General features: G+C 47.3%; 52 protein-coding genes (2 of these 52 cut by a window edge). 12 read left to right on the top strand and 40 right to left on the bottom strand.

What is annotated here, in order from left to right:
• The 6 genes from GKG41_RS06310 to GKG41_RS06285 all read right to left on the bottom strand — a co-directional run.
• Positions 1–315: the 5' portion of a hypothetical protein gene (locus GKG41_RS06310; protein WP_154257695.1), read on the bottom strand. The gene continues 117 nt to the left of window position 1, outside the view; 315 of the gene's 432 nt are visible here — the first part of the coding sequence; it begins with the start codon at positions 313–315; its stop codon lies off the left edge, out of view.
• 242 nt (positions 316–557) lie between these two features.
• Positions 558–1,835 (bottom strand): diaminopimelate decarboxylase, encoded by a 1,278-nt coding sequence (locus tag GKG41_RS06305; protein ID WP_154257694.1) that lies wholly within the window; start codon positions 1,833–1,835, stop codon positions 558–560.
• Between the two features lie 26 nt (positions 1,836–1,861).
• Positions 1,862–3,298: a pyruvate kinase gene (gene pyk, locus GKG41_RS06300; protein WP_154257693.1), complete on the bottom strand. Its 1,437-nt coding sequence runs from the start codon at positions 3,296–3,298 to the stop codon at positions 1,862–1,864.
• A 16-nt stretch (positions 3,299–3,314) separates the two neighbouring features.
• Positions 3,315–4,139, bottom strand: coding sequence for a rhomboid family intramembrane serine protease (locus GKG41_RS06295; protein ID WP_154257692.1), 825 nt, complete (start codon positions 4,137–4,139; stop codon positions 3,315–3,317).
• 12 nt (positions 4,140–4,151) lie between these two features.
• Entirely contained in the window at positions 4,152–5,093 is a 942-nt protein-coding gene (locus GKG41_RS06290; protein ID WP_154257691.1) for a magnesium transporter CorA family protein, read from the bottom strand.
• A 140-nt stretch (positions 5,094–5,233) separates the two neighbouring features.
• Positions 5,234–6,304 (bottom strand): lactonase family protein, encoded by a 1,071-nt coding sequence (locus GKG41_RS06285; RefSeq protein ID WP_154257690.1) that lies wholly within the window; start codon positions 6,302–6,304, stop codon positions 5,234–5,236.
• Positions 6,305–6,578: 274 nt separating this feature from the next.
• Here GKG41_RS06285 and GKG41_RS06280 point away from each other — a divergent pair, with 274 nt between their 5' ends.
• From GKG41_RS06280 to GKG41_RS06270, 3 genes are read left to right on the top strand one after another with little or no spacing between them, the layout of a single operon-like run.
• Positions 6,579–7,652 carry an ABC transporter ATP-binding protein gene (locus GKG41_RS06280; protein WP_154257689.1) on the top strand — a complete coding sequence of 358 codons (1,074 nt, stop codon included), beginning with the start codon at positions 6,579–6,581 and terminating at the stop codon, positions 7,650–7,652.
• A complete protein-coding gene (locus tag GKG41_RS06275; protein ID WP_347563286.1) occupies positions 7,624–8,463 on the top strand; it encodes an ABC transporter permease in 840 nt (279 codons plus the stop codon). Before GKG41_RS06280 ends, GKG41_RS06275 begins: the two co-directional genes overlap by 29 nt.
• On the top strand, positions 8,463–10,343 hold the full coding sequence (locus GKG41_RS06270; protein ID WP_347563285.1) for an extracellular solute-binding protein: 1,881 nt from the start codon (positions 8,463–8,465) through the stop codon (positions 10,341–10,343). Before GKG41_RS06275 ends, GKG41_RS06270 begins: the two co-directional genes overlap by 1 nt.
• 44 nt (positions 10,344–10,387) lie before the next feature.
• Here GKG41_RS06270 and GKG41_RS06265 read toward each other — a convergent pair whose 3' ends face one another.
• The 13 genes from GKG41_RS06265 to GKG41_RS06205 all read right to left on the bottom strand — a co-directional run bounded on the left by GKG41_RS06265 (position 10,388) and on the right by GKG41_RS06205 (position 23,977).
• Complete coding sequence (locus GKG41_RS06265; protein WP_154257687.1) at positions 10,388–11,566, bottom strand: MalY/PatB family protein; 1,179 nt, start codon at positions 11,564–11,566, stop codon at positions 10,388–10,390.
• 11 nt (positions 11,567–11,577) lie between these two features.
• Positions 11,578–12,180 carry a cyclophilin-like fold protein gene (locus tag GKG41_RS23405; RefSeq protein WP_243140979.1) on the bottom strand — a complete coding sequence of 201 codons (603 nt, stop codon included), beginning with the start codon at positions 12,178–12,180 and terminating at the stop codon, positions 11,578–11,580.
• 19 nt (positions 12,181–12,199) lie between these two features.
• A complete protein-coding gene (locus tag GKG41_RS06255; RefSeq protein WP_154257686.1) occupies positions 12,200–12,814 on the bottom strand; it encodes a LysE family transporter in 615 nt (204 codons plus the stop codon).
• Between the two features lie 3 nt (positions 12,815–12,817).
• On the bottom strand, positions 12,818–13,684 hold the full coding sequence (locus GKG41_RS06250; RefSeq protein ID WP_154257873.1) for a DUF3737 family protein: 867 nt from the start codon (positions 13,682–13,684) through the stop codon (positions 12,818–12,820).
• 90 nt (positions 13,685–13,774) lie between these two features.
• Positions 13,775–14,365 (bottom strand): cyclophilin-like fold protein, encoded by a 591-nt coding sequence (locus tag GKG41_RS06245; protein WP_154257685.1) that lies wholly within the window; start codon positions 14,363–14,365, stop codon positions 13,775–13,777.
• 78 nt (positions 14,366–14,443) lie between these two features.
• Positions 14,444–16,792 (bottom strand): FtsX-like permease family protein, encoded by a 2,349-nt coding sequence (locus GKG41_RS06240; RefSeq protein WP_154257684.1) that lies wholly within the window; start codon positions 16,790–16,792, stop codon positions 14,444–14,446.
• Positions 16,793–16,808: 16 nt separating this feature from the next.
• Positions 16,809–17,570, bottom strand: coding sequence for an ABC transporter ATP-binding protein (locus tag GKG41_RS06235; protein ID WP_154257683.1), 762 nt, complete (start codon positions 17,568–17,570; stop codon positions 16,809–16,811).
• On the bottom strand, positions 17,545–18,930 hold the full coding sequence (locus GKG41_RS06230; RefSeq protein WP_154257682.1) for an AMP-binding protein: 1,386 nt from the start codon (positions 18,928–18,930) through the stop codon (positions 17,545–17,547). The genes GKG41_RS06235 and GKG41_RS06230 overlap by 26 nt, the downstream gene beginning before the upstream one ends.
• A 21-nt stretch (positions 18,931–18,951) precedes the next feature.
• On the bottom strand, positions 18,952–20,046 hold the full coding sequence (locus GKG41_RS06225; RefSeq protein WP_154257681.1) for a C45 family peptidase: 1,095 nt from the start codon (positions 20,044–20,046) through the stop codon (positions 18,952–18,954).
• A 473-nt stretch (positions 20,047–20,519) separates the two neighbouring features.
• Entirely contained in the window at positions 20,520–21,218 is a 699-nt protein-coding gene (locus tag GKG41_RS06220) for a response regulator transcription factor (RefSeq protein ID WP_154257680.1), read from the bottom strand.
• Entirely contained in the window at positions 21,190–22,707 is a 1,518-nt protein-coding gene (locus tag GKG41_RS06215; RefSeq protein WP_154257679.1) for a HAMP domain-containing sensor histidine kinase, read from the bottom strand. The genes GKG41_RS06220 and GKG41_RS06215 overlap by 29 nt, the downstream gene beginning before the upstream one ends.
• Before the next feature lie 144 nt (positions 22,708–22,851).
• Positions 22,852–23,622 (bottom strand): SDR family NAD(P)-dependent oxidoreductase, encoded by a 771-nt coding sequence (locus GKG41_RS06210; RefSeq protein ID WP_154257678.1) that lies wholly within the window; start codon positions 23,620–23,622, stop codon positions 22,852–22,854.
• Between the two features lie 103 nt (positions 23,623–23,725).
• Positions 23,726–23,977, bottom strand: coding sequence for a hypothetical protein (locus tag GKG41_RS06205; RefSeq protein WP_154257677.1), 252 nt, complete (start codon positions 23,975–23,977; stop codon positions 23,726–23,728).
• Between the two features lie 173 nt (positions 23,978–24,150).
• On the opposite strand from GKG41_RS06205, the gene GKG41_RS06200 reads away from it, so the two are divergent.
• Positions 24,151–25,059: a LysR family transcriptional regulator gene (locus GKG41_RS06200; protein ID WP_154257676.1), complete on the top strand. Its 909-nt coding sequence runs from the start codon at positions 24,151–24,153 to the stop codon at positions 25,057–25,059.
• A gap of 170 nt (positions 25,060–25,229) precedes the next feature.
• On the opposite strand, the gene GKG41_RS06195 is transcribed toward GKG41_RS06200, so the two are convergent.
• A complete protein-coding gene (locus GKG41_RS06195) occupies positions 25,230–25,820 on the bottom strand; it encodes a helix-turn-helix domain-containing protein (protein WP_154257675.1) in 591 nt (196 codons plus the stop codon).
• Positions 25,821–26,027: 207 nt separating this feature from the next.
• Here GKG41_RS06195 and GKG41_RS06190 point away from each other — a divergent pair, with 207 nt between their 5' ends.
• The 3 genes from GKG41_RS06190 to GKG41_RS06180 all read left to right on the top strand — a co-directional run bounded on the left by GKG41_RS06190 (position 26,028) and on the right by GKG41_RS06180 (position 27,522).
• Positions 26,028–26,501: a MarR family winged helix-turn-helix transcriptional regulator gene (locus tag GKG41_RS06190; protein ID WP_154257674.1), complete on the top strand. Its 474-nt coding sequence runs from the start codon at positions 26,028–26,030 to the stop codon at positions 26,499–26,501.
• A gap of 251 nt (positions 26,502–26,752) precedes the next feature.
• Positions 26,753–27,076: a hypothetical protein gene (locus tag GKG41_RS06185; protein WP_154257673.1), complete on the top strand. Its 324-nt coding sequence runs from the start codon at positions 26,753–26,755 to the stop codon at positions 27,074–27,076.
• A gap of 5 nt (positions 27,077–27,081) precedes the next feature.
• Positions 27,082–27,522 (top strand): MATE family efflux transporter, encoded by a 441-nt coding sequence (locus GKG41_RS06180; RefSeq protein ID WP_243140978.1) that lies wholly within the window; start codon positions 27,082–27,084, stop codon positions 27,520–27,522.
• On the opposite strand, the gene GKG41_RS06175 is transcribed toward GKG41_RS06180, so the two are convergent.
• On the bottom strand, positions 27,466–28,275 hold the full coding sequence (locus GKG41_RS06175) for a transketolase C-terminal domain-containing protein (RefSeq protein WP_154257671.1): 810 nt from the start codon (positions 28,273–28,275) through the stop codon (positions 27,466–27,468). The two genes, GKG41_RS06180 and GKG41_RS06175, sit on opposite strands and share 57 nt — an antisense overlap.
• On the opposite strand from GKG41_RS06175, the gene GKG41_RS06170 reads away from it, so the two are divergent.
• The 3 genes from GKG41_RS06170 to GKG41_RS06160 all read left to right on the top strand — a co-directional run bounded on the left by GKG41_RS06170 (position 28,219) and on the right by GKG41_RS06160 (position 30,633).
• The gene (locus GKG41_RS06170; RefSeq protein WP_154257670.1) at positions 28,219–28,578 is read left to right on the top strand and encodes a sugar phosphate isomerase/epimerase; all 360 of its coding nucleotides are present in this window, start codon (positions 28,219–28,221) and stop codon (positions 28,576–28,578) included. The genes GKG41_RS06175 and GKG41_RS06170 overlap by 57 nt on opposite strands.
• Positions 28,568–29,644 (top strand): LacI family DNA-binding transcriptional regulator, encoded by a 1,077-nt coding sequence (locus GKG41_RS06165; protein ID WP_154257669.1) that lies wholly within the window; start codon positions 28,568–28,570, stop codon positions 29,642–29,644. The genes GKG41_RS06170 and GKG41_RS06165 overlap by 11 nt, the downstream gene beginning before the upstream one ends.
• A 77-nt stretch (positions 29,645–29,721) precedes the next feature.
• Positions 29,722–30,633 carry an RluA family pseudouridine synthase gene (locus GKG41_RS06160; protein WP_154257668.1) on the top strand — a complete coding sequence of 304 codons (912 nt, stop codon included), beginning with the start codon at positions 29,722–29,724 and terminating at the stop codon, positions 30,631–30,633.
• Between the two features lie 158 nt (positions 30,634–30,791).
• Here GKG41_RS06160 and GKG41_RS06155 read toward each other — a convergent pair whose 3' ends face one another.
• Entirely contained in the window at positions 30,792–31,292 is a 501-nt protein-coding gene (locus GKG41_RS06155; RefSeq protein WP_154257667.1) for a heme-binding protein, read from the bottom strand.
• Positions 31,293–31,449: 157 nt separating this feature from the next.
• A complete protein-coding gene (gene trpS, locus GKG41_RS06150; RefSeq protein WP_154257666.1) occupies positions 31,450–32,454 on the bottom strand; it encodes a tryptophan--tRNA ligase in 1,005 nt (334 codons plus the stop codon).
• A gap of 147 nt (positions 32,455–32,601) precedes the next feature.
• On the opposite strand from trpS, the gene GKG41_RS06145 reads away from it, so the two are divergent.
• On the top strand, positions 32,602–33,081 hold the full coding sequence (locus tag GKG41_RS06145; RefSeq protein ID WP_154257665.1) for an S-ribosylhomocysteine lyase: 480 nt from the start codon (positions 32,602–32,604) through the stop codon (positions 33,079–33,081).
• Positions 33,082–33,107: 26 nt separating this feature from the next.
• Entirely contained in the window at positions 33,108–33,893 is a 786-nt protein-coding gene (locus GKG41_RS06140) for a prolipoprotein diacylglyceryl transferase (protein ID WP_154257664.1), read from the top strand.
• Positions 33,894–33,944: 51 nt separating this feature from the next.
• Here the strand turns inward: GKG41_RS06140 and hydG are convergent, their stop codons facing one another.
• The 17 genes from hydG to GKG41_RS06055 form a co-directional block, all read right to left on the bottom strand.
• Entirely contained in the window at positions 33,945–35,357 is a 1,413-nt protein-coding gene (gene hydG, locus GKG41_RS06135; RefSeq protein ID WP_154257663.1) for a [FeFe] hydrogenase H-cluster radical SAM maturase HydG, read from the bottom strand.
• Positions 35,358–35,528: 171 nt separating this feature from the next.
• Positions 35,529–36,584 carry a type IV pilus twitching motility protein PilT gene (locus GKG41_RS06130; protein ID WP_154257662.1) on the bottom strand — a complete coding sequence of 352 codons (1,056 nt, stop codon included), beginning with the start codon at positions 36,582–36,584 and terminating at the stop codon, positions 35,529–35,531.
• Between the two features lie 14 nt (positions 36,585–36,598).
• A complete protein-coding gene (locus GKG41_RS06125) occupies positions 36,599–38,272 on the bottom strand; it encodes a GspE/PulE family protein (RefSeq protein ID WP_154257661.1) in 1,674 nt (557 codons plus the stop codon).
• Between the two features lie 57 nt (positions 38,273–38,329).
• Positions 38,330–38,992 carry a type II secretion system protein GspM gene (gene gspM, locus GKG41_RS06120; RefSeq protein WP_154257660.1) on the bottom strand — a complete coding sequence of 221 codons (663 nt, stop codon included), beginning with the start codon at positions 38,990–38,992 and terminating at the stop codon, positions 38,330–38,332.
• A gap of 3 nt (positions 38,993–38,995) precedes the next feature.
• Positions 38,996–39,592: a hypothetical protein gene (locus GKG41_RS06115; RefSeq protein ID WP_154257659.1), complete on the bottom strand. Its 597-nt coding sequence runs from the start codon at positions 39,590–39,592 to the stop codon at positions 38,996–38,998.
• Positions 39,593–39,803: 211 nt separating this feature from the next.
• The gene (locus GKG41_RS06110) at positions 39,804–40,715 is read right to left on the bottom strand and encodes a hypothetical protein (protein WP_154257658.1); all 912 of its coding nucleotides are present in this window, start codon (positions 40,713–40,715) and stop codon (positions 39,804–39,806) included.
• Positions 40,716–40,773: 58 nt separating this feature from the next.
• Positions 40,774–41,982, bottom strand: coding sequence for a type II secretion system F family protein (locus GKG41_RS06105; protein ID WP_154257657.1), 1,209 nt, complete (start codon positions 41,980–41,982; stop codon positions 40,774–40,776).
• A 34-nt stretch (positions 41,983–42,016) separates the two neighbouring features.
• Positions 42,017–42,811 carry an A24 family peptidase gene (locus tag GKG41_RS06100; protein ID WP_154257656.1) on the bottom strand — a complete coding sequence of 265 codons (795 nt, stop codon included), beginning with the start codon at positions 42,809–42,811 and terminating at the stop codon, positions 42,017–42,019.
• 97 nt (positions 42,812–42,908) lie between these two features.
• Positions 42,909–43,352, bottom strand: coding sequence for a hypothetical protein (locus GKG41_RS06095; protein ID WP_154257655.1), 444 nt, complete (start codon positions 43,350–43,352; stop codon positions 42,909–42,911).
• A gap of 16 nt (positions 43,353–43,368) precedes the next feature.
• A complete protein-coding gene (locus tag GKG41_RS06090; RefSeq protein ID WP_154257654.1) occupies positions 43,369–43,863 on the bottom strand; it encodes a type II secretion system protein in 495 nt (164 codons plus the stop codon).
• 335 nt (positions 43,864–44,198) lie between these two features.
• Positions 44,199–44,822 carry a prepilin-type N-terminal cleavage/methylation domain-containing protein gene (locus GKG41_RS06085; protein WP_154257653.1) on the bottom strand — a complete coding sequence of 208 codons (624 nt, stop codon included), beginning with the start codon at positions 44,820–44,822 and terminating at the stop codon, positions 44,199–44,201.
• 10 nt (positions 44,823–44,832) lie between these two features.
• Positions 44,833–45,162, bottom strand: a complete 330-nt coding sequence (locus GKG41_RS06080; RefSeq protein ID WP_154257652.1) for a hypothetical protein — start codon at positions 45,160–45,162, stop codon at positions 44,833–44,835.
• Positions 45,162–45,785 carry a hypothetical protein gene (locus GKG41_RS06075; RefSeq protein ID WP_154257651.1) on the bottom strand — a complete coding sequence of 208 codons (624 nt, stop codon included), beginning with the start codon at positions 45,783–45,785 and terminating at the stop codon, positions 45,162–45,164. Before GKG41_RS06075 ends, GKG41_RS06080 begins: the two co-directional genes overlap by 1 nt.
• A complete protein-coding gene (locus GKG41_RS06070) occupies positions 45,772–54,630 on the bottom strand; it encodes a prepilin-type N-terminal cleavage/methylation domain-containing protein (protein ID WP_154257650.1) in 8,859 nt (2,952 codons plus the stop codon). Before GKG41_RS06070 ends, GKG41_RS06075 begins: the two co-directional genes overlap by 14 nt.
• A 180-nt stretch (positions 54,631–54,810) precedes the next feature.
• Positions 54,811–55,974 carry a M20 family metallopeptidase gene (locus tag GKG41_RS06065; RefSeq protein ID WP_154257649.1) on the bottom strand — a complete coding sequence of 388 codons (1,164 nt, stop codon included), beginning with the start codon at positions 55,972–55,974 and terminating at the stop codon, positions 54,811–54,813.
• Positions 55,975–56,009: 35 nt separating this feature from the next.
• Complete coding sequence (locus tag GKG41_RS06060; RefSeq protein ID WP_154257648.1) at positions 56,010–57,419, bottom strand: AbgT family transporter; 1,410 nt, start codon at positions 57,417–57,419, stop codon at positions 56,010–56,012.
• A gap of 77 nt (positions 57,420–57,496) precedes the next feature.
• A protein-coding gene (locus GKG41_RS06055) for a Glu/Leu/Phe/Val dehydrogenase dimerization domain-containing protein (RefSeq protein WP_243140976.1) crosses the window boundary here: on the bottom strand, positions 57,497–57,671 show its 3' end. It continues 1,004 nt past the right edge of the window; 175 of the gene's 1,179 nt are visible here — the last part of the coding sequence; its start codon lies beyond the right edge, outside the window; the stop codon is at positions 57,497–57,499.

Raw genomic sequence — 57,671 nt, 5'->3', positions numbered from 1 at the left:
GCCCTGCAGAGCATTCTTCTGTACCTCAGTGAAGCCTGTCCCGGATTCTTTTCCTGCATTCTGTTCACCAGAATCTCTGTTCCAGCTGTAAACAGCAATTCCGCAGATAATCGCCAGGACCACCGCACCGATTCCCAGCAATACTAAGACTTTCCCTTTGATTCGCTCCGTCAGACCGGCAGGACCTCCCTGCATTGTCTGCTCGGGTACATCAGACGATTCTTGTTTTTCTTTTTCATACTCAAAATCATAGCCGCATTCCGGGCAGGTCTTTAGACCTGCACAAATCTCCGCTTCACAATCTGGACACTTCATATCATTTCCTCCCTCAATCCTTAAGGCATTGCCAGAAGGCAATGCTAAACCAGTGATCCGCACCATGCTGCCGTATGTAGGACTCCTCCCTTTTATCCTTTTTTCCAATGGTTTACTATGCAACCTATTCTATTATACCATTAATTGGTAAATTCTTCCATCCTATTTCTTCCTTTCATGCAGGCAGTGATATTTTGCACATGAAAAAAGGGGGAGCAAATGCTTCCCCCTGCTATCGTATATTATTTGTCAGACACTAGTTTCTGATAGATGTCAAAACAGTCAAAAGTTGCAAAATAATCCTTTGCAGTCTCCGCTCTGCGTATCATCTGCACGCTTCCGTCCTCTTTTAAAAGCAGCTCCGCAGATTTCAGCTTTCCGTTATAGTTATACCCCATGGAAAATCCATGGGCTCCGGCATCATGGATAAACAGCAGATCCCCTTTGTCGATCCTGGGAAGCATCCGGTCAATAGCGAATTTGTCATTGTTTTCACAGAGAGAACCTGTCACATCATACATATGGTCACAGGGGGAATCCTCTTTTCCCATAACGGTCAAATGATGGTAGGCCCCATACATAGCCGGCCGCATAAGGTTTACGGCACAGGCATCGCAGCCAATGTATTCTTTGTGGGTATGCTTCTCATGGATTGCCTTTGTCACCAGGGCGCCGTAAGGCCCCATCATAAAGCGTCCCAGCTCTGTATAGAGAGCCACATCCCCCATCCCTGCAGAGACAAGGACTTCCTCATATACTTTGCGGACTCCTTCCCCAATCACACGGATATCATTGGACTCCTGATCCGGGCGGTAAGGGATTCCGATTCCACCGGAAAGATTGATAAAACTAATATGGGCGCCGGTCTCTCTCTGAAGCTTAACCGCAACCTCAAAAAGTACCTTTGCCAGCATGGGATAATACTCATTCGTCACAGTATTGCTGGCCAGGAAAGCGTGAATGCCAAATTCCTTTGCTCCCTTTGCCTTTAATGTGCGGAAAGCCTCAAACAGCTGCTCTGTGGTCATGCCGTATTTGGCGTCCCCCGGATTGTCCATAATATCATTGCTGATCTTAAATAATCCTCCGGGATTATAGCGGCAGCTGATGGTTTCCGGAATGCTCCCTGTTACCTGTTCCAGAAAATCAATGTGGGTAATATCATCCAGGTTAATGATAGCCCCTATCTCTCTGGCATACTGATACTCTTCCGCAGGAGTTGCGTTGGAAGAGAACATAATTTCCTCCGGCCTGCAGCCCAGGGCATGGGCCATCATAAGCTCTGTCATAGAAGAACAGTCACAGCCGCAGCCATACTCCCTCAGGATATCAATCAGGAAGGGATTGGGCGTGGCCTTTACTGCAAAGTATTCCCGAAACCCCGGGTTCCAGGAAAACGCCTCTTTTACCGCCTGCGCATTCTCCCGAATCCCCTTTTCATCATAGAGATAAAAAGGGGTGGGATAAGCTTCATTGATCTCTTTGAGTTTTTCGTATGTAACGAATGGTTCTTTAGTCATTTTTTCATCTCCTCGTTTTGTTTCTGCTATTTTGCCTCTACCACATGCATCATGTTGGTAATGGCTCCCTCACCGGTTCTGGTGTTGGTCGCAGGATCTCCGGCTGTGAAGACTACCAGATCCCCCTTCTTTACCAAACGTTTTCTTTTTACCGTACCCATGGCATGGTTAATGATGTGCTCTGTGGTATCTTTTTCATATCCCTTTAGTGGAGTCACCCCCCAGTAGAGCTGCATCTTGTGCTGTGTAGACTCATTTGGCGTCACTGCATAGATAGGAACTTCCGGACGGAAACTGGAGATCAGCCTTGCGGTCTGTCCGGAAATGGTAGGTGTGACGATACAGTCTGCATTAATGTTCTTGGCTGTCTGCACTGCTGCAATTCCCACTGCACTGGATACACTGGTTTCCCGGAACATGCTTCTGTGCAGCATATGGGAACGGTAATCCACATAAGGCTCTGTGGCCTCCGCGATCTCACCCATCATCTTAAGGGCCTCAATGGGATATTTGCCCGCAGCGGTCTCTCCGGAGAGCATTATCGCATCCGTTCCGTCGTAGACTGCATTGGCCACGTCTGTCACTTCCGCCCTGGTAGGTCTTGGATTGCGGATCATAGAATCCAACATCTGTGTGGCTGTGATAACCGGAATGTATTTCATGTTGCATTTGCTTATAATCTCTTTTTGTATATGGGGCACTTCCTGTGCAGGTATCTCTACCCCCAGATCCCCTCTTGCTACCATAATGCCGTCGGAGACACTGATAATCTCGTTAATATTTTCCACGCCCTCTGCGTTCTCTATCTTGGCGATGATGGCAATATGCTCTCCGCCGTTATCACGCAGCAGCTTCCGGATCTCTTTGATAGCGGCAGCGTTGCGCACAAAGGAAGCAGCGATAAAATCAAACTCCTGCTGGATCCCGAAGAGAATGTCCTCTTTGTCTTTTTCCGTGATTGCCGGCAGTTTTACCTTCACATTTGGCACATTCACGCCTTTTCTCTCGCCCAGCTCTCCGCCGTTTAAAACTTTGCAGATAATTTTCCCTGCCTTTGCTTTTTCTACTTCCAGCTCAATCAGACCGTCGTCTATTAAAATTTTATTGCCCGCATCAACATCTCTTACAAGTCCGGGATACGTAATAGAACATCCTTTTTCATTGCCCACAAGCTCTTCCGTATAGAGGGTAAACTCTTCCCCTTCCCGCAGGGTCACTTTTTTTCCGTCTTCCAGCAGCCCGGTTCGAATCTCCGGACCTTTGGTATCCAAAAGAAGAGCTACCGGTTTGTTCAGCTCTTCCCGGACATTCTTCAGAAGATCAATCCGGGACTGCTGCTCTGCATGGTCTCCGTGGGAAAAGTTGAATCTTGCAACATCCATGCCATTCTTTACTAATGCCCTCATGGTTGTCTTTTTATTCGTGTTCGGCCCCATCGTACAAATAATTTTTGTTTTTCTCATAGATTCCTTGTCTCCTCTACTTTACATGTTCATGTGTAAATAAATGATCCTGACAATACTCATAATTCCCATTGCATTTGGAGCAGAAACGGAACTCCAGGTTGGCTCCGTCCTTTTCAGTCCTGCCGCAGATTGCACATTTGTGCTTTGTCACCCCATCCCCGGTGCGGGTGGGGTTCACTGCTTTGGCAAACTTTTGCTTTCTGTGGATTTCCTTTGGAGATATCCGGTTTAAGTCCCTGGTGGCGAAGAAAAATACAATAAAGTTAAACAGGGATGCGATGATTGCCACCCGTCCCCCCCAGCCGGACTGATAGAAGGAAATGGCCAGGTATGCGATATCCAGGTATGCCATCCACTTAATTTTGATGGGAATTACAAAATAGAGCAGTACCTGCATATCCGGATAGCTGGCTGCAAAAGCCAGAAAGATTGACAGGTTAATATAGTATGTGCTGAAGGCACCGCTGTAGTTGCTGCCCCCTGACACAAAAAACAGGATAAAGGAACCAATCACGGTTGCCACGAGTCCTGTAAGAATATACATATTATATCGGAAATCCCCCCAGGTTTTCTCAAGTGCTGACCCTAAAGAATAATAGAAAAACAGCATAATGATAGTAAATATACTAAGTCCTCCGGGAGGAATTAAAACCCACGTTACCAGACGCCAGACCTGCCCGTGCAGAATTTTACCAGGGTCCAGGGTAAGTATGGTAAGAAGCCATGGCGCCGCCAGTGCAAGCAGATACCCTATCACATAGCAGATGATAATATATCTGGTCAGATTTGAAATTGCATATCTTCCATATTTTCGTTCTAATTTATTGAAAAACTTCATAATGCTCCTTACTTAAAATAGATTTTTCTTTGAGAAAATAAAAGCAACCACAAGGCTTAACAGCAGAGACAGTAAAATCACAATCAAAAATCCGTAGGGACTTCCCGCAAAGGGCATCCCCGCGCTGTTGACATTCATGCCGTACGCGCTGAAAATCATGGTTGGTATGGACATTACAATGGTTACTGTTGCCAGAAACTTCATCACAATATTCAGATTGTTTGAAATTACAGAGGCAAAGGCGTCCATCATACCGCTTAGAATCCCGCTGTAGATATTCGACATCTCAATGGCCTGTTTATTCTCAATAATAACGTCTTCCAGAAGGTCTGTGTCTTCCGGATACTGCTTAATGCTCTCCACCTTTAGGAGCTTTTCCAAAACCACCTCGTTGGCCCTAAGAGACGTGGTGAAGTATACAAGACTCTTTTCCAGCTCCAGAAGCTCTATCAGCTCCTGGTTCCTGGTAGACAGGTGGAGTTTTTCTTCCACCTCCACACTCTTCTTATCAATAATGCGCAGATAATGCAGATACATACTGGCATTCTTATACAGAATCTGAAGTATAAATCTTGTCTTCATATACGTATAGAAATTCCTGACACGGCCGTCCATAAAACGCTCCAGAATCAGGGTGTCCTCCAGGCAGACAGTAAATATCATTTCCTTTGTTACAATTATACCCAGAGGGATGGTCCCATACCAGTCCTTGTCGTTCCGCTCTTCTATGACCGGGATATCCACCAGAATCAGGGTATATTCATCCTCTACTTCAATACGGGAACGCTCTTCCTCATCCAGAGGCGCCCTGAGATCGTCCACCTCTATCCCGTATTTGTTGGAGATCTCGAACAGCTCTGTTGCCGTTGGATCTGTGAGTGCCACCCAGCAGCCCTCTGTTGCCTCATTTACCTGATGGATATTTCCATCCATTGTCTTAAAAACTCGAATCATGGTTATCTCCTTTCGCTGCCTACAGACAGGGGGCAGCGAAAAATGGCCGCATCCTGCCTATAGAACTTTAGTATTCATTTTTTCAAAAATTCTATCCCACCTAGGACTAGGCCCACCTTCCATGAACAACACTTCCTTTCTTAATTCACAGGGCTTTCTTCTATTTTAGATATGAGGATACAATTCGGCGTCTCTACTTTCAGTGGTTTCCCTTTCATAACTAAAATATTCTTATCATAGTCAATTGTAAACGTCGTAATGGTATTGGATGCATGATTGGCAACTGCAATGTGCTTTCCGTCCGGGAATATCTCCAGATCCTTGGGGTACTCTCCGCTTATAGGCAGCACAAATCTTTTCTCCAGAAGTCCGGCGGTGGGATCTACTTCAAACATTCCCACGGTATCCTCCCCCGCTGTTGAGCAGAACAGGTGGCTTCCGTCAGGTGACAGGCAGATTCCGGAAGCTGCATCGTGCTTTTCATCATCTGTGGCCGCCAGAACGCTGATCTCCTGGAGGCGTTCGAACTGCGGCAGTTTTCCGCTTCCGTCGTAGGAATACACCTCTATGGTATTGGCCAGCTCAAATATTACATAGGCAAATTTGCCGTCTTTGCTGAACTTGATATTTCTGGGTGCAGACTCTCTTTTACATCTAAGTACATCCACCAGCTCCAGCTTATGGGTTCTGTCATTGATCCGGTAAATTTTAATCTGATCAATTCCATTGTCCACTGCACAGATATACTTGTTGTCCGGCGTAGGCCTTACACAGCTCACATGGGGGCGGAAGTTTCTCTCAGCCACGCTGCCCAGGCCCCTGTGAAACACACCATCCATGACGCTGCCCAGTCTGCCGTCCCTGTGGGTATGTACTACCGTAACCTTTCCGTCATGATAACCGGAAACAAAAAGATATTTACCGTCCACATCTGTGGACAGATGACAGCCTCTCATGCCGTCGATGTCTACCTGATTGATGAAGGTAAGATCACCGTCGGGAGCTATGGAGAATACGGCCACACCCTCGTCTGCAATAGAGTACAGATATTTGCCGTTCTTAGATTTTGCTATATGGGAAGAGTTATTGACAGGAATTACTTTCCGTTCCTTCATCGTGCCTTCTTCCACATTCAAATCATACAGATGAATTCCGATACTGCTTCCATGGGTATAGGTTCCTACATATGCCACATATTTGTCTTTATTCATGCAATACCCTCCTAACTTTACACTAATCTTTAAACATTCTACCACAAACTTTTTCTTTGCACAATCTTATTACGTATTTTTAACATCTTCCTTCCAAAGGATAAAAGTGTGTAAAATTTCTTCTTATTATTATGGAAAACATAAAAAAATGGTATTGACATACCTGCCTCTTCCTGTATAATTTGTCTAAGAATGGTACTTTAACCGCCTGGCAAATAAGGAAAAACTTCTTATTTGCCAGGCGGTTAAAGCGCCCGTACAAAGGAGACTGGAAATGGATCGTATTTTAATTGATTTGATAGATATAACGAAATCCTATGATGATCAGGTGATTTTAGATAATTTGAATCTCTCCATAAGGGAAAATGAGTTCCTGACACTTCTGGGCCCCAGCGGCTGCGGCAAGACTACCACCCTGCGCATTATGGGCGGCTTTGAGACACCGGATTCCGGACAGGTAATTTTTGACGGAGAGGATATTACCAGCCTTCCTCCCAACAAACGGAATCTGAACACAGTATTTCAAAAATACGCGCTTTTTTCCCACATGACCATTGCGGAAAACATTGCCTTCGGACTTAAGATAGCAAAAAAGACGGATACCTATATCAGGGATAAGATCCACTACGCCTTAAAGCTGGTGAATCTGGAGGGGTTCGGCAGCAGATACCCCGATTCTCTCAGCGGCGGCCAGCAGCAGCGGGTGGCCATTGCAAGAGCCATTGTCAATGAGCCTAAGGTCCTGCTCCTGGACGAACCTCTGGGGGCACTGGATCTGAAGCTTCGGCAGGATATGCAGTATGAGCTTATCCGTCTGAAAAACGAACTGGGAATCACCTTTATCTATGTGACACACGATCAGGAAGAGGCCCTTACCATGTCTGACACAATTATTGTTATGAACCAGGGATACATTCAGCAGATGGGGACTCCGGAAGATATCTATAATGAACCCCAGAATGCATTTGTGGCTGACTTTATCGGTGAGAGCAATATTCTGGACGGCATTATGCTGGAAGATAAGCTGGTGGAGATACTCGGGGTGAAATTTCCCTGTGTGGACGTGGGCTTTGGAAAAAACAAGCCGGTGGATGTGGTCATCCGCCCGGAGGATATCGATCTTGTGGAGCCCAGTCAGGGGACGATGCAGGGAATTGTCACCCACCTGATCTTTAAAGGTGTGCACTATGAAATGGAAGTGGAGGCCAACGGCTTCTGCTGGCTGGTGCACAGCACAGATATGTCCCCGGTGGGCCAGCGGGTGGGGCTCCATGTAGATCCCTTTGATATACAGATCATGAACAAACCAGAATCTGAGGATGAGGAGGCGGTATCCATCGATGAATAGTCATAAAAAGTTACTTACAGGGCCGTATCTTATCTGGGCCGCCGCCTTTATCCTCATACCCCTCGCCATGATTTTTTATTACGGTCTCACCGGGGAGGACGGAGGCTTTACCCTGAGCAATCTTTTGGCCATCGGCACCCGGGAGAACTTTAAGGCCCTGGGGCTCTCTCTGATCCTGTCCATCATCAGCACAGCGGTCTGCCTGATTCTGGCCTATCCCCTGGCCATGATCCTGGTGAATATGAATGTCAGCCAGTCCGGCTTTATTGTCTTGATCTTTATTCTTCCCATGTGGATGAATTTTCTTCTGCGCACCATGGCCTGGCAGACGCTTTTGGAGAAAAACGGGATTATTAATCAGATACTTGGGTTTCTGCACCTGCCCTCCCTGCAGATTATCAATACGCCTTATGCCATTATCCTGGGTATGGTGTACAACTTTCTGCCTTTTATGGTGCTGCCCCTGTACAACGCCCTGCTGAAAATCGACAGGGACATCATCAATGCCGCCCGGGATCTGGGGGCGACGGAGGCTTATACCTTTCGGAAGATCATACTCCCTCTGAGCATGCCCGGTGTCATCAGCGGGATTATTATGGTATTCGTTCCGGCTCTGACTACCTTCGTCATATCCGACCTCCTGGGAGGAAGCAAGATCCTCCTAATCGGAAATGTCATAGAACAGAAGTTCAAACAGGGCAGCAACTGGCATGTGGGCAGCGGTCTGTCCCTGGTCATGATGGTATTTATCCTTCTGAGTATGGCGGTGATGAATAAATACGACAAAGACGGGGAAGGAGGTATGTTCTGATGAACCGGAAGAAGACACATTTTATGGGCAGAAAAATATATCTGGGACTGATTTTATTCCTGCTGTACGCCCCTATCGGAACCTTGATCATCCTCTCTTTTAATGCCTCTAAGTCAAGAGCCAAGTGGGGGGGATTCACGGGAAAATGGTATATCTCTCTGTTCCAGGACAATGCCATTATGAATGCCCTTTACACCACACTGATTATTGCATTTGTCTCAGCCATTGCGGCGACTGTCATCGGTACTGCGGCATCCATCGGCATCCATTCCATGAAATCCCGGGCCAGGACCATCTGTATGGGCATCACCAATATTCCTATGCTGAATGCAGATATTGTCACGGGCATCTCCCTGATGCTGCTGTTTATCGCCTGCCGGTTTACCCTGGGCTTCAGCACTATCTTGCTGGCGCACATCACTTTTAACATACCTTATGTAATCTTAAGCGTAATGCCTAAGCTCAGGCAGACCAATAAGCGCACCTACGAGGCCGCCCTGGATCTGGGAGCCTCCCCGGTGTATGCCTTTTTTAAAGTAGTATTTCCGGATATTCTGCCCGGTGTGGTTTCCGGATTTCTTATGGCCTTTACTATGTCCCTGGACGACTTTATTATCACTCATTTTACCAAGGGACCTGGGGTGGACACACTGTCCACAAAAATTTATTCCGAAGTGAGAAAAGGGATACGTCCTGAGATGTATGCCCTGTCCACGCTTTTGTTTGTGACAGTTATCCTATTGATGATACTTATAAACACCTCCCCGAAAGAATCCAAAAATGACAGGAAAGATCCCTCGGCAAAGAAGAGACGTCTTCCCGTACGCCAGGTAATTCCTGTGACACTAATTCTCCTTATCGTGGGGGGAGGAATCTTCTACCGGGTACAGGGAACCTCCTCCTCCAATGAGCAGGTGGTGGTATATAACTGGGGAGAATATCTAGATCCGGAGGCTATAGAACTGTTTGAGAAGGAAACTGGAATTGATGTGGTGTATGAGGAGTATGAAACCAATGAAATCATGTATCCCAAGATTCTCTCCCATGCCATCTCCTATGATGTGGTCTGTCCCTCTGATTATATGATTCAGCGCATGATTGAGAACGATCTTCTGGCGGAAATCAATTGGGACAATGTGCCCAACATAAAGAATATTGACCCTACTTATATGGAGCAGTCAAAAAGCTTTGACCCGGAAAACAAATACTCGGTTCCCTACTGTTTCGGCACTGTGGGCATCCTCTACAACAAAACAATGGTGGATGAACCCATTGACAGCTGGAACGTATTGTGGGATGAAACTTATAAGGACAACATTCTCATGCAGGACAGTGTCCGGGATGCTTTTGCCGTGGCTCTTAAGCGCCGGGGCTATTCTCTGAACTCCACAGAGGTAGGAGAACTTACCCAGGCCACGAATGATCTCATCGAACAGAAGCCCCTGGTACAGGCCTATGTTATTGATCAGGTGAGGGATAAAATGATAGGCAATGAGGCAGCCATCGGCGTCATTTATTCCGGAGAGGCAATCTATACACAGAGAGAAAACCACGATTTGGAATATGTAATCCCAAAGGAAGGCTCAAACGTCTGGATCGATTCCTGGGTAATCCCCAAAAATGCGGAAAATAAAGAGAATGCAGAAGCCTTTATCAACTTTCTCTGCCGCCCGGACATAGCCCTCATGAATTTTGAGTTCATCACGTATTCCACCCCGAATCTGGAGGGACGCAAGCTGATAGAAGATGAAGATATCAGAAACAGCCGGATCGCATTTCCCACTGGGGAAGATCTGGAAAACTGTGAGACCTTCCGCTTCCTGGGAGATGATGTGGACAGTTATTATAATGAGCTTTGGAATAAAGTGAAATCCAGCTAACATAGAGTATACCTTAAGGGGGAAGAATAATTCTTCCCCCTCTCTTAGCACTGCCTGCAAACCCATGCCTCATAAGCCGGGACACTTTCCTTCAGGCGTTTCAACCCATCTTCCACCTGTTTTCTGGGGCAGGCAAGGTTCATACGCAGAAACCCTTCTCCATTCCGGTACTCGTTTCCGTCAGAAAGATAAAGACCGCTGTGGCTGCGGATAAAACGGCAAAATTCTGTGCTGTTTCCAATTATATTCCTGCAGTCAAGCCAAAGCAGATAAGTAGCTCTGGCAGAAACAGCAGATATTCCTTTGATTTCCCTTTTGATATAATCCTCTGCAAATCTCCTGTTTTCCCATAGATATTCCCGCAGGGCATCCAGCCATTCTCTGCCGCAGGTAAATGCGGCGATTGGTGCAGCAGCGGCAAATACATTTGGCTCTGCCACCTCATCCGTGTGCAGACCCCGGCTGACCTTGTGCCGTAGGTTATCCTCCGGGACAATTACCGCAGCAGTCTGGATTCCAGCCAGGTTAAACGCCTTTGTGGGCGCCACACAGGTAATGCTGTTTCTCCGGCAATTTTCGGAAACGCTGGCAAAGGGAGTGTATTCCCATCCTGGTTCTGTCAGATCGCAATGGATTTCATCCGATAGTACCAGTACATGGTGTTTCCTGCATAAGTCCCCAATCCTCTCTAAGGTTTCTCTGTCCCATATCTTACCGATTGGATTATGGGGATTGCATAAAATCAAAAGGGTGGTCTGGGGATTTGACAGTTTCTCTTCCAAGTCGTCAAAGTCAATATGATACTCTTTTCCATCGTATTTCAGCCCGCTTTCCAGTACATGTCTCCCGTTGTTTAAAATGGAATTAAAAAATATATTGTACACAGGTGTCATAACCAAAACATTTTCTCCCACTGTGGTCATCTTTCTGACGACACTTGATATAGCAGGCACAATCCCGGTACAGAAAACCAGCCAGTCCTTTTGTATCTCAAAACCATGGCGTTTCCCCCACCAAGTCTGATAAGCCTGATACCATTCATCCGATACCTGCGTATACCCAAACACGCCATGTTTTGCTCTTTCAATCATACATGACCTGATTTGCGGGGCCGGCTGAAAGTCCATATCCGCCACCCACATGGGCAGTTCGTTTGGCTTCACATCCCATTTCATAGAATCTGTATTTCTCCGGTCAATTATGTTATCAAATTGAAATTCCATTGTATTCCCTCCTATTCTCCTGCCTCAAAGGTTATTTCCACAGTTCCTCCTGGCAGTACACTTACAAACGCTTCTTCCTCATCGATATGACCAATTCGGGTATAATTGTATGAGGTGCTGAACTCCTCGAAGAACAGAACAAGGCAGTCAGAACCAAACAGCATAATATCCCCAGCCTTAATGCTTCCTACATTTTCAGAATTGGCGGGCAGTCCCTCATCCAGATAGTAGAATTTTTCGTTTCCATGCAATTCCTCCATATCAAGTGTCATAGGAAGTTTTTCCCGAAACGCACGTACTGTTTCATTATCATATAAGGACACCTGAAATTTCTGCCCTCCTACTTCTATTGTCATTTCCTGCATCTGTGCACCCCCTGTCTCTTTACTGTTACCTGTACTCTCATCCGGGGATGCCTTTTCTCCATCCGCGGATATATCCTCCGTAATTTCTGCCAAAGTATTTCCGTCTTCCCCACCTGAACTTTCCACACTGTGTGTTTCTTCCCCTAATGGTGGATGAAACGATTGATCTCCATCTGCACTGTTTCCGCAGGCACACAGTACCATTACGGAAAGAAGTACCAGCAACACGCTGCAATATCCTTTTTTCATAATAGTGCTCCCTTTTTGTTTAATGTAGAAAATCCCGAGCCAGAATCACTGCTCCAAAAAGAATTAATATGAGCCCAAACATCCGGTTCATAACAGGTAAGTAATCCTTTTTTGATTTTTTCTTGAAGATGGCCGCTGCACCGGAAAGAGTTACCCACCAGATGTACGTTCCAATAAAAACGCCGCAAACCAAACCGATCCCTTCTGCCAGCCCTGTCTGCCCATAAATCCCAAACCAGGAAAATGCAAACAGGAAAGTGAGAATCGCAGCCGGATTCGTCATTCCTACCGCAAAGGAAGAAACGAACATCTGGATTCCATTGGTAGAATCCGGTGTATCTTTCGCCTTACTGCTTTTCATTATAAGCATCCGTATACCCATTCCCAAAATCAGGCACCCCCCGGCCAGATTAATGTTGTTTTGGTATTTTAGCAGAAAGTCTGAAATAAGAGTGAAGCCAAATGCTCCGACACAAGCATAAAGGCAGTCGGCGGCAGAGGACCCCATACCGGTTATAAGACCTGCTTTTACACCGTAATTCAAGGTTCTCTGTGCTGTCATTGCCCCAACCGCCCCGGCCGGCACGCCGAAGAGAAGGCCGATAAGGATTCCCTTTATTAAAAATAAACCCATCTGTTATCCTGCCATTTTTTCTGTACTGCCGTCCATTTGACAGGTGATAACTGTCTTATCAGGGTCTACCTTGTCTTTTTCGATAATCAATTCTTCAATGTAGTCTGCCTGAATCGTTCCTCCGGACGGATTCATTACACTGTCAATCTTACCCTTAACCTCCACGTCCACTGTAGAATATTCAAAAGCAAGTGTGGTGTTCAGCAGACGGCAGTTTTTCATGACAAGGTTCTCAATATAGCACATTCCCTGCAGACTCTCGATGGTACAGTTGATCAGTGTCAGATTCTTTGCATTCCAGCCGAGGTATTCCCCTGATATGAAAGAATCATATACCGTCACGTTCTCACTGTTCCAGAAAGCATCTTTGGAGATCATCTTTGCATTACGGATTTCCATATTTTTCACTCCGTCAAAGGAGTAATTCCCCACCAGTTCAAAATCCATCAACTTCATATTCCGGCTGTTCATGGCAAAGTAATCACCTTTTGCTGTCACCTGCTTCATCGTTACCCCGTCACAGTTCCAGAGTGTTTCTGCGGCATTGTGAAAATGTACATTCTGAAGTGTGACGCCATGACACCGCCGGAAATTCTTTGGCGCTTCAATGACTGCATTTTTTACTGTAATGTTATCTGTATACCACACTCCGGCGCGCCCCATTTCAAACCAGGTACAGTTACAGGCCAAAATGTTTTTTGCGTACCAAAGCGGATATTTCCATTTAAACATGCTTCCATACAGTTCAACATTGCTGCTTTCTTTCAGCGGAGATTCTCCTTCTGCAAATATGGTATCATTTATTTTTAAATTTTCTCCTTTGAAAAGCGGGCGTTCCCCTGTTAAATATTCCTGTCTGATTTCTTTCATTTCACTCATAGTTAATCTCCTCTTTTATTATACATTTTCTACTTCTGCTTCGGTTTCTTTCTGTTTGTTCTCAGGTTGTCAACACATATTTTATGGTCTTGCAATCTGCACGATTTTGTTGTCCCATCCTTCTAATACCGGGTTCTCCTCCACTGCAGTCACAAATTCCTCTGTTGCATCAAAAGTTCCTATTTTGGTATATTCCCCGGTAATCTCTGCGTCATGGTAGAAGAGCACGATACGGTTCGGGTCTGAATAGTAAACTTCTCCTGCCTTTTCCGATGTTACTGTTTCAGGGTTAGAGGGAATGTCATATCTGCTGGATACATCATAATACTGCATTACATCATAGTCCGCATCTTCATCCCTCTCATAAATTGGTAACCTCCAATCCGAAGTTCCCACATAGCGGACAATCGCCGCTGCTGTCTCGTTATCCTCCATTTGCATCATAAAAGGTTCTCCGTCATCCCCGAACCGTACCTCCAGTTCGGATACATTGCTTACTGCCTGACTGTCTGCCATGGTTTCCGATTCTGAGTCAGATTCTGCCTCTGCAACATCTCCTGCATCTATATCACTCTGAGGTACTTCCTCCTGCTCACAGCCTACAAGGAACGCTGCTGATAACATCATCATGGCTGCCATTCCTGTTACTTTTTTTACTATTTTGTTCTTCATACTTTGTCCTTTCTGCGCTTTTGCGCTATGCTAACTATGTAAATTCCTCCGTGTACCAGAGCATATTTGAAACACACTCTAGTCCGCTGTCAATATCGTCATGTCCGACCTTTTCATCCTTCCTGCAGACAGATATGAGAAGCCAAGAAACAGGAGGGTGACTGTCAACCCCGGTATGACCATATTTGTGATTGTCGGTTGGGATGTAAAATTACTAATCCCCGCAAGCCGCATGACAGCGGATACCATGGGGTCTGTAATCATGGCTGCCAGTATGGTTCCCACTGCGGCCCCTATCGCCGCTACAATCCCAAACCGGAGGGAAAAGGAGATGCGCAGCATCCTTGTGGAACATCCAATGGCTTTGTAGATGCCCAGATCCTTTTGTTCCGCCGTCAGAATACGGCTTCCGGTCATGGCTGTTACAATCAGGATAAATACTGCGATCATCCCATACATAAATGCAATCAGTCCGTGCATGGCCGAAATGATTCCCAAAAGTCCCGGCCAGGTATTTTCATGTACATGTACATCACCTCCATAAGTTTCTTCCAGCCTTTCTGTGATTACCGCTTTTGTTGACGTGTCGGCGAGGAAATAGTGACGGCACCAGATCTGCGGGTCATCCTTTCCGATGGTAAGATATCCCTCCCGGTTCATCCCGATATTGGCACCCATGTCATTGGCGCAGTGGTATATTCCGGAAACGGTAAATTCCCCGCTCCCCATATCGCCCCGGATGGTCACCTTTTCTCCGATAGATACCCCTAAATCAGAGCTAATTGTTTCGGTGAGGACTACCTCATCTGCCCCTCTGCTGGTCTCCCCTTTGCTGATATGAAACCTTTCCGGCTCTGTAATTACGTTTGCCGTATAGTTGCTTCCGTTTACCGATACACTGGGCATGGCAAGAAGATATTCATCCGTAATGTCTGTATAAGAACGCACTGTTTCCTCCAATTCCCCGGCTTCCAGTTCTCCCAGGGCCTGTACGCCGATGTCCAGGTCTGCAGGGTTAAAAGCGTCCATCATCCCTTTTCCCTCCGGGCCAAGCCAGGCATTCATCTTTCCTGCCAGCGATGCAAAGAATACAAGAAGAACCGCAATCAGGAAGGCGCTTGCATACCGTTTCTTCCCGGACAGGAGCTGGCGCACAGCCAACCGTAAGGGAAGCGCTTCCGCCCTCATTTGAAATTTCCTGCCCGGATTCCATTTCACCTCTGACGCTTCACCCTGGATTGCCGCCATGGGTGTAACCAGGAGGATGTTTCTTAGTTTCAGAACCGTAAATCCCACCAATATAAGCAGGATAACTGTGAACGCCCCTAAGCATGGGAGAACCGGTAAATCATCCGGAAGGAGGATCCCTGTGGTGGTAACGGTCATTCTTCCAACCATCCTGACTGCCGGAAATGCCGCCAGCATTCCCAGCAGGATTCCAGCTCCCATACTCAGGCCATATTGCACAAGCGTAAGCAGGATGAGTTGGTTTCCCGTAAACCCTGTCGTTTTTAGGACCCCCAAGTTCTTATATTCCTGTTCCACCATGCCTGTGATGCTGTGCCCCAGAACTGCCATGGCCGCTGCCAGGAGAATCAGCACAAAGACCGCCAGAAGCGCACAAAAGGCATTTTGCAGAATACTCATAAAGCCAAGGATCGCTTCCTTGCTATGTATAAACTCCGTATATTGGGAAATCGGCGTGTTTTCATTCAGGAGCCTGCTAATGCCGGATGCGCTGTTGCTGACGTCATCCGTAAAAATATGGATCATAGCGCCGCCTCTTACCAGGCTGTCCATGCCCGCTTCCCGGGCGGTCTGAAGGATTGCTTCATAATCTTCCGCTGAAATCAGAAACCCTTTCATGCCAATCATAGAACTTCCCATAAAAGGATCTTCATAATATCCGGCAACGGTGAACTGCCTGCTGACCCCACCCCTTGCCACCGGAAATGTGATGGTGTCCCCTATTTCAAGTCCCATAACAGAAACCATGGAGGGAGAAGCATAAACGGTCCCGGCTGCAATTGCTTCGGGAGGTTCCTCATATCCTGATAAGCCGTCCTGAAAGAAGTGATATGTTCCTTCCCTGCTGTTCCATGGAATCAGCTGCCCCTCACTGTCCGATTCCATGCCATTTGCTTCATACTCGGAAAAAATAAGGTTCTGAACTTCTGTTCTTTCAATCTCCTCCTGAGACTGGATACTGTCTATAAGCGCATCCATATCCGGAACACCGGATACCCATGCGGTAAGGTTCCCGAACCCTGCCCGCTCCATTTCCTGACGGATATAGTTTCTATCTCCCAGATAGACGGTGAGAACACAAGTCAGGGAGAGGGCGGCCAGAAACAAGAGTACGGCAATGCCAAAAAGACTTCCCTTATGGCGTTTCATCCCCGCCATGCATATAATTTTATTTACCATATTCCGCTCGTGCCTCCTACCACTGTAACCCGTAAAGCCAGTTCTGAAGCTTGTTTTCCCGTTCCCGCTCTTGTGCCTCCTGGTAAGGGGGCAGTTTCAGTTCGTCCACGATTTTCCCATCCTCCAGATATAAGATCCGGTTTCCCCTGAGGGCAGCTTTCAGGTCATGGGTCACCATCAGGATGCTCTGTCCGGAATCATTGATTGCAGACAGCAGGTTTAAGACCTCTTCCGTATGCGACCGGTTCAGAGCGCCGGTGGGTTCATCGGCGAACAAAAGTCCGGGGCTGCCTATCATTGCCCTTGCAATAGCTGCGCGCTGTGCCTCCCCGCCGGAAACTTCACAAGGCAGTCGGTTCTTTGCCTTCTCAATTCCCATCTGGGAAACCATGCGCTCTGCCCGGTCCTGTATTTCCCCGGCACTCCCCTTTTTGCTCACGTAGCCTGCCACTACTATATTTTCAAAAAGCGTCAGGTTGCTGACCAGATGAGTCTGCTGGAAGACAAAACCAAATTCTTCCGCCCGTATCTTTGCCATCTCTTTTTCTTTCAGACGGCTGATTTCTCTTTCTTTATAAGTAACCGTTCCGTCCGTAACGGCATCCATTCCGCTTAAGACATATAAAAGTGTGGATTTTCCCGCCCCGGAAGAACCCATGATAACGGTGAAATCTTTATCGTAAATATCCACATCCACGTGATCCAGCACTTTATTTTTTGCGGAGCCTTGTGCAAATACCTTGCTCACCTTTCTACCCTGCAATAACACTTTTTTCATCCTGTACTGCCTCCTTTTTCTGAAGGATTAAGGGTTTCTTACCCGTCCTTGGATCCGGAAGGATCTCCGGCACGAAAATCAGATAGAACTGTACATAATCTAATTTCTTCTCGGCAAGTATCTTTTTCATCTGTCCCATCATCTCTGTCCTTATGTACGTTTTATCCGCATTTTCTGAAGCTTCTGCATACATTTCAAAGGCGTCCTTTGCAATCTGCCGGAACTGGTAATCTAAAAGCCCTTCGATGCAAAAGCCTTCAATGGCAAGAGGATGCAGAAACTCCCGTCTCCCGTCAAAATCTTCAAACCAGAGGATATCTTCATTTCTCCCCAAAAGCCCACAGGCTTTCGTAAATGGATACGGGCTGTTTTCTTCTGCCGCCTTTAAGGTCAGGCTGTCAGAGATGCGGTAACGGATCAACGGCTGTGCAAAATTATACAGGCAGGTCAGATACATCACGCCGCTTTCCACCTCAATCAGATTCATATCGTCGAATAGGAGCATTCCATCCTCAGGCTCCATCTCTACCCCCATGGTGAGGGATTCGCTGGCGCCGTAGAAATTGACCACTTTTGACTGAAATATCTTTTCCAGATAGCTTCGAAGAGACGCTCCCAGTGGTTCCCCGCAGGAAATCACCCGTATGGCATGTACTTCTACACTTCCCTGCTCCACAAGCTCGGCCAGGATCTTTACCGCCGACGGATAGCCGATGATGATGTTGGGCTGAAATTCTTTGATTTGCCTGATCCACTCTGTAAGCGGCGTCTTGATATCCAGATAAATCTGCTTCGCCCCCACTTGGTCAATGCCGTCTCCTACCGCCATTGCCCCGCCGTATCTGCCGTCCGTCGCGGCAATGTACGCAATTCTTGGACGTTTTGCCAGAAGGGACAGTATCTGCGGTATGGACATATCCCATAGAGCCGCCCTTAGCATACCGAGGAGCATGGCAGACCATGCGGCTTCATCATAGACAAAGTACCCCGGCTTTCCTGTGCTTCCTGATGAATGTACCACATGGTATTTCCCTTTATAGGGCTTGCGGTCCGGAGATTTTTGTGCGTCAAATTCACTGAGTTCCCTCTGGCGTAAGTCCTTTGGCACCACCAGCTCATCAAAATGCCCCAAAAGTTCTTTCTTATTTAGGGTCGGAAAACAGGAAAGGGGAAGTTCATCCAGCTGCCCCTCTGTAATTCCCGCGGCTTCAAAAGTCCTCCGGTAGTAAGCGGAGTGTTCCCATGCATGGTGCAGCATTTTCCTTAATTTTTTCTCCTGCAGGGTGCGCATCTGCTTTGGAGTAAATTTCGCCTGTCTCTTCAAACGGTATAAGTCTATCAATGTTTTTAAATAATTCATCGTTTTCTCCCTGCGCCTCCTTTACTCTACGGAAATGGTATATCCCTGTTCGTAATTTTCTCTATGGTAATACGTCAGTTCCTTCGTCTCCTGATTCATGACAATGCTCCATTCCGTAGATTCAAATTCACCGAAATTATCCTTACTCACACTGTCCAGTGCATCCCTTACGTCTGCCTCAGTCATGGCATCCTCTTCTGCCACCGTTTCATTCAGAATATCGTATCTTTCATGGGACTGGGCTGTTCCAATCCCGTTTTTCCTCCCCTCTGCCAGATAAAAATTGGTGACAACAGGCGTTTCTGTTACAATCATCTCATTGTCTACATATTCCACGACAACGCTGGTTCCCTCCGCATCGGAAAGCGCCAGATGAACCATCATTCCCATGGAAGCATGAAAGTCGTATTGTTCCAGTAAATCCAATGCTTCCTCCACATCTGCCGCTTGTTCAAGAAGAAGACGGATGGCTGTTGTGGTGGTAATGTCAGGTTTTTCCGTATCCTGCTCTATGGTATCAGAGTCCTCAATCATGTTGACGGATACCGCAAATCCCTCCTCATTCATGCCGTCCAGCGGCGCATACATCCCGATGACCGCCTGTGCTGTGTCCGGAAGTCTTGAGATATCCAAGCCTCCTGCCTGTATAAAATCCATGTTGACTGTGGAAACAGAGGCATATCCGTTGTCCGGCCGGGCACTGATAATCAGTCCGTTACAAGTATTCCAGTCAAAGTTTCTGCCAAACAGGTTCCCGCCTTCTGAATTTGTCACAGACAGGGTACTGTATCCGAAGGGATTGCCGCCAAAAAGGAGTTCCGGAATATTGTCCATCAGCCGGCCGCTGACATATTCCACCACACCCATGTCGGAGGATGCACCGCCCTGCTCCAGAAATTCATCAAACCCGTAGTTTCCTTCATAGCGGACGACAGATAATCCATCCTCCAGTTCTGTTATATCAGCACCTGGTGTGATGGTATTCTTTGCCATGTTTTCTCCTTCTGCCGTTTTTGTCTGTACCGTATTTTCAGATGTATTTGTATTATGTGCACATCCGGTTAAAGTACTAAATACCAGGGACATCATGCATACCATGTATAGTTTTCTCTTCATTCTTTTGTGCTCCTTTCATCTGTGGGTAGTGTAAGCCCCGGGAATAACATGCCGCTAACAAAAAGATAAACAATTTCTAAACGAATTCTTTCCTATCCTTTAACTGTTTTTATCATAGCATCTGCAATTATGAATAACAAATACTTATAAATAATACCTTTTAATAGGTTTTATCAATTTACTTTTGCCGTTCATGTATACGCTTCTAAAAAAACCGGGAGAGAAAGGGCGGTTAGTGCGTTGATTATCTAAAACAATACCCTATGCTGAAGCGTATTAGTATCTCCATGCACACGCAGGCTGTTGCCGATGAAATTGAAAAAGCAGAACAGATTTATGTATAAAATGAAACGGTGCTGCTCGAAACAAGAATCGAGCGGCACCGTTTCTTAATTTACACCATGAATGCGATATCCAGACATTTCATATATTCTAAGAATTCTACTATATCTATCATTTCTCAATCTCCAATGTCAATTAATCCTGAACCGATACCCGGCTCCCCAGACTGTCTCAATAAACTGCGTTTCTTTCACATTCTTTCCCAGCTTATCCCGCAGACGGTTGATATGTACTGTCACTGTAGCCACATCGCCCAGGGAATCCATTCCCCATACCCGGTCAAACAAAGTATCTTTAGAGAATACAATATTCGGATTCTCGGCCATGAAAAGCAAAAGTTCAAATTCCTTATTCACCAGCACAACCTCTTTGTCATCCAGATACACCATTCTGGATTTTGGGAGAATCGTGAGGTTCTGATAGGCGATAGCTGTCTCCTCTTCCCTTTCTTCCTGGGAGGAAAGAAGCAGGCTGTGGATGTGGATATGGGATTTGACTCTAGCTACCAATTCTGCCGGGCTGAAGGGCTTCACCAGATAATCGTCTGCTCCCAGCCCCAATCCCCGGATTTTGTCAATGTCTTCTTTTTTTGCCGTCACCATGATAATCGGAAGATGCAGGGTCTTCCGCAATTCCCGGCACACATCGAAACCGGTTTTTCCCGGAAGCATCACATCCAGTAAAACAGCATTATATCCGCCTGCTTTTGCCATTCGCTCTCCTGCTCTCCCATCGGAAGCAATATCTGTCTCGAATCCATTGGCTTCCAGATAATCCCTCTCCAATTCCGCAATCAATTCGTCATCTTCCACAATCAGTATTTTTTCCATTGGTATCCTCTCCTGTTATAGGCAGATGGATGATAACCGCCAGTCCTTCCCTGTTATCTGCCTGCACGCTGCCGCTGTGTCCGAGGATAATTTCCCTGACCACCGCAAGCCCAATACCGCTTCCTTTTTCTGACTGGGTTCTTGCATCATCCACCCGGTAAAAACTGTCAAATATTTGTTCCAGGCTCTCCTGTGGCACTCCGGGGCCGTCGTCCTGATATACCAGTTCAATATCCGTCCCTGTCAAAGTGCGTTCCAGGGATATCTGAACACGTGATTTTTCTAAAGTACGGTATTTCACTGTATTTGTAAAAAGATTGTCAAATACCCGCTTGAATTCTTCCCGGTCAATCCGCACCGGATAAGTTTCTTTTCCATATGAAAATACAATCTCTATCTGATTTTGTTCTGTGTCAGGTTTTAAGGTCTCCAGATATTGCTCTACAAACTCCCTGAAATCTGCCGCCTCCATGTGGTACCGGAATCCATTATCCAGCCTGCTGTACTCGGAAAGACTGTCTACCAGGCTCACCAGATTTCCGGTTCTGGTCTTAATTGCCTTAAGATACCGCATCCTTTTATCCGGTGTGTCAGCAATCCCGTCCATTAAACCATCCAGATAGCCGCTTATTGAGGTCAGGGGTGTCCGCAGATCATGAGAAATCCCGGTGATAAGAGCCCGCCTTTTCTTTTCATCTCTCAGACGCTGTTCTACAGACTCTTTCAGAAAGTTGCGCATCTCTTCAAAATCTCTGCATACCTGCCCAAATTCATCTTTTTTCTGGTATTCCATTCGGGTATCCAGATTCCCCTCCCTAATCTCTTTTGTACCTGTGCTGAGCAACCTCAGAGGCTTTAAGATACTTCCGGATATCCACCAGGATGTGATCCCATTCACAAGCAGTGTCAATACAATAAAGAAGAGGATAATCCCATACAAATATTTGAGAATATAATTCTTCAGGTAATTCACCACCCCCTGATCCGTCTGCTGGCGGTGAACTGCTGTAATGCAGAACGTCTTTTCCCCGTGGTAAAATGTATTCTTTATGACAGAGACTTCATGCCTGCTGGCAGTCAATGTCTTTGCCGTATCAATGGCATCTCCTGCTACCGACCGTGCGGCCTGCATATCTTCTTCCGACAGGTTCGTATAAATCAGTTTCTCATTTTTTGTGATCATAAACTGATATCCCATTCCGGACAGCTTATTTTCCAGATGGTACATTTCATCACTTCTCTTAATTTCTTCTGATGCATCCGGATGTTCCCCCTGGCCCCAGTTGTTCTCCCACAGCTCCTGCTGGTATGTATAGATCATGCTCTGGGCGAACTGTATGCTGTTCTCATCACTGTACATGGCTTCCAAGGTATACCAAAAGCTGCCAAGTGAAGTGTGCAGGCAGACGTTGATTACGACTGCTGTAAATATAATCGGTATCAGAACCATCATAATATTGGACAGCCTGATTTTTTTCTTAATTGTCAATACAATGCTCTCCTTTATCCTGTATCTTTACGGAACCCGGTATCCTGTCTCAAGCAGTGTATACCCAATCTGGAAATGCGGATACTATCCTTATATTCTTTATACAGCATCTTGTTTTACCATTCTTGTGCAGAGATTATCATTTTACAGAAACGCACCATTGCAGACCTGCAGCACCTGCCCACGGACAGCTCTGCCCATCTTGCTGGCAAGATACAGGCAGGCATATGCCTGATCCATTGCTTCACATTCCGGCCCAGGAAAATAAACATAATGGCTGCTGTATTTCAGCATTTCATTTCCTCCCGGCTGCTCTCCCGCCTTGTTGGCAAGGTGCGCCGGTGTGATGGTTGCCCCGGGTGCTACGGCGTTACACCTGATATTCGTGTCAATCAGCCTCATAGCCACATTTTTTGTCAACGTATTCAATGCACCTTTTGTGGAAGTATAAGTTGCACCGCAGAAGGGACGGTTTCCATTTACAGAAGAAATATTGATAATGACCCCTTCATTTTTAGGTATAAATATTTTCAGTGCTTCTCTGATATACCTCATAGGTCCCCCCAGGTTGGTGTTCATTACCTGCATCATCCATTCATCCTCTGTCTCGTCAATCATCTTCTGCTCTCCAATCCCAGCATTATTGATCAGGATGTCTAAATCTCCAAAAGTCTCAATTGTTTTCTCTATAACCTTTTTCGTATCTGCTGTAGAACAGGTATCCGCAACAATTCCGATAGCCTTTCCACCTTTTTTGCAAATTCCCTCTACTACCTGATTCAGTTTCTCCTTACCCCTGGCGGTCAGAATAACACTGGCACCTTCCTCTGCAAAAAGTTCCGCCATAGTCTGTCCCATTCCATAGCTTGCACCTGTAATAACCGCAACTTTTCCTTCTAACATTTTTGCATCCATGATTTACAATCTCCTTTTCTCTTTTATAGGCTCAGCCCAAATTCCCTTAGTTCGTTTAACTTTTCCTCTGAATTGCTCCCTTTTCCCAGACTGGTTGATATGATTAAAATATTTTTTCCCATCTTTTCTTCTCCTCATTTTTAATTTGGTATACCAAATAATCCAGACAGTAAATCTTCTTCTCTTCTCTATGCACGTTGCTCAGAAGCTGTCTCCTATGTTTTTCCAACAGTTCCAGTTGTTTTTCTTTTTGATTTTCATTTAAGTATAATAGAAAATCTTGAATGGTCTCTATTCCACACCCAGCGTCCTTCAGATTTTGGACGATCTCTTCTTTAGGTTCTTTATTCGTCATTGATTGCGCGGCACCTCCTATACCATTTCTGCTCTATGTATAGTATAATTCCGCCGTCATATAATAGCAAATACTTATATATAATTGCTATATATAGTTGAAACCTATTCATTTTTATGTTAAACTTACCTAAACTACTTATAAAAATAAGTTTCTATTTAGGAGGTCACCATATGGAATTACGAGTTCTCCAATATTTTCTTGCGATTGCAAGGGAGCAGAGCATTGTCCGCGCAGCACAGTCACTCCATCTTTCCCAGCCCACACTTTCTACTCAGATCAAGAACTTAGAAGAAGAGCTGGGTAAGCAGTTACTGATACGCGGCACAAAGGGATCACGTAAAGTAACACTTACCGAGGAAGGTATGATTTTGCGAAAACGTGCCGAAGAGATTCTTGATTTGGTGAAGAAAACAGAAAAAGAGGTTACCCTCTCCGACGATATTGTTATGGGAGATATTTATATCGGTACAGGTGAGACTGATGCGGTACGAATTTTAGCGAGAACAGCTAAAATTCTGCAGAATGCATATCCCGGTATTCGCTGCCATATCTCCAGCGGCAACTCCACCTTTGTAATGGAACGTCTGGATAAAGGACTGCTTGACTTTGGGATTATATTTGGGACGGTTGATTTGAAAAAATACAATACACTCAGATTACCTTCTAAAGATGTCTGGGGAGTCTTAATGCGGAAGGATTCTCCCCTCGCATCCAAAAATAAAATATCGCCGGAGGACTTATGGGATAAACCATTAATCCTCTCCCAGCAGGAATACAAAGGCGGGAAGATCATGCAGTGGCTGAAGCTTCAAGAGACCGATTTGAACATTGCAGCCACTTATAACCTTATTTTTAATGCATCCTTACTGGTAGAAGAAGGGTTGGGATATGCTATTGGTTTTGATAAAATTATCAATACCTCCGGAAACAGCAGCCTTTGTTTCCGTCCACTAACTCCTGGGCTGGAAGATGAAATTAATATCATTTGGAAAAAATACCAGATTTTCTCAAAACCTGCCGAAAAATTCATTGGAAAACTGCAGGAAACCTTATCTTCTAACAACATAAAAGTCTTTTAAAGTGCTAAAGAATGTTGGCTGCCACTTTTGTTTACACAATTCCATTCTCGCACTTTGGGCATATAATCCATCCACAGAACCTACCACACAACCCTTGCCTGGCCGTGAACAGCGCACACAGAAAAAATACATCTGTTTTAATATCAGATGTATTTATCCAGGAATCAATATTATGTGGTGAAACGCCTGTGCCGCAGGCCATGTTTATTGCAGCAAACATAAAAATCACCGCCGTACATTTTAGGAAACCGTACTTCCGCGGCTTGTTCCGGGTAAAGTTTGATCAAAAGTACCCTGTCACAAGCAACATATGCCACAAAAGTAATGTAATGCTGCTTGCTCATTTCATGCTGCAACGTGATATAAAAATCATCCTCAATTTCTTCTATACAGAATTCATGTTGTGAATCTTCTGGCTGCGGAATCAAAGCGGCTAGTTTTCTGCCACAGCATGATATCTCATTTTCTCCCGTGCTGAGTAAAACATTTCCGCAATCCGGGCAAACATAAATCTTTATTTTTTTCATATTCCCTCTGTCCTTATCGTTTGGTTCTAAATCGCCTACTAATATTTTTTCAATGTTAACTTCTAAAATGGCAGACAGCTCACGAAGTAACGATACATCGGGACAGCCGATACCGCGTTCCCGCTTGGATATGGTCCTGTCGCTAATATTCATTTCATCTGCAAGAGCTTTTTGTGTCATACCCTTTTCCTGACGCAGGGTAAGTATCAGCTTACCAACTTTGCTGCAATTCATTTTCTTCACCTCCTCCTTAATCATATCTTTGTTTTGAGATAAATGCAACAAACGCTCCGTAGAGTATCCAGTTAAATCCTTTTTCCAACTCCTGCTCGGGCAGACTTCTACAACGGAAACCTTAAAAATTCTCACTTTCCAGTTGTTGACATGAGTTCAAAATAGAACTATACTTTTAGTATTGGCATTTCAACACAGGAGGGCGTAATGGAAAACGATTATTGGCTGCTTATCGCATCACTCAAAAAAGAATATTTCAACCGAAAGAAAACTGTCATAAACCGCTTTCAAATATCTTCTGCCGAACTAGACATTTTACTGTTCCTTGCAAATAATAAAAGCTTCGATACCTCTGCGGATATTGTGAGACTGAAAAAAATGCAAAAATCACATGTTTCCCTTGCCGTAAAAGAGTTAACGCAAAAAGGGTATCTTACGTGTGAAACGAATTCTTTAAACCATAAAAAGATCCATTTAAAACTGACAGAATCCTCAAAAGAGATTGTTCATGCCGGACAGGCGATGCAAAGGGAATATTTAGAATTTATTTTTGCGGGATTTTCAAAAGAGGAGCGATTGCTTATTTTAGAGTTATCCAGCAGGATAGAAAGTAATCTGCACGGTAAAGCACCTAAACAGGAGAGTAGTACATATGGACACAGCGAACAAAAGATTGTTTGAGGAAATGCCCGTAGTGCGGCTGTTGCGCTGGCCGCTCCCGCAATGCTCGGCTTCAATGCTGTTATTAATCTTTTTGGCGTTGGTTCCTCTAGTATGATGAGCCGCACACTTGGTAGGGGAGATACCTTTGTTAGGGGCTAAAGCGGATACTATGGGAGCCACAGCAGCAGATATGCAAGTATTGGAACTATGAGCGGCTGCATAATGAATATTATTCTTGATCCTATCTTTATCCTGCCCTGGGGATTGGAATGGGCGCAGCCGGAGCGGGACTTGCCACTTTCCTTTCCAATTGCTCCGCCTGCGTGTATTTTTTTATTCTTCTGGCTGTTAAGAAAGACAAAACGAATATCTGTCTCAGTCCCAAGTACCTTTCCCTGAGAAAAGAGATTGTTTTGGGGGTGTTAGGTGTGGGTGTTCCTGCTTCTATTCAGAACATTTTAAATGTCACAGGTATGGCGGTTATGAATAATTTTGTTGCTGCTTATGGTGCTTCTGCGGTAGCAGCGATTGGTATCTCCCAAAAATCTTCATGGTTCCCATTCAAATCGCTATGGGCGGAACCCAGGGAGTAATGCCATTGATTGGATATTCTTATGCAGGTAAGAATATCCGCAGATTCCAGGAGGCAATCAGCTCTGTCGCAAAAATCATGGTCCCATGTATGCTGGTCATTACTATCTTCTATTGGATACTGGCTTCGCCGTTAATGAGCCTATTTATTAAAAGCAGGGAAGTAGTTGCCTATGGTAAACTGTTTCTTCGCGGCTTCAGCCTTTCGATGCCCTTTATGCTGGTGGACTTTCTTGCAGTGAGTGTATTTCAGAGCATCGGCATGGGAAAGAAATCTCTGCTTTTCGCTGTACTCCGCAAAATCATATTTGAAATTCCAGCTATTGTTCTGTTAAACTCACTTTTACACGCGAGAGGAATCACCTATGCAGGTTTTATTTCTGAAACCTTTTTATCCGCTTATGGGGTATTTCTGCTGATACGGATTATTCGGGATTTTAAAAAGTAATCCCCGCTTCACCTTTTTTACTATCTCATTGCTGTTTAATCCGAATTTTTCCTGCAGATATTCCTGGGGTCCTACTTCTCCGAAGCAGTCCTCTGCCGCCACATATTCAACCGGTACCGGCAGTTTCTCTGCCAACACTTCTGTCACTGCACTGTATAAACCGCCAATCTTGTTATGGTTTTCTGCAGTCACTACAAGGCCCGCAGCTTTCGCATGCCGCAGAAGGCACTCTTCATCCAGAGGCTTTACCGTAAACATATCAATAACTGAAACAAAGATGCCCTCTCTTTCCAACTGCTCCGCTGCCTTCATTGCCTCGCTTACCATGATTCCGCAGGCAAATACTGCAGCATCCTTTCCATTTCTGAGTAATATTCCTTTTCCCACAGGCATATGGGAATAATCGCCGTAGAGCTTTGCCGTACTCTTTCTGGGTGTCCGGATATAGGTCACCCCCTTTTTGCCTCCTGTCTGAATTAATGCGCTGATCAGCTGATTCCCATCAGAAATATCTATGACTGTAGAGCCAGGGACGGCACGGAACAGTGCCATATCTTCAAAGGCAGTGTGGGTTCCCCCATTAAAAGCAGCGCAGACACCAGGATCACTTCCGATTATGGTAATGCTGTTCTGACCGTATCCACAGGATAAAAACACCTGATCATAGCATCTTCTGGAGGCGAATGCACAGAAGGTATGTACAAGCGGCTGGAATCCCATCTCCCCATTATAAATGTGGCTGACTTCATACATAAAAATGCCTGCACAAATGTAAAGCTAATGGTGGATACCTTTCACATGAATATAGAAGAGAAGGATATTCTGGATTCTCTTGCAAAGCACTATAGAGATATCTATTATATTCACTTTGCAGATTCGAACCGCAGCTGGCCCGGACAAGGGCACATAGATTTCAAAAAAATCGTTGCTTTTTTAAAAGACTGTAATTATAATAAAACCATTAGTGCTGAGTGCCAATATTATCCAGATGCGGGAATTACCGCTTCCCATTGGCTGTCTGCTGTAAAGGAGTTGTATAAAGAAAATGAATGCTAATCCGCCAAAAAAGCCCATAGGCATTAAAGATGTGGCCAAATATGCCCAGGTATCTATCTCTACTGTCTCCAATGTTCTCAACGGCACCAAGACAGTAAGTGATGAACTCAGGGAAAGAGTTATGAACGCCGTCAATGCACTGGGCTATGAGACGAATATGATTGCGCGTGGGCTGAAAAGCGGAAAAACGAACAATATAGCAGTTATTGTCTCTTCCATCAACAGCATCTTCTTTCCTGCGCTTTTGAACAGCATACAGACCGCTGCGGAAGAGAAAAATTATACCATCAGTGTATTCGGAACCCATTCCAGCCTGGATCAGGAAAAAAAGTATATCCAGCTGCTCAAATCTCAGTGGGTGGACGGTATTCTGCTTTCCTCCTCTCTGGATACAGAAAGCCCCAAGGCCCAGGAGTATATCCATATGCTTACCTCTCTCAACACAAACGGGCACTCTATCCCTGTTGTCTGTCTGGAGGCTGCCATCAGCGATATGCTGGACGCGGTTGTTGTAAACGATACTGCGGGGATAAAAACTGCGGCAGAGCATCTGATTGCCGTTGGGAAAAAGAACATCGGCTATATTGCCGCCCCTTTTCAGTTTACTATGGGCAAGCTGCGGAAAGCCGGGTATATCAATGCTCTGGAAGAGCATCATTATCCGGTGAATGAACGTCTGATTGCGGAGGGAGACTACAGTCCCGTCAGCGGTTACCGCTGTATGCAGAAGCTTCTCCAGACCCATCTTCCACTGGACGGTGTAGTGGCGGGAAATGATCAGATGGCTATCGGCGCCATGCGGGCGATTATGGAAGCAGGTTTAAAAATCCCTGAGGACATTGCCGTCATTGGATTCAATGACAATTTTCCCTCTTCCCTAATTACCCCTTCTTTGTCAACCATACGCGTTCCCAAAGAAGAGATGGGGACTATGGCCTTTAATCTGCTGATGCGCCGTATGGAAAACCTTTCCGCCTCCAGAATGCTGATAAATTTGGACGGCAAACTAATCATACGTAATTCCACAGACCCCAAAGCGGAAACCGCGTGGGATATGAACTGGTAGAAATGAGGGCAATCCACGCCTTTCTATAAGATGCAGACGTACTCTGTAAAATTTATCCGGCGTGAATGAAAACTATTATGAAAAGAACATTTACTTATAGCATCACAGCAGAGGACGCAGGCGCAGATGTGGGTTCTTATCTCCGGAAGCTGGGCTACTCACGCCATGTCCTGGTCCATCTGAAAAAAACCCAGAATGGGATTCTGGTTAACGGCCAATGGGCATATGTCCGGACCTTACTTAAAGAGGGGGATTTCCTCTCGGTCTATCTGGCACCGGAAGATTCCTCCCCCAACATTCTCCCTGTATCTATGCCCCTGACCATTGTGTATGAGGATGAAGATATTCTGATCATTCATAAAGAGGCAGACACTCCCATTCATCCATCACTGAATAATTATGACAACACGCTGGCCAACGGCATTGCTTACTACTATCAGCAGCAGGGAGAAACTTTTGTCTACCGGTGTATTAACCGTCTTGACAGAGATACTACGGGTCTTCTGATTATTGCCAAACATATGCTAAGCGCTGCTGTCCTGTCTCAGATGATGCTGGACCGGCAGATACACCGGACATACCGGGCTGTGGTAAGGGGGATTCCCCCCGAAGAAGGAACCATAGACGCCCCTATTGCCAGAAAAGAAGGCTCTGCCATGGAACGGCAGATTGATTTTCACCGCGGGGAACGGGCCGTCACCCATTTTCGCAGGATTGCTGCTGTTGGGTCAGACACTGGGGATTCTTATTCACTGGTGGAACTTCAGCTCGATACGGGCCGGACCCACCAGATTCGGGTGCATATGAAATATCTGGGATATCCGCTTATCGGGGATTACCTCTACAACCCTGACTATCGGAAAATCAAACGGCAGGCGCTGCACTCTTACCGCCTGGAATTCGAGCATCCGGTTACACGGCAGATGCTTTCCTTTACCGACGATATCCCGGAGGATATGAAACGTATTCTCACCGCTCCTCCTTACTAGGATAGGGTTGGACAAGTAGTTCGGCCGGATTATATGCAAAGTGCTGCGCTAAGGCAATGGAGCGTACAGTTGGAATGTAATAGAATCAGAGGCAAAAAATCAGAAGGAAGCTGCGCAGGCGAGCACAGCTTCCTTCTGATTTTTTGCCTCTGATTCTATTACATTCCAACCGTACGGATCCTGGGTACCTCGTCAATATGAAGATACCGGCTCACGCCCTTAATTACAATATCATGATTCACAAAATGGTTCTGGTTAGATACTACAATGGCACCAATCACACCCACTTCCTCCACCCGAATGGGAAAACCGCCTCCGCAGCAGGCATATTCCTTCTCATCCAGGAACAAATCTTCCATAGATTCCCCTGTTTTCTGCAGTTCACTGTATAACCTGAGACTGCTCTTCTCTATGGTCTTCACAGTATTGAACTTTCTTCTCATCCACCTTTCATCATTCAGATTGGTGGTATTTCCTGCGTACTGGAACACGGTATATCCATTATTCAATCGGATGCTGACAGCTACATCCAGTCCTCTTCTCTTAGCTTCAGAAACAATTATATTTCCAAGCTCCCACGCATCTTCATTTGTAAAATGGTTAAACTGAAGAATCTCCTCCTGCATCTGCAGTACGGCAATAACCTCATCAATCGTCATATTCATTACCTCCTGTCACTTTCTTGCTGTCTTAATTATAGCTCTTTTTTTGACCTGTGACAACGGCAATTAGGGACAGGTCAATTGGAATTTGGGACACCCCGGGACGATTTTGGGACGTGTTCTTTTTAAAAAGAACACGTCCCCCTTTTCAAGTCTAACGAATCCGATCCGGAAAACCTACTTTCCTCTGTACTTTTCGAAGTGTTTTTGTTGCATAATAGTTGGCCTTATCTGCGTTTTCTTTGATGATGGAGTCTATATAGGCTTTGTCTGCCTCTAACTCTTTTACTCTGTCCTGCAGAGGCTTCAGGATACTTACCACTGCTTCACCCACTGCCATCTTAAAGTCTCCATAACCTTTTCCCTCGAACTCACACTCTACTTCGGCAGGTGTTTTTCCTGTACATGCACTATATATGTCAATAAGGTTTTTCACCCCCGGCTGCTCATCCCTGTAAGCAACGCAGGCTTCGGAATCTGTGACGGCACGTTTGCATTTCCGTATAATGGTATCCGGGTCGTCCATGAGGTAAATGCTCCCGTTGGGATTCTCATCTGACTTTGACATTTTCTTTCCCGGTTCCTGAAGGCTCATGATTTTGGCACCCACTTTGCCGATATATGCTTCCGGAACGGTAAAGACATCACCGTACAGATTATTAAAACGGATGGCTATGTCTCTCGTAAGCTCCAGATGCTGCATCTGGTCAATGCCCACCGGTACCACATCGGCCTGGTAGAGCAGAATATCTGCCGCCATAAGAACCGGATAGGTGAAGAGGCCGGCATTAATATTGTCTGCGTGCTTTGCAGATTTATCCTTGAACTGGGTCATACGGTTCAGCTCTCCCATATAGGTAAAGCAATTCAGAATCCATGACAGCTCTGCATGTCCAGATACATGGGACTGATAATAAATACAGTTCTTTTTGGGATCTAAGCCTGCTGCAATATATAAAGTCAGAAGTGCTCTGGCTCTTTTTCTAAGGGTAGCAGGATCCTGACGTACCGTAATCGAGTGCATATCCACGACACTGTAGAAACATTCGTATTCGTCGCTCAGATTCACCCAGTTTTTTAAAGCTCCCAGATAATTTCCCAGGGTCAGATTTCCTGTAGCCTGCATACCGCTAAATAATATTTTCTTGTCGTTGATCATCTGATTTTCCTCCATACTCGGGCCTTTCTGCCGGCTTTTTCGCTAGGTTTTATTGTATCACCGGGGATATGGAAAGTCAATGGAGGGGTTGCACGAATGCCCTCAATTCATTATAATGGATATACTAACGAAAAAAGGAGAATTAAAATGGAAAAAATCACAAGCTTTACCATCGACCATATAAAACTAAAACCAGGTGTCTACGTCTCCCGCAAGGATCCGGTGGGTGAACAGGTAATCACAACCTTTGATATCCGCATGACCGCTCCTAATGACGAACCTGTCATGAATACTGCAGAGGTTCACACCATTGAGCATCTGGGCGCCACTTTTCTTCGGAACGATCCTGACTTTAAGGATAAGATTATTTACTTTGGCCCCATGGGCTGCCGCACTGGCTTTTATCTTCTTCTGGCAGGGGATTATGAGTCCACCGACATTTTAGAGCTTCTGACCGGTATGTTTGAATTTATTAGAGATTACCGCGGTGAGATTCCCGGTGCAAGCCCTAAGGACTGCGGCAACTATCTGGACATGAACCTGGGAATGGCCAATTATCTGGCAGATAAGTATCTCAGGGAAGTACTCACAGGTATTACCGGAGATCGATTAATCTATCCGGAATAATAAAAAGAAAAGCAAAGGACTATATTATGAAAAACGACTTATTCAGTATCGGACCACTCACCATCCACGGGTACGGGCTAATGATTGCTATTGGTGTTCTGGCTGCCTATCTGGTGGGGGAATATCGGGCAAAGAAAAACAATCTGAACCCGGAACCTGTGTTTGCCATCACCTTTCTCTGTCTGATTGGTGGTTTGCTGGGAGCCAAGCTGCTCTTTTTTATCACCGATATAAAAGAAATTCTGGAAAATCCCAAAGTACTTTTGGATCTCTCCTATGGATTTGTTGTCTATGGAGGAATCCTGGGAGGAATCCTTACTTTTTATATTTACAGCAGATATAAGAAACTTAATTTTCTCCAATATTTTGATATCCTGATCCCCTCCGTTGCACTGGCACAGGGTTTCGGCCGCATCGGATGCTTCCTGGCGGGCTGCTGTTACGGAATGGAATCCAGTTGCCCCCTCAGCATCACATTCCACAGCTCAGAATTTGCACCCAATGGAGTACCCCTTATCCCTACACAGCTCATATCCAGTGCGCTGAACTTTATCCACTTTTTCCTGCTCATCTATCTGGCAAAAAAAGTAAAGGCAAACGGGCAGATCGCTGCTCTGTATCTGATCTTATACAGTGCGGGACGGTTTATCCTGGAATTCTTCCGGGGAGATTTAATCCGGGGAAGTGTGGGTGCGCTGTCCACCTCCCAGTTTATCTCAATCTTTACCTTTCTGGCAGGCATCATTTTCTTTTGGTTCTGCGGGAAGAAATATAAAAAAGGGACAGGCCTTTCCGAATCTGGGACACCCTGATCTCAAAAGGGGACGTGTTCTTTCTAGAAAGAACACGTCCCCCTTTTGTACTTAAAACCTGAAATCTCTCTTCCCTTCCTCAATATCCTTTAAATGCTCTTTTGTGAGCTCCCGGATCTTATCGCTTTTCACATGGGAAAGTTCTTTTTCAATCTGCTTTTCTCCAATCTCTCTCGTCTCCGGTGAGGCATAGTCCATCAGGTATTCTTTGAATGTCATTATGGCATTGGGCTGGCAGCAATTTGCTATCTGTCCTGATTTTAGCAGGGTCATGAAGCGGTCCCCGGTTCTTCCCTCCCGGTAGCAGGCGGTACAGAAGCTGGGGATATTGCCCAGCTGGCACAGCCACCTCACAACCTCATCCAGGCTTCTGGTATCGCTTACATCGAACTGGGCGGAATTCTCTTCCTCTGGCTCTACGTAGCCTCCCACGCTGGTTCTGGATCCTCCGCTTATCTGGGAAATTCCCAGTTCCAGGACTTTTTCCCTCACTCTCTGGGATTCTCTGGTGGAAACGATCATGCCTGTGTAGGGAACCGCGATACGGATAACAGCTACAATCTTCATAAAGGTTTCATCATCTATGGCATTGGAAAAGTCTGCGGTGTCAATATCGTCCGCAGGGCAGATTCTGGGAACGCTTATGGTATGAGGCCCTACCCCCATAGCTGCCTCCAGATGCTCTGCATGCATCAGCAGTCCCACAAAATCATAACGGTATGTATTTAATCCATAGAGAACCCCCAATCCTACATCATCAATGCCCCCCTCCATGGCCCGGTCCATGGCCTCGGTGTGATAAGCATAGTCGTGTTTGGGTCCTGTGGGATGGAGCGCCTCATAGTTTTCCTTATGATAAGTTTCCTGGAAGAGGATATAGGTCCCGATACCCGCATCCTTCAGCTTTCTGTAATTCTCCACTGTGGTAGCCGCAATATTTACATTTACCCGTCGAATGGCTCCGTTCTTGTGCTTAATTCCATAAATGGTCTCAATGCTTTCCAGAATATATTCAATGGGATTATTCTTAGGATCCTCACCGGCTTCCAGGGCCAGACGTTTATGTCCCATATCCTGCAGTGCAATTACTTCTTTGCGGATTTCTTCCTGGGTCAGTTTTTTTCTGGCAATATGCTTATTCTTGGAATGGTACGGACAGTACACACAGCCGTTGATACAGTAATTGGACAGATACAGAGGGGCAAACATGACAATACGGTTTCCATAGAACCTTTCCTTGATTTCTTTTGCCACCTCAAACATTTTTTCTACTAGATCATGCTCTTCGCATTCCAGGAGGACAGCTGCCTCCCGATGTGACAGACCCTTACAGTCTTTTGCACGCTCAATGAGAGAATCAATCAATTCCCGGTTATTCTTATTCGCCTTGGCATATTCTAAAGTGTCAAGGATTTCCTCATGATTGATAAACTCCGTAGCTTTTTTGGACATAACGTCGTACATAGGATTTCCTTCTTTCTTAAATAAATTTGTCGAAACAATATGGCGGCCCTGCAGAGGACCGCCGCATTAGTTCTATTATAAATGATATTTCTTATCATTGCCAGTAGTTCAAGCATTTTTCTGACATTTTTTTCACATTCTTTTTTTGTTCTGCCGTAATTCCCGGACATTTTAAAATGTCAGGTATTGTTCCAGGTCCTTTCGGTCATTGGAATACTTAAACGCACTGCTGCTACTGATTACTTTTTTCCGCACCAGATTGGCCAGATCTGCGTTCAGAGAGTGCATCCCCACAGAAGCACCGGACTGCATAATGGTATTCATCTGATGGCATTTATTCTCCCGGATCAGATTGAGTGCCGCATCAGTTCCCACCAGTATCTCCGTAGCCGCGATCCTGCCGGAACCGTCCATTCTTGGGATCAGACACTGGGTAACAACACCGGCCAGTATTCCGGAAAGCTGAGTCCGCACCTGGTTCTGGGCAGCGCCCGGGCAGGCATCAATGATACGGTCAATGGTCTGGGCAGCTCCGGTAGTATGAAGGGTAGAGAGTACCAGATGACCCGTCTCCGCAGCGGTAAGGGCAGCTGAGATCGTCTCATAATCCCTCATTTCCCCTACCAGGATAACATCCGGATCCTCCCGGAGAGAAGACCGAAGGGCTGTGGCAAAGGATTGAGCATCGCACCCTACTTCCCTTTGATGAATCAGGGACAGTTTGCGGGTGTATACATACTCGATGGGATCCTCTATGGTAATAATGTGTTCTGCTCTGTTCTGGTTAATATAATCGATCATGGCTGCCAGAGTGGTGGATTTCCCGCTTCCCGTGGGACCTGTCACCAGAATCAGACCTCTGGGTTTGTCTGCCAGTTCCCGAAGCACCTTAGGAAGCTGAAGCTCTTCCAGGGTGGGAATCTGGTTGTTCAAAAGACGGATCGTAGCCGCATACTTCTTTTGCTGGCAAAATACATTGACACGCTGCCGGTTCCCGTCCGGTGTCTCAACGGCAAAGTCCAGATCCTCCCCTCCCTCCAGCAGTCCTTTTTGTTCCAGAGAAAGCATGGAAAGAATCACCTGTCTGGTCTTCCCCTCATCCATTGCTCCCCCGGCCTCCCCAAGACTTCCGTTGATGCGGAACAGCATGGGCAGTCCCTGGGAAATATGGATATCTGAGGCTCCTCTTTTCCTGGCTTCCTGGATTATCTCAAAGATTTCATTCATAGCAGTCTCCCTCTCTATTCATAATAGGCAACCTTCATCAGCTCTTCTATCGTCGTCACCCCGGTTTCCACCAGCTCCAATGCGCTGGTTTTCAGAGTCTTCATCCCCTGTGTCTTCAGTGCATATGCAGAAATTTCCTCCATGGCGGAGCCAGCAGATATCATCCTGCGTATCTCTTTGTCAATGAGCAGAATCTCATGGATGGCGATTCTCCCCTGGTATCCTGTGTGATTGCAGCGATTGCATCCTTTGGCCCTGCGCACAGCCTTCCTGTCTGTTCCCAGCAGGGCTGCCTCTTCATAAGTAAGCATATCTTCATAGGAGCAGTGTGGGCACAGCTTTCTCATAAGCCGCTGGGCTACCACTCCCACCAGAGAGTTTGCGATCAGATAAGGCTCTAAGCCCATGTCCACCAGACGCACAATGGAAGACACGGCATTATTAGTATGAAGGGTAGAGAGCACCAGATGGCCGGTAATGGCAGAGCGGACGGAGATGGAAGCAGTCTCTGCATCTCTTGTCTCCCCCACCATGATGATATCAGGGTCCTGGCGGAGAAGCGCCCGAAGGCCAACCTCAAAGGTAAGACCTGCCATGGTATTGACCTGCATCTGATTGACTCTCGTCAGGTTCTTCTCTACAGGGTCTTCAATGGTGGAGATATTTACCTGCTTTTTGCACAGCTCCTCCAGTACCATATACAGAGTCGTAGTCTTTCCCGATCCGGTAGGGCCTGTGAGGTAAATAATACCGTTGGGAGATTGAAGCATCCGGCGGAATTTATTATAGTTCTCATCATTCATTCCGTACTGTCCGGCATGATCAATCACTGAATTATTCGCCAGAAGACGAAGCACTGCCTTCTCTCCAAACACCGTGGGAATAACCGACACACGGACATTCACATTTTCATTTTCAATCTTAATGCGGAAATGGCCATCCTGAGGGATTCTTTTTTCTGCAATATCCAGATTTGAAATTATCTTAATACGGGCAATAAGCGAAGGGTGCAGGGACCGCTGCAGGGTCACATAGTCAACAATTGTCCCATCCATACGCATACGCACCAAGGTTTTGTCCTCAAAAGGTTCTATATGAATGTCACTGGAGTTAGTTTGATATCCCCTGTGAATCAGACTGTTCAGCAGTTTGATTACAGGCACATCACCGCCGCCGTCCTCCACTTCAAGCTCTTCTATCACCGGCTCTTCTATGCTCTGGTTGGCATCCTTTGCCGCCATACGGGCATTTACTTCCGCATAGTAGTAATCAATTGCCTTATTCAGAGGGGCAAGTTCAGCCAGCAGTACTTCCTGATTCATCCCTGTCAACTGACGGATGTCCTCCAGACCGTAGAAGTTCAAAGGATCGTTTGTCACCAGCGTAAGGGTCTGCCCGTCGGTGTCCACCGGCAGCACGTGGTACCGGGCCGCAAGCTGCCTGGGCACCTTCTCCACAGCCTCAATATTCACGGTAATCTGGCTCAGCTCCACTGTTTTCATTCCAAGGCGCTGTCCCAAAGCCTGGATCATCTGCTTTTCTGTCACAAACCCCAGTTCCATCAAAATAGCACCCAGACGTTTTTCTCTGTGCTCCTTTTGATATGCCAGAGCTCTCTGAAGCTGCTCTTCGGTGATATAGCCATACTCTTTCAGCACTTCTCCAATAGGAATATTCTTCACAATCATTTCCTCCGAACCAAGCCCGGGGCAAGTATGATAGATGCCCCGGGCATTCTTTTCTCTCTATTTGCCGCACATATACATCTCCAGACTAATGGTCAGCGTAGAATGTGTGCGTACGCTCTGGTCTGTGTCCAGGATCAGCGCATCCTTATCTCCAATGGTATAGCTCACAACTCTGAGAGCCGGATACTCATTGGTGACACTGTCTATAAGTACCTGAAGGCTTTCCAGGCTTCCGATTGCCGTCACTGTGATATCCGAGATATAGATTTCATTTCCGGCGGTATCCTTTTCACTGTCCTGGGCTCCCTCCTCCTGGGTAAGCGCTTCCTCCATTCCCATGGCCGAGGCTGTATACGGCGTAAAATTCCTGTTCTCCGGGCGGACCGACACTGTAAAATCTCTTGCCATAAGGCCCATATCCAGAATCATATTGGTGATCATTTTGTCAATCTCCTGATTCTCCATCATAGGATACAAATCCTGGATTAGTTCCCGGCGTTTTGCCTCATTTTCTTCTTTTCTCTTCTGGTAGGACGGAAGCAGTGCAATCTCTGACTCCATCTCCGACTTCTCCGTCTCTGCCTGCTCAATCTGCTGCTGAAGCTCACTCCTCTTGTCCACGGCCGGAAGTATGATAAACACAACGAAGCCCGCGATCACAAGGAATACAATTAAAACCGTGATAAGAACTTTATCCCTGTTTGTCAATTTTGTCGTCACTGCTTATCCCTCCTGCCTGCCGGCTGTCTCGCTGAGGAAGCAGCTCACATTAATAAGGTAAGACTGCCGGCTGTCCTCGTAGCCATATCCGGAATACTGTACATCTGCAAAAACCTCAGAGTTCTTCAGTGCGGCAATAAACGCATTGCACTCTTCAGCGTTGGCTGCCGTTGCCGTAAACTGGAACATCCCGGTCCTGGCATCATAGCTGTTAATCTGTATGCCAATCTTTCCCTGCCCGCACGCCAAAATCTCATTTACCACAATGCTGTTGGCTCTGGGATAAGACTGTATCGCCTTCCATGCATAGGTATCTGACGCGATATAAGCCTCCAAAACAGAGTTCTCCGTCTCCAGGGCCTTCACCTCATCGTATTTCTGCAGATTTGTTTCATCGGTCAGATACGCATTGATTCCATTCAGCTTATTCTGGAGCATCAGATTCGAAATCAGAAATACCAGCGATACCGCAACGCAGACACCAACAAGAACACCGCCCGGAACCGCAATAGCCAGTATTTTCTTTTTCATCTGCTCCTGATTGGGGTTCTTCTTAAATTGAAGATAAAAGTTAATATCTTTTTTATTCGCCTGTCTCATTTTGTACACCTCATTTTCCCTGGAATTATGCCTGCTGATTCAAGTACGCCTCGGTGTACTTGCTGCGAGCTGCACGTCATACTCTGCATGACATAATACATCTGTGCAGCTCTGCAATCCGCCGGAGGCTTTATCTTGGAAGGAGATTGGACTCCCACCAAGACGATTTTGTTTTTTACTCACCACCTATAGGGGTGGGAGTCTTATCTGCTTACAAGATAAAATTTCCTGCCGCATATACATAATCGCAGAGCGCAGGGGACCCCATTTTTGTCTCCACATAAACCTCCCGCTCCGAAGGCATCTGGATCCGCTTTGTCTCCGGAACCCGCTCCACCGCCAGTCCCAGTCCTGCAATATTCTCTGCAGACAAACGCGCGTCTGTTCCGAAGAATCCCCCCAGATAGACGTGGGTGATTACATTTTCAAGTTTCTCCGACGTATGGAACTGCATAATTCCACTGACATTTCTCGCCACTTCCACGGCAAATTCCGGTGTACCGTGCTCACTAAAGAGCCTGGCACGGCTGGAATACACATACTTTCCGCCCACAAGAAGGGCGCTTACCAGATTATCCCCATCCAGAAGAAGAATAATGCAGGTACTCTCCGCCAGCGCCTCATGGGCACCCAGCAGAAGAACCGCACTGCACAGAGCAGGCTTTACAGAGATAATGCTGATCCCCATCCGTTCAAACAACTCCACAAAACTGCCGACAAAGCTTCTCTCAGCTGCGGCGCACATGACCTTCCCCATCTTCGCTCCCCGGTTCTCTTCCAGGGGCATATAATCGTAAAGAGGATCCTGAAGAGAATCCATGTCCGAAAATTCTCTCTTTAACAGCTCCCTCATTTTCTGCTCCTTCAATACCGGAAGGGTAGCCAGCCTGGTGGTAAAATGGGTGCTGTCGATCACCAGAGATACCTTGGACACCGGGAGATTATGCTCCTTCCACAGTCCAAGAAGCTCCTGCTGAAGTCCGTTTTCATTGGTAATGACTCCGTTCATCAGATTTCCCTCTTCCAGGTCAAAGCAATATAAATGCTCCACTTTGCTGCACTTTCCCTTCTCCCCGGTCAGAATCTGTATGGTATTATTTGATAGATATATAGATGTTGTCATGTGTTATCATTCCTCCTGGTAATTTAGACAAATCCGGTATCCCCGCATTCTGGGCCGTCTAATACTCTCCCCCGGAATTCTCAATGGCAGAGTAGGACTGGAAAATCGGAAGCAGGACTGCAATCATAATAAATCCTATGATCACGCCCATTACAATAATCAGCACCGGCTCCAGCAGTGTGGTAAGCTTTGTGATCGCCAGCTCGGCGTCATATTCCAGGGCATCCGCGATAACATCCAGCATACTGTCCAGGCTTCCTGTCTCTTCTCCTATGAGTATAGTGGAAGCCAAGCGGTTCTCAAAGCCGTCAATCAATGCCAGAGAACTGGCCAGCGTCTCTCCGGCCCGCACAGAACGTATAGACGCTTCAAACTGGGATTCTATGTAGGTGTTGCCTACCGTCCTCTTTCCCACCTGCAGAGCTGTGATAATGGGCAGGCCGCTGGAATACAGAGAACTTAAGGTTCTTGCAAATCTGGCTGTATAGATTGTCCGCAGCAGTTTTCCGATCACAGGGAGCTTTAATTTCAGCTGATCCATTCCCAGCCTCACCTGCGGAATCCGGAGGACAAAAGAGAGAATCACCCCTGCGATTAAAAGGATAATACCGATGAGCAGCCAGTGGCTCCTGATGGTATCGCTGATCCCAAGCACCATGCGGGTGGGAAGCGGCAGCTGTTCCATTGTGTCAAACACTTCTGAAAACTGGGGAATGATATAAGATACAATAAATATTACCACCGCCACAACCATAACAATCAGGATCAAAGGGTAGATCATGGCATTTTTCACTTTGCTGTTCAGTCTGTGCTCTTTCTCAAAGTGCACTGCCATACGTATGGCGGTTTTGTCCAGACTGCCGCTGGCCTCTGCGGACCGGAACATATAGATAAGGATCTCCGGGAAAGCAGGACCCTGGGATTCCATAGCCTCCGACAGGGGAACGCCCTGCCGAATCAGCCGGAGCACGTTTTCATAGATCCCTCTGCTTCTGGGCTTCAGATTCCTTTCCTGGGCAATGATATTGAGGGCCCGTACTAACGACACTCCCGCTGTGAGAAGCGTCCCCAGCTGTCTGCAGAAATCTGCCAGGACAGCCGGCTTTAACCGTTTCTCTGAGCGATTTTCCTTTTTCTCAGAACAGGAGATCAAAATCTGTCCGGCTGCTTTTAATTTTTCGTACAGCTCCTCTTCCCCAGCGGCATCTTCATACCCTTTTGTCTCCGTACCGTCCAGTCCTCTGGCCCGATATTTATACTTTGGCAAACCGTTCACCTGCCTTTACTTTTGGTCTTTGTTGTCAAAATTGAAAAAATCCCAGATACCAGTTCAGTATCTCATTTCCGCAAAAAAAAGCAATTCCCATCCCGGCACACAAAAAAGGGCCAAATGCAAAATGCTCCTTTCTCCCTTTCTTCCCGGAAGCCAGCAGTCCCCCTCCATAGAGCCCTCCGCTCAAAACTGCCAGGAATAGGGAGAGCAGGCTTAACTGCCATCCCAAAAACAGCCCGCAGGCCCCCATTAACTTTATATCTCCGCCTCCAAACGCCCCCGGAATCAAAAGGGTAATGAGCAGCAGCGGAACACTAACGGAGAATACTCCGATTATTCTCGAAAGCAATGTGATATCAGGAAACACAAAAACTGAGACCAGGCCGCAGCCGGCTGCCGCAAGCACCAATCCATTGGGTATCTCCATGGTATCTATATCTATAAAAGCAACTGTTGTTAAAATGGATAAAAAAGCAAACACTGTAACTGCAGACAGCGTGATCTGATAAAATCCTTCCACGGTATTTCCGAATTGCCGCAGGCAAAGGGCGCTAAAAGATCCGCCCAGGGCTTCCACCAGGGGATATCTGGGTGATATAGGTGCCCCGCAGTTCCTGCACTTTCCTCTTAGAAGGAGATAGCTGAGAATGGGAATCATGTCCCGTCCCTTTAAGGTCTCCCCGCAGATCGGGCAGAAGCTCCTTCCCCCCACAAAAGATATCTTCCCCGGCAGCCGGTAGATTACCACATTCAAAAAAGAAAAGAAAGAGGCGCCGAATAAAAATATCAATACAAACAATAAAGTCTCTAAAAAGTATAACATACGGTCTCCTGGTTTAAAAGTTATGTCTCAATATAAGCTCTTACAGGCTACTGCTGTCCAAACCAGCAGTAGCCTGTAAAACTTTTCAGGAAATATTCTAATGTTGTATTACGTGTTTCGAATAATACACATTCCAATGTTCCCCTTCCTCATCCTGCGAGTAGGTCACAGTGTATGCGCCTTCTATATAGAGCAGTTTGTAAAACTCTATCTTTGCTGCATCATACTGCTGCAAATAAACCTCTCCGGGACAGCCGGCAAGCTCAACTACTTCTTCCTCCACGCCTTTTGCAAAGCCATAGGGCTGAGACTGGTCCTGGAAAGGGCTCCCTTCTGTTGCGTGCTCGAGAGCGGTTACGTAAGCTGCCATCTTCGCAGATTTTGCCTCCGTCAGAATAGCCCTGGCGTCGGCGCGTTGCATGTAATATCGGGCAGTGGGCGCAAGCACTGCGGTGAGAACTAATATAATAATACTAAGTACCAGTATATCAATTCTTGATAATCCTGCTTTATCAAAACTCTTTTTTAATATTAGTTTCATAAACTAATTAACTTAATTATTCTCCAGCCGGCGGATTTGGAGTACTTGCCTTTACTACCGGGTCATCACCAACGCCTGCCTCGGAAGATTTTTCTACGGTCCATCCTTTGTTAGCGCCTGTGGTAGAATAAACGGCCACTTTTTTGCCATTATCATATTTTAAGCTTTCTACTTTATACGTATCAGGGTTAGCAACTACTTCATAACTACCTGTCAACTCTCCATCAGTTAAATCTGAAATCTCAGCAACTATATCAGCTGCCACATCTGCAATCTTTCCAGTGTCAGTTTTAGCCTCATACTGTTCTGACAATGCAGTCTGTGCAGCCATTAAAACATTTCTTCCTTCTGCCAGCACTTGTTTATCCTGTGCCTTCCTAATATACCCAGTCAACGCCGGAATCAAAATAGCCATTAATATCGCCAAAATTACCAATACAACGATCAACTCAACCAGCGTAAAACCCTTTTTATTCTTCCTGGAATCTTTCAATTTTTTCATTACATTCATGTAAATCTACTTCCTTTCTCTCCTTTTCTATATGTTCCCGCCCTCGCCCCACGGCTCGTGACGTTATAAAACAGATACAGAGGCTTTGCGCCTAAATTCTTCTTAGAAGCCTTTCCGTACCTGATGAACACCAATCATTATTCCTAACTCTATGTTCAAAGCTGACTTTCTGTTCATAAAAATCACTCAATAATTAATTCAGTTTATATATTTTATAACTTCTATAAATTGTATATTCTTAACAAAAATTATACAGTACTCTCCTGTGTAAGTCAACAAAAAGGAGTTTGGAAATCAACACAATTCTACATATTATTTGCAGTATTGTGTATGCATCAGCCGCCTTCCCCCTGCACATCATTCGGGTCCAGATCGATACATTCCACGCATTTTTCTGTTGTTTTTTTGTACCGGCCTTTTTCATCCGATACCGTTAGGATTACCTCAATACACGCCGTATTCTCTATCTTCCTGAACCTTAGGTCCACCTGGTTTTTCTTGTAGAAGCCCTTACCCATATACCACTGGGAGCCTTCATAGAGGATGGCTCCATCCGGGGAATTATTCTCATATATGGGCTGGTATTCCAGAAGAAGTCCTTTCTGGTTTCCCTCCCCGTCTGCCTGTGTGCTCATCCGCACCGGATTGCCGTCCTTGTTGCTGTATTCTGCCACAAGATAATTCCCGCTGCCGTCCTCCCCGGAGAGCATCACGCTTCCCTTTATCTTGTCTGGATCCACTTCCGTGGCAGTTTCCGATGCATAAGTCAGCTCCTCCACAACCTTTTCCATTACAACATTGCTGATATCCTGAATGCGGTTTCTGTTGATAATGCGCAGATAGACATTGGTAAACGAAGAGATCAGCATTGTAGCAGACACCATGAAGATTCCGGCTATGGCAAAGGCCACCATCAACTCCACCAGTGTGGTTCCGTTTGTCTTCTTCAGCTCATTCATTTGTCATTCCCTACTCTCCGCCCTGGGGGGTAAAATAATAAATCACCTTATCCGTATCCACACTGTTCTTCCCGCAGAATTCCGGATTCAACTTTACTGCAATGGACGAACCGCTTCCTCCGTCCTCTGTCATGTTCAGAATACAGGGTGTAGCCTGCGCGTTGGTCCCTGTGTAGTAAGTATTCACTGCCTCCGTAGTCTCCTGTAGAATTTTATCAGCTTTTTGGGACAGATTCAGTGATAAAGTCACTGAACGGGAAAACAGTAAAATAACAATCATAAGAATGGCAAAAGAAACGATTACACTTACAAGAGTAGTTCCTTTTTTATTTTGTATCATTATTCATCCCTCCCGATTCTGTTCCAGGTTCCGTCCCACACATTTTTCTCACCGGTTTCACCGCCGCTTTCCTTTTCAACAGTGGCCCGGTATCTTGTGGTGACATTGTATTCCTGCTTCCTGAAGCTGCAGGTTACGATCACCACCAGCTCACTGTCCGTATACTCCGGATGTTCCGGATCATTCACTGCCTCCTCGTCATTGGTCTGCCAATACATCTTTACCTTTAACGTTCCTGCCTTTTCCTCAACCTCAGGCTGGAAAGCGGTATCAACGGAAAAATTCTTCATGGCATTCATCTTATTATGCACACCGGAGGTATCGTCCTCATCATAGTACGGCCACTTCTGGCCTTCTATCTCATGGCGGATGCCAATAGTTAACTGGTTGGTATCACGCCCCAGATAGTCTTCCAGCAGTTTGCTAAAGGAGATGGCCGATATCCGGCACTGTTCCTGGGCGTATGCCTGATTTGCCCGGCTGACAGCCACAGAGGAGGCCAGGATCAGCGACAGGGCAAGAGCCATAAAAAGGGCCATAAGGCAGAGCACTACGATCATTGTATACCCCTCCCGTTTTCGGGAGGCGGCATACAGCTTATCTTTCCCTTTACTCCTTGTCATTCTCTACACCATCCCCGCTTTTTTCTGCTGCTCCCCTCAGGAGATCCGCGGACAGCAGCTCCTTAAGCTTTCTATCCATGATATCGTCGAACAACTCCTGGGTCAGGAAATCTCTTATCTCCGCCCTTTCCGGCAGAAGTCCTATCTGGCCCGCGCTCTCTGCAGTATCCAGCGTTTCCTGAATTTCATAAATATACTCACCGTAAGCAGTGATCCGGTTGAGCTGCCAGGATACCGGATAGGAAGCCTCTCTGTACTCACTTTTTTCCCAGGAATACGCCCGCAGTACCGCCGATGCTGTCATATGGTATTCCTGATTATGAACTGTCATATCCGGTGCGATATAGACAAAACTCACATCCCCGGCATCTGTGACCGTGCACTGTATCTGTGGATTCACATACAGCTGATACTGATATCCGGCTGCGCTGTCCCTTCCGCTGACCTGGTAACTGTGGGGAATCTGGAAGGTATACCGTGTCCGCCCGGTTTCCTGGCTGACGGTGGAGGGCAGTTTCACATACCGGTTCTCCCCGGTTCCTGCCGGTCCGGCATCCTGGATAACTTCCTGGAATTCCGGATCCATATCCTCGGGACGCATCCAGAGTTCAAAAGGCTCTCCCGGATCTTCAGTAGAATGCAGATAGACAGTATAAGCTGTGTCCGCACCTGTATCCAGCGGTACCCAGGTAAGCTGGTAGCCGCTGCCATAGGTAACCCCATTCCATGCAAGTGCCGTGTGTACCGCCTTGATAGAGCTTTCCCCTGTGGTAACTCCATTGTTAGTTTTTTCTTTCCATATAATTTCCCGGCTGTCTGTCTGAGACAGGTCCGGTGTGGCTATCTTCACCTTCGGCAGCCGGAACGTATACCACTGGCTCCATTGGGAAGATACAATGTTATTCGATACCGCTCTGACTCTTATATGCAGGTATTTGCCCGCATACTCCGTGGGGACTCCCAGGAAATTATAGTCTGCGGATTTGAGACTTCCGTTCATCGTATAGGAATTCAGCTGATACAGTGGAGTTTCCTCCACTTCCGCCGTCTCTGTGATATATGCCTCACCTGCATAGGCGCCTTCCTCTGTGGTTTCCGCCGCTGCGCTAAGGGTAAGTCCGTTCAGACGGAATTCTTCCTCCGTCAGTCCCCCGCCGTATTCTGCCTGATAGTCCGGGTCCAGAGTTATCTGGAAGCCTGTGGTATCCGGATCCGGCTTTGTCAGCCGCTGGGGCAGTTCTACGGTAACCGGAACACTGGCTCTGGAATTCAGATACCTGGAGGTATCGGCTGAGACAGCTGTAACGGTAATGGAAATCCTGTCATGGGCATTGAATTCCTCCAAATTCAGGAGGAAGCTGGTATCCTCTTTACCTGCCGAAGCTGTCACAGTCTTAGCTCCCGCGGAGGCTGTGAGCAGATAGCTGTCTAAGCACTTCAACTGTTCCTCATCGGTGAGAGGGTTCCAGGTAACCTGGTAAATCAGGTTATCTCTGGAGGGCAGCACTGCCTTCGGCTGAGATACCGGCGACAGTCTTCTGGTTATTCGGTAGTCTCTGGACTGCCTGCTGTCTATGGATTCCCCGCTCACCCCTCTGTGGGTGACATACAATCTTACCCGGCTGTAACTCCAGCTGGTTCCGTCCACAGTCAGCGTGGTATCTGTCATTCCTTTTCTTGAAATAATCTCAACTCCCTCGGTATCTGTTTCACTCTTATATCCAATCAGTTGGACATCATACAGCCAGGGCGCTTTTGAGTTCCATGAAAATGTATACCTGTCTTTTCCTCCGGTTTCCTCATACCCCATCGTGTCGCTGATGGAAACCAGATCCAGCCTTGGAGGCATAACAAATGTAAATCTGTCCTCTCCGGCGTACGGTCCCTGGGCCAGAGAAACACTATAGTATCTGTCTCCGTTCAGGTAAGAGCCGTTGGCTCTTGCATCACTGTTCTCCACATTCTGATAATATGTGCCGATGCCGCTGGTCCACGCAAAATATCGTATGGTAATCGTCTCTCCGGCGGCTTCTACCCTGGTCAGCTTCTCAAATTCTTCCTCGGACAGCGCCGCAAAATCCAGGGAAACTGTAGTCTGCGCACCTTCCTTTTGAATCTTGGCCGATGTCTCCGCCAAAATCTCATCCCCATGGAGCATCTCTGCCCTGTAGTCTATTCCGAAGGAGTCCCCCTTGTTATTGTTTCTAACCTCAAATTGGTATTTCATATCGCTCACGGAGGTTCCGGATAAGCTTGAACTGTAGATCGTTCTGGCCACCCTCGGAAGCTGCTTCGGTGATCGGAGATAGGAGAGCTGGGACACCACAGCTGATGTCCTGTAGGTTCCGGTGCTGTCCTCCGCCCAGCAGACAGTAGAAAGATTCCTTTTTCCGGAATTAAAGGTATGAGATACCCTTCCTTCATTGGACTGCCCAAGAATCATCTCTCCTGTTGCATCTGTAGTGATGTGAATCTGCCAGCTGTCATTCGTCAGTTTCTTATACTCCTCCAGATTAGCCACTGAGAAATATCCCTGAATCTGGGAGGAGCTTCCCCCTGTAATATAATATACCAGCTCCGGCTCAGGAAGAGATTCTGCCGTGTAAAAGGTTTCTGTCTTTAAAATGGACGAGCTTCTGGAAGAATTGCCGCTCACAGCCTGGAGAGTAATCCAAAAGGCTGTACCGTCCGGCCATGCACTGTCTATGGAAAATTCGGCCGAAAACTGGTTTTTCGGTACCTGCACCACCTTCACAGGCTCGGTCTCTCCCGCCCGGTATAATTTCAGTTCATAATAATATACCCTATCCCCGTTGGTCCCCCGGCTCCAGGACGCGGTGTAGGTATCCCCATTGGCTTTAGCCCCGAAATTCTGGGGTTCTCCCAATGTAACAGCTCCATAATACTGGGCAAAATATTTCTCAATGGGCGCCTTACAGATATCTTTTATCTTATTTGCCGCTGTCTGCAGCTGTTGAGCCGTAGAAGCATTATCGTAGATTTTTCCGGCGGCCGGATTGGATGAAAAGGTCAAATCAAAGCCATTCAGCTTTTTATTTGCATTAGATAATGAGCCCCAGCCCGAGGAGTCCCAGCCGCTGGGGTAAGCCAGCCGTTTCCCTCCGCTTGCCGATGACACATTCCCGTATCCGAAATAATAATTCAGGCTTCCCATGCTTTTGTTTGTTCTGGCGAGAGGGTAATCAGCCTTTCCCACCCCGAAACAGTGTTCCATAACAGCCTTTGTACGGCCGGTAATGCCCGAGAAATCCCCCGATGGATTCAGTCCGCTGCCATAGTTGACACACCGGATCAGCGTAACTGACATGTTGCCGTTCAGATTAGACACGATTCCTCCGCCGTCTGTAGAGTTTTTCACAACCCCTGCGTTGTAGCAGTCGCTGAGGGTAACCTGAGAAGCAGAAACCGCATTGACATAGCTGAAGATTCCCGCCGCATAAGGGCTGCCGGACATGCCGGTGTCAATGATTCCTTCATTGCCGCAGTTCATAATAGTTATCTGCATGTCAGCCGTATTGGTCCAGGCATCTCCCAGTATCCCCGCAGCCCTTGCCCTGTAGGCAGTGTCCCGGCTGCAGTCCGCCGTCACCTTTCCCTGGTTCACACAGCCCCTTACGGTGACTCCGTAGTCCCTCAGAAAGCCTATGATCCCGCCGGCGCCGTACCTGGAGGTGTAGACGGAACCTGTATTTCTGCAGTCTGAGATTAAGGTTCCCTGGGAAATCCGATTGGCCTGAATGCCTATGATTCCTCCCACATAATACTGATCCGTTTTAACGGAAGCATGGTTTGTAAGCCCGCTCTGGTCGCAGCGGGACACATTGTTTCCAATGATGCCCCCTGTGCCGAATTCATGGGCTGTATTCTGGCTGTTGACAATGCTCCAGTTCTTGCTTTCCTGTGTACTGTCAGCAATGCCCACAGAGACATTGGCAGTCCTGCCCTCGTCCCCGTTATATCCCACAGCACCTCCCACACAGCTGCTCTTTATCCCCTGAACCACCACGGACTCTGTCTGCTCAATACAATCCTGGATAAGTCCCTGGTTATAGCCTGCGAGGCCGCCCAGGTAGGAGAGGCTTCCTGTAATGCTGCTGCCGCCCCCAATGGTGCATTGGCGGATCTCTCCCCTCAAGAGGTTCTGGCCGGTTATGCCGCCCACACGCGCCAGATCCTCACTGGTGGTAGAGATGCCATTCCCGTGTATGCTGCCCTTTCCCCCTTTCAGGCTTTCTCCCTGATATGTACAATTGCGGATTACCGCTGTATTTGTTCCGTTTCCATTGACGCCGGCAATTCCCCCGATGCCGTACGGCTGTCCCTGGGCCTGAGATCCCTGGATGCGGCCCGCCGCCCCGTAATAGGAGATAGTGCCCTCATTGACACCGGCGATCCCTCCCAGATTTCCCTGGGCCTTGCCCTCCAGGATAATATCCGCATAGCATACCGTTTCCGGTGCTTTCATCCCGTCCACGCGGCCTTCCGGCCCGTTATAGCCGGCCACACCGCCCACATTGGAATTGTCCTCGTCGGAGGATAACCGTACCGGTGCAGTTTTACTGCCCACCTTGCTGGTGACAATAACCCCTGTGTTCCTGCCTGCTATGCCTCCGATATAATTTTCTGGCTGTCCCCCCATAATAGCAAGCTCTGCCTTGCTTAAGAGACTGCTGTCTTCAATTCTTCCATAGTTGGCGGCGGCGATTCCTCCCAGAGCCCCCTGGCCAGACAGAGTTCCGCCGAGCGTTCTGCATCCGGTAACTGTCCCGCTGTTTTCCCCGCAGATGCCTCCCGCCTCTCCGTTTGCAGCAGTGACCTCCCCGCTGTTTTCCGAAGCCTCTACTCTGCCCCGGTTGTCACAGACAATCCCCCCGGCATTTCCCTTTTCCGCAATAATACTGCCTGTGTTTCCGGTGCCTGAGATATTTCCTGTTTCCCTTTGCAGGCCGGCGATTCCCCCGGCGTTTCCTTCCAAAGCCCTTACTGTAAACGTATTCTCCAGAAGTTCCCCTGAGGCATAAATGTCCCCTCCGTTAACTCCGGCGATTCCGCCCGCATGCTCCCCGCCGGTAATGGTTCCGGACTGGGCAGCCTCCTGCTTTTTCTCAAGACCGATAACGGCCGCGTTTTCATTGCTTCCGGCGATTCCGCCCACAAAGCTCCCGGCACCTTCTATATCTCCTTTGATCTCCCAGCCTGTAATGCTGGCCTTATCACCGCTGTTCACCGCGGAGATACCGCCGATATAGCTGCCGTCTCCCATAACCGAAGACACTTGCGCATCGTCAGGGAGCACACGGCAGGAGACAATCTCCCCCTCGTTTCGGCATACAATACCGCCCAAATAGGAATCTCCCCTCATCTGGCCGGTAAGGGTGCAGTTTTCGATCCGTCCGCCTTTATTAAGCCCTGCGATTCCTCCCAGGAAGGATTCCCCGGTCATGGAGCCCACGGTACAGTTCTGAATCGTCCCCTGGTTTACCTCCACGATCCCGCCGGTATAGGTTCCCTGTCCCCGTACGATTCCTTTGTCTGTATTTCTGCAGTCATCAATGGTAACCCGCTCGGAGGCTATGCCTATCACCCCTCCGGCATAGGAAAAGGTTTCCGTATAGGAGAGCTCCTGATTTTCAGTATCCGAATAGGCGTATACCGGTGTGTTGTTCTGAATGCCTTTGAGAAGAAGGCTGGTGTTACCGGCATTATAGCCCACTACACCGCCTGCATAGAGCTCAGCCTCAACAGATTTTAAAGTATTCTGATTTCCTCCCCGGCCGTCCTCTTCGTTGTACATTTCTAAAACAGCATCTGTAGTAGAAGCTGCGGAAAGTTCATTTGCCAGTACCTCACCTGTCATCCCGGGAACATCCCCGGCATGCCGGTCAGCTATGGTGCAGTAGAGAGCGGCTGTTTTTTCTGCCTCCTCCCCGGTTGCCACGAGCTGGGTATAGCCCGCATATCCCCCGGCAAAAGCCCCTGCTTCTGCCCGGATACTTCCCAGGAAGTTGTCTGTCCCGCAGTTAATGGGGATCCTTTTCTCCTCATAGACGGAGATAATATTTCCTCCGAATACACCTCCCACAAAATAGGAGCCCTCCACCGCATTGGGATTGGAGTCAATCCTGCGGCTGCCCTCTGTGAAAATATCTGTCCCTGTGTTCAGACCCACATATCCGCCCACAAAGCAGCTGCCGCTGATGTAACCCCCCGCAAGGGTGTAGCCCCGTATGCTCGCATTCTCCCCGGTATCCCCTGCCCGGTTATACCCCGCGATTCCGCCCACATAGTTATGTCCGGCCACTACACTGGTCACCCTGGTGCCGTCCTTGCTTCGTATGGTTCCTTCATTATAACCGGCAATTCCCCCGATATAATCTCCGTTTTTCCCAAGCTTTTCCGTCCTGGCAAGGAGCTCTTCCCCATCCTGGGACAGGGTATTCACACTGCTGGTGCAGCCGAGAATCCTTCCGCCGTTATATCCGGCAATCCCGCCTCCGAAGGCTGCTGTGGCCACAACTATCCCTTCATTGGTCCAGTTTTCCACAGTTTTTTCATTCTTGCCATCCTTTGATACTGTACCCGTTTCCGCGTCCAGAATCCCGTTGGCTCCCACGATTCCGCCCACATAGGATTCTCCCAGAATATTTGCCTGGTTCGCCTGCAGGCTGCCGTCCAGTATACTGTCCTCCGTAAATCCGGCAATCCCGCCCACAAAACGTTTTCCCACAACGTAAGCGTCTGTGATTTTATTATGTATATCACGGTTGCTGGTCTTGCAGCCGCTGATGGCGCTGTCTTTCGAGTATCCCACAATTCCGCCCACAAAATCTCCAAACAAATCCGCAGGCTTCTCTTCTTCATAGTTCACAGATACGGAAGGGGTGCTGACGCAGTCCTTTAGGATCCCTCCGTCGCTGTATCCAGTGATGCCTCCTATGTATTTGCCGGAGGCCTCACTGGCTGTAATGCCCCCGTAATTTCTGCAGTTTTCAAGAGTATCCCCTGTTTTTTCCTTTTCATCCTCCCCTGCTGTTCTTCCAATGCTCCCGATGATCCCTCCTACCCGGAGCTTTCCGGAGACATGAGCCTGGTTGGTCAGGTTTTTATACACCGCATCCCTTTCTCCTGTCTGGATTCCGACAAGGCCTCCTACATCTGTAGTCCCTGTAACAGAACCGCTGACCGTGCAGTCAGAAATACTGCCCTTATCATTGCCGCAGAGCGCGCCCACACAGCTGTCCCCCTCTGCGGTCACCTCCAAAAGGGCCGCCCCCTGTATGGTTCCTTCATTCACAGCAAACAGACCCAGAGGTTCTATCACCTGGGGGGTTTTGTCACCTTCTTCCACTTTTGGGCTGTCTGCCTTTAGAATCAGGTTTTCTATGGTGTATTTTGTATTGCCGCTTTTTCCTGTATATGCGGAACTTTCCGTTAACTTCCGGATGGGAGGAAAGGCTGTATTATTTATATCTTGTTCGGAAGTCAGTACAGCGCCGTTTTGATAGACGTGCTCCCTGCTGAGAATGCTGTTCTCCCGACTCCACCTGATATTTCCTGTCTGGGAATAAATAATTTTGGATGTGTCCTTTTTCTTCCCTGCAAGAGCCTCCCGTTCCTTCTCAGAAAACCGTATATTATAAAGATGCCTTGCATTCTTCACGCCATAGACTGTCTGGTTTCCGTTTTGGACGGCAGACCCAAAGGTGGTGCAGGAACTGTTGCTCTGTTTCCAGGCGCTGGCTTTATAATTCTTGGCAAAAGCTTTGACTCTGGCATATATGGTTTTCTCCTGAAGTCCCAATCGGATGACACTCAGGGTATCCTTCATCTCATCCACGGAGGTTTTTTCCACAGCTCCCAGGTCCACGGCATCCAAAACCAGAGTGAGCCTGCTGCCCTCCCCGTAGGCATAAAAAGGACAGTCTTTCATCACGGTATGGCTTTCTTCTTTTCCGTCCGCCCCATAGCTGTAAAGAGTAACATCACAGAATATCTTATTCCCCAGGTCAGAACCTTTTTTCAGAATCTTATTCTTATCCTCTGTGTTCACTTCCAGCGTGGCCTGGAGCTTTTTAGACTCTTTGTCATATAGCTTAATAGAATAATTCAGATACTGGGTCAGTGCAGAATACTCCTTTTTCAGATACCAGTTCAGGGTAAGTTCTTCGTCGTTTACCAGCTCCACCTCCTGAAGCTCAGGCTTGCCCAGGGCTCCCGGTGACTGTTCGGACATTTCATCTGACGAATAATAGCCAATCATCCGCTCTTTGCGGATGCTGCGGGTACGGCTGCTGATATTCACACTTCCCCGGTCTTCCTTCGTCCTCTCTCCCTTCTGGTAGTAGAAAGAGTCTGCGTAGTCACTGTAACAGACCGAATAGACGAGTCCCTCCGCAGGATCGAATTCCACAGTAATGGCCGCGTCAAGCACAGATTCATCATAAATATAAGGCTCCAGCAATTCATATAAACGCTCCGTGTCAGCGCTGCCGGGCACCAAAGTCAGATAGTACAGACGTCCGTCATATTCCTCCGGCATATCCTCCACCATAGAGCTGTCCACAGTCTGATTCTTTCCGGCTCCCTGTGTCATATACTCCTGAAGTTCCTTCAGCTGCCCGGTGGACTTATAGTGGTTCAGGGAAGAAGATGCCGCATAATAAATTGTCTGGGCATAATTATTATTGCGCACAAAGGCAGAATGGCGCAGATACGCCGATAAGCCTAAGCCCGCAATCGTCAGTAAAATTCCTAATATGGTAAGTGTTACAATCGCTTCCACCAGAGTGAAGCCTTTGTTCTTATTCTTTTTATTTCCGGCCATAGAGGGTCATCTCTATTCTATCATTTTAATTTTAATTGCAGCCGCACCCTGGCATTCCTGCCAGAAGGTGCAGCTGCTATTAAGATAAATCACATATCCTTTAGTCTTTAAATTTTATCATATTTATCCAGTTTCGTAAATGCAAAAAATGATATTTGGCATGTAAAGTTCTGGGAGCGTTTACCTTCCCTCTCCGGCAAATGTTTTGCGTATCTCTTCCTGCACCTCTGCAGATGCCAATACATCATACCCGGTGAGAGCCAGGACGCATGCGCCTCTCTCTGCCGCCTTCTTTCCATTCTCAGAAACCGTACACTCCGCCACTTCTTTTGTGTGAAGCACCAGCTCGTGGTCTCCCAGACCGATGAAGCCATGGGCGGCCGGAGCCACATGACTTACATTTCCCATATCCATGGAACCCATCTCCCGGCTGGCAGGCCGTACCTCTGTTTCACCCATATACCTGAAATTCTTGGCCATAAGTCTTCCCAGCACCGGGTTAGTCACCATATCGTCATTAGACAGCTCATAGTAGTCTATCTCCACGGACGCCCCTGTCATCCTGGCCGCTCCCCTGGCACATTCCTTTGCTTTTTCTACCACCTCATTTAGGTTCTTTCTTTCCGCAGCCCGGAAATTAAATCTCGCCTCCGCATAATCAGGCACAATATTGGGGCGCAGTCCCCCCTCAGCGATAATTCCGTGCATCCGCACATCGTCTGTCACATGCTGGCGGAGCGCGTTGATTCCATTAAACATAAGGAGTACGGCATCCAGCGCATTGACCCCCTTTTCCGGCGCCGCAGAGGCGTGTGCTGTCTTTCCCCGGAAGCGGAAACGCAGGGCGTCCAGGGCCAGAGAGCTTCCGCTTTCCTTGGATACGCTGTCCGGATGAAGCATGAGCGCTGCCAGGATATCCTTAAAAATGCCTTCCCTGGCCATTGCCACCTTGGCGCCGTTGGTTTCCTCCGCAGGGGTCCCCAAGACCACAATCTCTCCTCCGGTCTCTTCAAGCACAGCCTTCAGCCCCAGGGCAGCCCCAAAGGACATGGCAGAGATAAGGTTGTGCCCGCAGCCGTGACCAATCCCCTCCAATGCATCGTATTCGCACAGAAATGCAATCCTTGGGCCCGGCCTTCCCCCTTTACAGACAGCAGTGAACGCGGTGGGTATTCCACAGGTCCCGTGCTCTGTCTGGAAACCGTGTTTTTCCAGATGCTCCGTCAGGAGTTTTTCCGCAAAATACTCCTGTTCGCTTATTTCCGGATGCTCATACAGCTCCCTGGCAATCTGAAAAATCTCTTCCCGGTGTCTTTTTATTTCCTGCACAATTCTTTCTTTCATATTCTGCTCCTTATTCTTTCATTTTGCACCTGCCCCTAAAACGGCCCGTAATGAATGGCCTGGGCAATAATGATGAAGACAGCACCCAGTAGATACTCCAGAAGAATCAGAGGGCCGATCCATCTGGCCCACTTATTCCAGGGAATCTTCCCCAGAGCCAGTCCTGCCATTAACAAGCCCGAAGTGGGGGTGAAAATATTGGAAATCCCGTCTCCCAGCTGAAATGCCAGGACTGCCGTCTGCCGGGTAACCCCGACCAAATCGGACAGAGGGGCCATGATGGGCATGGATACAGCCGCCTGCGCGCTCCCGGAGGGAATCACATAATTCAGCAGACACTGGAAGAGATACATTCCCATGGCCGAAATCTGAGCCGGTAGCCAGGCAACCCCTTTTGCTATCCCGTACAATATAGTATCCAGTATACCTCCCTGCTGCAGGACGACCAAAATGGATCTGGCGAATCCAACGGCAAGAGCTCCCCCGGCGATCCCCGTCATTCCTTTGACCAGATTTTCTCCGTATCTGTTGGGAGACATTCCCGTAAATACAGCGGCAAGCACAGACATCCCGAAAAAGAGGGCTGTGATTTCCTGAAGATACCACCCGTAACGAAACACTCCGTATATGAGCACTGCAATAGTCCCCACAAAGGTCAAAAGCACCAGAATCTGACCGGCGGTAAGCTTTGGAGTTTCCTCCAGGTTCAGGCGATCTGTCCTGCCCCGGTCAATCTCCCGCACTGGGCTGATCTCCGGAGACTTTTTTACCTTCAGGGCATACCGCAGCACATAGCCGATGGCCAGGGAAACCATACAGATATAGAGAGCTACCCGCAGTCCCATGCCGGAAAGCAGGGGAACGCCCGCGATTCCCTGGGCGATCCCCACAGTAAACGGATTCAGAAACGCAGCGGCAAATCCTGCGGTGGAGCCGGCAAGCACAATCCCTGCTCCCACCAGGGAGTCATATCCCACAGACGTAGCAAGAAGGATCATAATGGGTATAAAGGGCAGGGTCTCCTCCGCCATTCCGTACAGTGCTCCTCCCATAGAAAACAAAAACATCATTACTGGAATTACCACAAATTCCTTTTTTCCCAGTTTATTTGTCAGAATCGCAATTCCTGTGTGAATTGCCCCTGTCTCCTGTACCACTTGAAAAGCTCCCCCCAAGATAAAGATAAGAAAAATCATTCCCGCAGATTCCACAAGTCCCTGTGGAACGGTTTCCAGAAGCCCCATAATGCCTACAGGCGTCTGTTCTCCATAACGGAAGCTGTCAGGATCGACTACCTCCTGTCCCCCGCTTCCTGTTACCCGGCTGTATTCGCCGGCAGGAATTACATACGTAAGAATCCCGCAGATTAACACTACAAAAAGCATCAAAACATATACATTGGGGACCGGAATCCCCTTTCTTTTTACTTTTTCTCTTTTCTTCATAGCCTGCCCGCCTTTTCCATGGATTATTGTGGAGATAGCAAAGGAGGATCGCAGGGGGCTCCCTGCGATCCTGACTGTTATTTATTTTTTCCCTGCCAGTCAACATCCGGCGCCTCGGAGGGCAGCGGCTGACAGCGGATCCTGGCTGCTTCCCGAAGGGTAATGCCCTGCTCCTTCTTCATACGGAAGAGATTGCTGATGTGATCCCGGATAATATTCTGAGAGTCGTCCACAAGAGCCTGTGGCTCTAGG

The sequence above is a fragment of the Lactonifactor sp. BIOML-A5 genome (assembly GCF_009677585.1).
Taxonomy (GTDB): Bacteria; Bacillota; Clostridia; order Lachnospirales; family Lachnospiraceae; genus Lactonifactor.
Note: the sequence above shows the minus strand (reverse complement) of the source record. Positions and strands in the feature narration are given on the sequence as shown.

Coding starts and splice junctions, on each gene's coding strand:
- GKG41_RS06200 (WP_154257676.1), top strand. CDS start 24,151: ATGGAATTACGAGTTCTCCAATATTTTCTTGCGATTGCAAGGGAGCAG.
- GKG41_RS06305 (WP_154257694.1), bottom strand. CDS start 1,835: ATGACTAAAGAACCATTCGTTACATACGAAAAACTCAAAGAGATCAAT.
- GKG41_RS06080 (WP_154257652.1), bottom strand. CDS start 45,162: ATGATACAAAATAAAAAAGGAACTACTCTTGTAAGTGTAATCGTTTCT.
- GKG41_RS23405 (WP_243140979.1), bottom strand. CDS start 12,180: ATGAAAAAAGGATATTGCAGCGTGTTGCTGGTACTTCTTTCCGTAATG.
- GKG41_RS06285 (WP_154257690.1), bottom strand. CDS start 6,304: ATGAATAAAGACAAATATGTGGCATATGTAGGAACCTATACCCATGGA.
- GKG41_RS06130 (WP_154257662.1), bottom strand. CDS start 36,584: ATGAATGAAATCTTTGAGATAATCCAGGAAGCCAGGAAAAGAGGAGCC.
- GKG41_RS06275 (WP_347563286.1), top strand. CDS start 7,624: ATGAGGAGGCGGTATCCATCGATGAATAGTCATAAAAAGTTACTTACA.
- GKG41_RS06240 (WP_154257684.1), bottom strand. CDS start 16,792: ATGGTAAATAAAATTATATGCATGGCGGGGATGAAACGCCATAAGGGA.
- GKG41_RS06185 (WP_154257673.1), top strand. CDS start 26,753: ATGGGCGCAGCCGGAGCGGGACTTGCCACTTTCCTTTCCAATTGCTCC.
- GKG41_RS06225 (WP_154257681.1), bottom strand. CDS start 20,046: ATGAAGAGAAAACTATACATGGTATGCATGATGTCCCTGGTATTTAGT.
- GKG41_RS06075 (WP_154257651.1), bottom strand. CDS start 45,785: ATGACAAGGAGTAAAGGGAAAGATAAGCTGTATGCCGCCTCCCGAAAA.
- GKG41_RS06165 (WP_154257669.1), top strand. CDS start 28,568: ATGAATGCTAATCCGCCAAAAAAGCCCATAGGCATTAAAGATGTGGCC.
- GKG41_RS06255 (WP_154257686.1), bottom strand. CDS start 12,814: ATGGGTTTATTTTTAATAAAGGGAATCCTTATCGGCCTTCTCTTCGGC.
- GKG41_RS06100 (WP_154257656.1), bottom strand. CDS start 42,811: ATGTTATACTTTTTAGAGACTTTATTGTTTGTATTGATATTTTTATTC.
- GKG41_RS06245 (WP_154257685.1), bottom strand. CDS start 14,365: ATGAAGAACAAAATAGTAAAAAAAGTAACAGGAATGGCAGCCATGATG.
- hydG (WP_154257663.1), bottom strand. CDS start 35,357: ATGTACGACGTTATGTCCAAAAAAGCTACGGAGTTTATCAATCATGAG.
- GKG41_RS06090 (WP_154257654.1), bottom strand. CDS start 43,863: ATGAATGTAATGAAAAAATTGAAAGATTCCAGGAAGAATAAAAAGGGT.
- GKG41_RS06095 (WP_154257655.1), bottom strand. CDS start 43,352: ATGAAACTAATATTAAAAAAGAGTTTTGATAAAGCAGGATTATCAAGA.
- GKG41_RS06155 (WP_154257667.1), bottom strand. CDS start 31,292: ATGACGATTGATGAGGTTATTGCCGTACTGCAGATGCAGGAGGAGATT.
- GKG41_RS06230 (WP_154257682.1), bottom strand. CDS start 18,930: ATGAATTATTTAAAAACATTGATAGACTTATACCGTTTGAAGAGACAG.
- GKG41_RS06085 (WP_154257653.1), bottom strand. CDS start 44,822: ATGAATGAGCTGAAGAAGACAAACGGAACCACACTGGTGGAGTTGATG.
- GKG41_RS06140 (WP_154257664.1), top strand. CDS start 33,108: ATGAAAAACGACTTATTCAGTATCGGACCACTCACCATCCACGGGTAC.
- GKG41_RS06270 (WP_347563285.1), top strand. CDS start 8,463: ATGAACCGGAAGAAGACACATTTTATGGGCAGAAAAATATATCTGGGA.
- GKG41_RS06160 (WP_154257668.1), top strand. CDS start 29,722: ATGAAAAGAACATTTACTTATAGCATCACAGCAGAGGACGCAGGCGCA.
- GKG41_RS06190 (WP_154257674.1), top strand. CDS start 26,028: ATGGAAAACGATTATTGGCTGCTTATCGCATCACTCAAAAAAGAATAT.
- GKG41_RS06070 (WP_154257650.1), bottom strand. CDS start 54,630: ATGGCCGGAAATAAAAAGAATAAGAACAAAGGCTTCACTCTGGTGGAA.
- GKG41_RS06110 (WP_154257658.1), bottom strand. CDS start 40,715: ATGACAACATCTATATATCTATCAAATAATACCATACAGATTCTGACC.
- GKG41_RS06175 (WP_154257671.1), bottom strand. CDS start 28,275: ATGTATGAAGTCAGCCACATTTATAATGGGGAGATGGGATTCCAGCCG.
- GKG41_RS06265 (WP_154257687.1), bottom strand. CDS start 11,566: ATGGAATTTCAATTTGATAACATAATTGACCGGAGAAATACAGATTCT.
- GKG41_RS06295 (WP_154257692.1), bottom strand. CDS start 4,139: ATGAAGTTTTTCAATAAATTAGAACGAAAATATGGAAGATATGCAATT.
- GKG41_RS06290 (WP_154257691.1), bottom strand. CDS start 5,093: ATGATTCGAGTTTTTAAGACAATGGATGGAAATATCCATCAGGTAAAT.
- GKG41_RS06145 (WP_154257665.1), top strand. CDS start 32,602: ATGGAAAAAATCACAAGCTTTACCATCGACCATATAAAACTAAAACCA.
- GKG41_RS06195 (WP_154257675.1), bottom strand. CDS start 25,820: ATGAATTGCAGCAAAGTTGGTAAGCTGATACTTACCCTGCGTCAGGAA.
- GKG41_RS06210 (WP_154257678.1), bottom strand. CDS start 23,622: ATGGATGCAAAAATGTTAGAAGGAAAAGTTGCGGTTATTACAGGTGCA.
- GKG41_RS06125 (WP_154257661.1), bottom strand. CDS start 38,272: ATGATTGTGAAGAATATTCCTATTGGAGAAGTGCTGAAAGAGTATGGC.
- GKG41_RS06205 (WP_154257677.1), bottom strand. CDS start 23,977: ATGACGAATAAAGAACCTAAAGAAGAGATCGTCCAAAATCTGAAGGAC.
- GKG41_RS06250 (WP_154257873.1), bottom strand. CDS start 13,684: ATGAAAGAAATCAGACAGGAATATTTAACAGGGGAACGCCCGCTTTTC.
- GKG41_RS06280 (WP_154257689.1), top strand. CDS start 6,579: ATGGATCGTATTTTAATTGATTTGATAGATATAACGAAATCCTATGAT.
- pyk (WP_154257693.1), bottom strand. CDS start 3,298: ATGAGAAAAACAAAAATTATTTGTACGATGGGGCCGAACACGAATAAA.
- GKG41_RS06115 (WP_154257659.1), bottom strand. CDS start 39,592: ATGAGACAGGCGAATAAAAAAGATATTAACTTTTATCTTCAATTTAAG.
- trpS (WP_154257666.1), bottom strand. CDS start 32,454: ATGATCAACGACAAGAAAATATTATTTAGCGGTATGCAGGCTACAGGA.
- GKG41_RS06060 (WP_154257648.1), bottom strand. CDS start 57,419: ATGAAGAAAAGAGAAAAAGTAAAAAGAAAGGGGATTCCGGTCCCCAAT.
- GKG41_RS06235 (WP_154257683.1), bottom strand. CDS start 17,570: ATGAAAAAAGTGTTATTGCAGGGTAGAAAGGTGAGCAAGGTATTTGCA.
- GKG41_RS06065 (WP_154257649.1), bottom strand. CDS start 55,974: ATGAAAGAAAGAATTGTGCAGGAAATAAAAAGACACCGGGAAGAGATT.
- GKG41_RS06220 (WP_154257680.1), bottom strand. CDS start 21,218: ATGGAAAAAATACTGATTGTGGAAGATGACGAATTGATTGCGGAATTG.
- GKG41_RS06170 (WP_154257670.1), top strand. CDS start 28,219: ATGTACAAGCGGCTGGAATCCCATCTCCCCATTATAAATGTGGCTGAC.